This window comes from Streptomyces sp. NPDC091281, from assembly GCF_044757425.1.
Lineage (GTDB): Bacteria > Actinomycetota > Actinomycetes > Streptomycetales > Streptomycetaceae > Streptomyces.
On the sequence record NZ_JBIVUY010000006.1, the window covers coordinates 1 to 57,671 of the forward strand.

Annotated in this window: 49 protein-coding genes and 2 rRNA genes (1 of these 51 running past the window's edge); 40 read left to right on the forward strand and 11 right to left on the reverse strand. The window is 73.6% G+C overall.

Translation table 11 applies throughout. The features are described from left to right. The 3 genes from ACIQPQ_RS16950 to ACIQPQ_RS16960 all read left to right on the forward strand — a co-directional run. Window positions 1-73 (forward strand): 23S ribosomal RNA (locus tag ACIQPQ_RS16950); the annotation flags it as partial. 102 nt (window positions 74-175) lie between these two features. Continuing rightward, window positions 176-292, forward strand: a 5S ribosomal RNA gene (rrf, locus tag ACIQPQ_RS16955). 1,303 nt (window positions 293-1,595) lie between these two features. Further along, entirely contained in the window at window positions 1,596-2,504 is a 909-nt protein-coding gene (locus ACIQPQ_RS16960) for a hypothetical protein (protein ID WP_401305212.1), read from the forward strand. Window positions 2,505-2,597: 93 nt separating this feature from the next. On the opposite strand, the gene ACIQPQ_RS16965 is transcribed toward ACIQPQ_RS16960, so the two are convergent. Continuing rightward, a complete protein-coding gene (locus ACIQPQ_RS16965) occupies window positions 2,598-3,884 on the reverse strand; it encodes a DUF1015 domain-containing protein (protein WP_401304579.1) in 1,287 nt (428 codons plus the stop codon). An 82-nt stretch (window positions 3,885-3,966) separates the two neighbouring features. Here ACIQPQ_RS16965 and ACIQPQ_RS16970 point away from each other — a divergent pair, with 82 nt between their 5' ends. From ACIQPQ_RS16970 to ACIQPQ_RS16985, 4 genes are all read left to right on the forward strand, one after another. After that, the gene (locus tag ACIQPQ_RS16970; protein WP_401304582.1) at window positions 3,967-5,025 is read left to right on the forward strand and encodes an HAD hydrolase-like protein; all 1,059 of its coding nucleotides are present in this window, start codon (window positions 3,967-3,969) and stop codon (window positions 5,023-5,025) included. A 75-nt stretch (window positions 5,026-5,100) separates the two neighbouring features. After that, window positions 5,101-6,144 (forward strand): FecCD family ABC transporter permease, encoded by a 1,044-nt coding sequence (locus ACIQPQ_RS16975; protein WP_401304585.1) that lies wholly within the window; start codon window positions 5,101-5,103, stop codon window positions 6,142-6,144. Window positions 6,145-6,230: 86 nt separating this feature from the next. Then, window positions 6,231-7,301 (forward strand): FecCD family ABC transporter permease, encoded by a 1,071-nt coding sequence (locus tag ACIQPQ_RS16980; protein WP_401305214.1) that lies wholly within the window; start codon window positions 6,231-6,233, stop codon window positions 7,299-7,301. Window positions 7,302-7,482: 181 nt separating this feature from the next. Continuing rightward, the gene (locus ACIQPQ_RS16985; RefSeq protein WP_401305216.1) at window positions 7,483-8,331 is read left to right on the forward strand and encodes an ABC transporter ATP-binding protein; all 849 of its coding nucleotides are present in this window, start codon (window positions 7,483-7,485) and stop codon (window positions 8,329-8,331) included. A 27-nt stretch (window positions 8,332-8,358) separates the two neighbouring features. Here ACIQPQ_RS16985 and ACIQPQ_RS16990 read toward each other — a convergent pair whose 3' ends face one another. After that, a complete protein-coding gene (locus ACIQPQ_RS16990) occupies window positions 8,359-8,706 on the reverse strand; it encodes an SCP2 sterol-binding domain-containing protein (RefSeq protein WP_401304588.1) in 348 nt (115 codons plus the stop codon). A 42-nt stretch (window positions 8,707-8,748) separates the two neighbouring features. Between ACIQPQ_RS16990 and ACIQPQ_RS16995 the strand changes: the two genes are divergently transcribed. The 6 genes from ACIQPQ_RS16995 to ACIQPQ_RS17020 all read left to right on the forward strand — a co-directional run bounded on the left by ACIQPQ_RS16995 (window position 8,749) and on the right by ACIQPQ_RS17020 (window position 14,877). Next, window positions 8,749-9,045, forward strand: a complete 297-nt coding sequence (locus ACIQPQ_RS16995) for a hypothetical protein (RefSeq protein WP_401304591.1) — start codon at window positions 8,749-8,751, stop codon at window positions 9,043-9,045. 51 nt (window positions 9,046-9,096) lie between these two features. After that, complete coding sequence (locus ACIQPQ_RS17000; RefSeq protein ID WP_401304593.1) at window positions 9,097-9,912, forward strand: TlyA family RNA methyltransferase; 816 nt, start codon at window positions 9,097-9,099, stop codon at window positions 9,910-9,912. Further along, on the forward strand, window positions 9,909-10,814 hold the full coding sequence (locus ACIQPQ_RS17005) for an NAD kinase (RefSeq protein ID WP_383774720.1): 906 nt from the start codon (window positions 9,909-9,911) through the stop codon (window positions 10,812-10,814). Before ACIQPQ_RS17000 ends, ACIQPQ_RS17005 begins: the two co-directional genes overlap by 4 nt. A 101-nt stretch (window positions 10,815-10,915) precedes the next feature. After that, a complete protein-coding gene (gene recN / locus ACIQPQ_RS17010; protein WP_401305218.1) occupies window positions 10,916-12,634 on the forward strand; it encodes a DNA repair protein RecN in 1,719 nt (572 codons plus the stop codon). 39 nt (window positions 12,635-12,673) lie between these two features. Continuing rightward, window positions 12,674-13,480, forward strand: a complete 807-nt coding sequence (locus tag ACIQPQ_RS17015) for a hypothetical protein (RefSeq protein WP_401304596.1) — start codon at window positions 12,674-12,676, stop codon at window positions 13,478-13,480. Window positions 13,481-13,755: 275 nt separating this feature from the next. Further along, window positions 13,756-14,877, forward strand: coding sequence for a glycosyltransferase family 4 protein (locus ACIQPQ_RS17020; RefSeq protein ID WP_401304599.1), 1,122 nt, complete (start codon window positions 13,756-13,758; stop codon window positions 14,875-14,877). Window positions 14,878-14,919: 42 nt separating this feature from the next. Here the strand turns inward: ACIQPQ_RS17020 and ACIQPQ_RS17025 are convergent, their stop codons facing one another. Continuing rightward, complete coding sequence (locus ACIQPQ_RS17025) at window positions 14,920-16,569, reverse strand: PucR family transcriptional regulator (protein ID WP_401304602.1); 1,650 nt, start codon at window positions 16,567-16,569, stop codon at window positions 14,920-14,922. 62 nt (window positions 16,570-16,631) lie between these two features. Then, window positions 16,632-18,434, reverse strand: coding sequence for a glycoside hydrolase family 15 protein (locus ACIQPQ_RS17030; protein WP_401305220.1), 1,803 nt, complete (start codon window positions 18,432-18,434; stop codon window positions 16,632-16,634). Between the two features lie 846 nt (window positions 18,435-19,280). On the opposite strand from ACIQPQ_RS17030, the gene ACIQPQ_RS17035 reads away from it, so the two are divergent. The 11 genes from ACIQPQ_RS17035 (at window position 19,281) to ACIQPQ_RS17085 (ending at window position 32,707) form a co-directional block, all read left to right on the forward strand. Next, window positions 19,281-20,981, forward strand: a complete 1,701-nt coding sequence (locus ACIQPQ_RS17035) for a CTP synthase (protein ID WP_401304605.1) — start codon at window positions 19,281-19,283, stop codon at window positions 20,979-20,981. Between the two features lie 161 nt (window positions 20,982-21,142). Beyond that, complete coding sequence (locus ACIQPQ_RS17040; RefSeq protein ID WP_401304608.1) at window positions 21,143-21,769, forward strand: NUDIX domain-containing protein; 627 nt, start codon at window positions 21,143-21,145, stop codon at window positions 21,767-21,769. Between the two features lie 234 nt (window positions 21,770-22,003). Then, window positions 22,004-24,070 carry a tetratricopeptide repeat protein gene (locus tag ACIQPQ_RS17045; protein WP_401304611.1) on the forward strand — a complete coding sequence of 689 codons (2,067 nt, stop codon included), beginning with the start codon at window positions 22,004-22,006 and terminating at the stop codon, window positions 24,068-24,070. Window positions 24,071-24,204: 134 nt separating this feature from the next. Next, window positions 24,205-25,329, forward strand: coding sequence for an alanine dehydrogenase (ald, locus tag ACIQPQ_RS17050; RefSeq protein WP_401304614.1), 1,125 nt, complete (start codon window positions 24,205-24,207; stop codon window positions 25,327-25,329). Window positions 25,330-25,766: 437 nt separating this feature from the next. Next, on the forward strand, window positions 25,767-26,903 hold the full coding sequence (locus ACIQPQ_RS17055) for a ParA family protein (RefSeq protein WP_401304616.1): 1,137 nt from the start codon (window positions 25,767-25,769) through the stop codon (window positions 26,901-26,903). Further along, a complete protein-coding gene (locus ACIQPQ_RS17060; RefSeq protein ID WP_383774747.1) occupies window positions 26,888-27,481 on the forward strand; it encodes a hypothetical protein in 594 nt (197 codons plus the stop codon). Before ACIQPQ_RS17055 ends, ACIQPQ_RS17060 begins: the two co-directional genes overlap by 16 nt. 540 nt (window positions 27,482-28,021) lie before the next feature. Further along, complete coding sequence (locus tag ACIQPQ_RS17065) at window positions 28,022-29,005, forward strand: segregation and condensation protein A (RefSeq protein WP_401305222.1); 984 nt, start codon at window positions 28,022-28,024, stop codon at window positions 29,003-29,005. Continuing rightward, window positions 29,002-29,664, forward strand: a complete 663-nt coding sequence (gene scpB, locus ACIQPQ_RS17070; protein WP_383774752.1) for an SMC-Scp complex subunit ScpB — start codon at window positions 29,002-29,004, stop codon at window positions 29,662-29,664. Before ACIQPQ_RS17065 ends, scpB begins: the two co-directional genes overlap by 4 nt. Window positions 29,665-29,685: 21 nt before the next feature. Next, window positions 29,686-30,771 carry a pseudouridine synthase gene (locus ACIQPQ_RS17075; protein ID WP_383774755.1) on the forward strand — a complete coding sequence of 362 codons (1,086 nt, stop codon included), beginning with the start codon at window positions 29,686-29,688 and terminating at the stop codon, window positions 30,769-30,771. 179 nt (window positions 30,772-30,950) lie between these two features. Further along, a complete protein-coding gene (locus tag ACIQPQ_RS17080; RefSeq protein WP_383774757.1) occupies window positions 30,951-31,673 on the forward strand; it encodes an NUDIX domain-containing protein in 723 nt (240 codons plus the stop codon). After that, window positions 31,670-32,707: an ADP-ribosylglycohydrolase family protein gene (locus tag ACIQPQ_RS17085; RefSeq protein WP_401304620.1), complete on the forward strand. Its 1,038-nt coding sequence runs from the start codon at window positions 31,670-31,672 to the stop codon at window positions 32,705-32,707. The genes ACIQPQ_RS17080 and ACIQPQ_RS17085 overlap by 4 nt, the downstream gene beginning before the upstream one ends. Window positions 32,708-32,728: 21 nt before the next feature. Here the strand turns inward: ACIQPQ_RS17085 and ACIQPQ_RS17090 are convergent, their stop codons facing one another. After that, window positions 32,729-33,157, reverse strand: coding sequence for a Rieske (2Fe-2S) protein (locus ACIQPQ_RS17090; protein WP_401304622.1), 429 nt, complete (start codon window positions 33,155-33,157; stop codon window positions 32,729-32,731). 232 nt (window positions 33,158-33,389) lie between these two features. Here ACIQPQ_RS17090 and aroH point away from each other — a divergent pair, with 232 nt between their 5' ends. The 5 genes from aroH (at window position 33,390) to der (ending at window position 37,951) form a co-directional block, all read left to right on the forward strand. Further along, window positions 33,390-33,752 (forward strand): chorismate mutase, encoded by a 363-nt coding sequence (gene aroH / locus ACIQPQ_RS17095; protein ID WP_401304624.1) that lies wholly within the window; start codon window positions 33,390-33,392, stop codon window positions 33,750-33,752. Further along, window positions 33,749-34,834 (forward strand): prephenate dehydrogenase, encoded by a 1,086-nt coding sequence (locus ACIQPQ_RS17100; protein WP_401304627.1) that lies wholly within the window; start codon window positions 33,749-33,751, stop codon window positions 34,832-34,834. The genes aroH and ACIQPQ_RS17100 overlap by 4 nt, the downstream gene beginning before the upstream one ends. Before the next feature lie 151 nt (window positions 34,835-34,985). Further along, entirely contained in the window at window positions 34,986-35,672 is a 687-nt protein-coding gene (cmk, locus tag ACIQPQ_RS17105) for a (d)CMP kinase (RefSeq protein ID WP_401304629.1), read from the forward strand. Then, window positions 35,669-36,370, forward strand: coding sequence for a lysophospholipid acyltransferase family protein (locus ACIQPQ_RS17110; protein ID WP_401304632.1), 702 nt, complete (start codon window positions 35,669-35,671; stop codon window positions 36,368-36,370). The genes cmk and ACIQPQ_RS17110 overlap by 4 nt, the downstream gene beginning before the upstream one ends. A gap of 93 nt (window positions 36,371-36,463) precedes the next feature. After that, complete coding sequence (der, locus tag ACIQPQ_RS17115; RefSeq protein WP_401304635.1) at window positions 36,464-37,951, forward strand: ribosome biogenesis GTPase Der; 1,488 nt, start codon at window positions 36,464-36,466, stop codon at window positions 37,949-37,951. Between the two features lie 77 nt (window positions 37,952-38,028). Here der and ACIQPQ_RS17120 read toward each other — a convergent pair whose 3' ends face one another. Both ACIQPQ_RS17120 and ACIQPQ_RS17125 read right to left on the reverse strand, forming a co-directional pair. After that, window positions 38,029-38,490 carry a hypothetical protein gene (locus ACIQPQ_RS17120; RefSeq protein WP_401305224.1) on the reverse strand — a complete coding sequence of 154 codons (462 nt, stop codon included), beginning with the start codon at window positions 38,488-38,490 and terminating at the stop codon, window positions 38,029-38,031. A gap of 92 nt (window positions 38,491-38,582) precedes the next feature. Further along, window positions 38,583-39,374, reverse strand: a complete 792-nt coding sequence (locus ACIQPQ_RS17125) for a hypothetical protein (protein ID WP_401304638.1) — start codon at window positions 39,372-39,374, stop codon at window positions 38,583-38,585. Between the two features lie 523 nt (window positions 39,375-39,897). On the opposite strand from ACIQPQ_RS17125, the gene ACIQPQ_RS17130 reads away from it, so the two are divergent. From ACIQPQ_RS17130 to ACIQPQ_RS17140, 3 genes are all read left to right on the forward strand, one after another. Then, window positions 39,898-40,611 carry a transglycosylase family protein gene (locus ACIQPQ_RS17130; RefSeq protein ID WP_401304641.1) on the forward strand — a complete coding sequence of 238 codons (714 nt, stop codon included), beginning with the start codon at window positions 39,898-39,900 and terminating at the stop codon, window positions 40,609-40,611. Window positions 40,612-40,721: 110 nt separating this feature from the next. Next, entirely contained in the window at window positions 40,722-41,729 is a 1,008-nt protein-coding gene (locus ACIQPQ_RS17135; protein ID WP_401305225.1) for a helix-turn-helix transcriptional regulator, read from the forward strand. Window positions 41,730-42,042: 313 nt separating this feature from the next. Further along, window positions 42,043-42,258, forward strand: coding sequence for an I78 family peptidase inhibitor (locus ACIQPQ_RS17140; RefSeq protein ID WP_401304644.1), 216 nt, complete (start codon window positions 42,043-42,045; stop codon window positions 42,256-42,258). Window positions 42,259-42,306: 48 nt separating this feature from the next. Here ACIQPQ_RS17140 and ACIQPQ_RS17145 read toward each other — a convergent pair whose 3' ends face one another. Next, a complete protein-coding gene (locus ACIQPQ_RS17145; protein ID WP_401304647.1) occupies window positions 42,307-43,341 on the reverse strand; it encodes a phosphatase PAP2 family protein in 1,035 nt (344 codons plus the stop codon). 236 nt (window positions 43,342-43,577) lie between these two features. Beyond that, on the reverse strand, window positions 43,578-44,843 hold the full coding sequence (locus tag ACIQPQ_RS17150; RefSeq protein ID WP_401304650.1) for a mannosyltransferase family protein: 1,266 nt from the start codon (window positions 44,841-44,843) through the stop codon (window positions 43,578-43,580). A gap of 271 nt (window positions 44,844-45,114) precedes the next feature. On the opposite strand from ACIQPQ_RS17150, the gene ACIQPQ_RS17155 reads away from it, so the two are divergent. Both ACIQPQ_RS17155 and ACIQPQ_RS17160 read left to right on the forward strand, forming a co-directional pair. Continuing rightward, the gene (locus tag ACIQPQ_RS17155; RefSeq protein WP_401304653.1) at window positions 45,115-46,719 is read left to right on the forward strand and encodes an MFS transporter; all 1,605 of its coding nucleotides are present in this window, start codon (window positions 45,115-45,117) and stop codon (window positions 46,717-46,719) included. Between the two features lie 120 nt (window positions 46,720-46,839). Next, window positions 46,840-48,030: an acyl-CoA dehydrogenase family protein gene (locus ACIQPQ_RS17160; protein WP_401304656.1), complete on the forward strand. Its 1,191-nt coding sequence runs from the start codon at window positions 46,840-46,842 to the stop codon at window positions 48,028-48,030. A gap of 66 nt (window positions 48,031-48,096) precedes the next feature. On the opposite strand, the gene ACIQPQ_RS17165 is transcribed toward ACIQPQ_RS17160, so the two are convergent. Further along, window positions 48,097-48,534: a cell division protein SepF gene (locus ACIQPQ_RS17165; RefSeq protein WP_383774793.1), complete on the reverse strand. Its 438-nt coding sequence runs from the start codon at window positions 48,532-48,534 to the stop codon at window positions 48,097-48,099. A gap of 333 nt (window positions 48,535-48,867) precedes the next feature. Between ACIQPQ_RS17165 and ACIQPQ_RS17170 the strand changes: the two genes are divergently transcribed. Then, the gene (locus tag ACIQPQ_RS17170) at window positions 48,868-50,058 is read left to right on the forward strand and encodes a DUF5685 family protein (protein WP_401304659.1); all 1,191 of its coding nucleotides are present in this window, start codon (window positions 48,868-48,870) and stop codon (window positions 50,056-50,058) included. A 115-nt stretch (window positions 50,059-50,173) separates the two neighbouring features. On the opposite strand, the gene ACIQPQ_RS17175 is transcribed toward ACIQPQ_RS17170, so the two are convergent. After that, complete coding sequence (locus ACIQPQ_RS17175; protein ID WP_401304662.1) at window positions 50,174-51,145, reverse strand: ABC transporter substrate-binding protein; 972 nt, start codon at window positions 51,143-51,145, stop codon at window positions 50,174-50,176. Window positions 51,146-51,656: 511 nt separating this feature from the next. On the opposite strand from ACIQPQ_RS17175, the gene ACIQPQ_RS17180 reads away from it, so the two are divergent. The 5 genes from ACIQPQ_RS17180 to ACIQPQ_RS17200 form a co-directional block, all read left to right on the forward strand. Beyond that, window positions 51,657-52,514 carry an amino acid ABC transporter permease gene (locus tag ACIQPQ_RS17180; RefSeq protein WP_383774801.1) on the forward strand — a complete coding sequence of 286 codons (858 nt, stop codon included), beginning with the start codon at window positions 51,657-51,659 and terminating at the stop codon, window positions 52,512-52,514. Further along, window positions 52,511-54,268 (forward strand): FAD/NAD(P)-binding protein, encoded by a 1,758-nt coding sequence (locus ACIQPQ_RS17185; protein ID WP_401304665.1) that lies wholly within the window; start codon window positions 52,511-52,513, stop codon window positions 54,266-54,268. The genes ACIQPQ_RS17180 and ACIQPQ_RS17185 overlap by 4 nt, the downstream gene beginning before the upstream one ends. 54 nt (window positions 54,269-54,322) lie before the next feature. Continuing rightward, a complete protein-coding gene (locus ACIQPQ_RS17190) occupies window positions 54,323-55,084 on the forward strand; it encodes an amino acid ABC transporter ATP-binding protein (RefSeq protein ID WP_401304667.1) in 762 nt (253 codons plus the stop codon). Window positions 55,085-55,271: 187 nt separating this feature from the next. Further along, a complete protein-coding gene (locus ACIQPQ_RS17195) occupies window positions 55,272-56,513 on the forward strand; it encodes an LLM class flavin-dependent oxidoreductase (RefSeq protein ID WP_401305226.1) in 1,242 nt (413 codons plus the stop codon). A gap of 98 nt (window positions 56,514-56,611) precedes the next feature. Beyond that, window positions 56,612-57,671 carry the 5' portion of an LLM class flavin-dependent oxidoreductase gene (locus tag ACIQPQ_RS17200; protein WP_401304669.1) on the forward strand. The gene runs 413 nt beyond the window's last position, so 1,060 of the gene's 1,473 nt are visible here — the first part of the coding sequence; it begins with the start codon at window positions 56,612-56,614; its stop codon lies beyond the right edge, outside the window.

The window sequence follows — 57,671 nt, forward strand, 5'->3', positions numbered from 1 at the left end:
GTTGATAGGCCGGATCTGGAAGCACGGTAACGTGTGGAGGTGACCGGTACTAATAGGCCGAGGGCTTGTCCTCAGTTGCTCGCGTCCACTGTGTTAGTTCTGAGGCAACGACCGTTGCCGGTTTGAGCTGAACAACAAGTAAAAAGTGTGCTTGTTCGCTCGAAACCATTAGGGTTTCGGTGGTTATAGCGTGAGGGAAACGCCCGGTTACATTTCGAACCCGGAAGCTAAGCCTTACAGCGCCGATGGTACTGCAGGGGGGACCCTGTGGGAGAGTAGGACGCCGCCGAACAATCTTTGGAAAGGACCCCTGGTCCCAGCGTTCAGCTGGGGACCAGGGGTCCTTTTTGTTTTTCCGTAGCGCGCCGGGTACTCGGCTGCGCGACAATGTTTTGCGGTACCTAAGACAGGAGTCACCCATGTCCACCAACTCTCCCGACGATCGACCGGAGCGCGACCAGCGGCGACGGGACAGTGGGGACCGTCGTCCGCAGGGCGACCGGGGCGGCTTCCGTCGTGACAACGACCGCGGCGGCTACGGCAGTCGCCGGGACGACAACCGTGGTGGCAGCGGGAGCGGCGGTGGCGGCGGCTACGGCCGACGCGACGACCGCCGGCCCGACGACCGGGGTGACCGCGGCGACCGTGGTGGCTTCCGCCGCGACGACAACCGTGGCGGCAGCGGAGACCGTCCCTCCTTCCGCCGTGATGACCGCCGTGACGACCGGCGTGGTGGCTTCGGCGACCGCGACCGTGATCGTGGTGGATACGGCGGTGGTCCTCGCCGTGACGACCGTCGCCCCGACGACCGGGGACCGCGTCCCTCCTTCCAGCGTGACGACCGCGGCCCCCGCCGCGACGACCGCGGGGACCGCCTCGCCTTCCGCCGCGACGACAACCGCGGTGGAGGCGGCGAGCGTCCCCCCTTCCGCCGCGACGACCGGCGCGATGACCGACGTGATGACCGGCGTGGTGGCTTCGGCGACCGCGACCGTGACCGTGATCGCGGTGGATACGGCGGCGGGCCCCGCCGTGACGACCGTCGCCCCGACGACCGGGGACCGCGTCCCTCCTTCCAGCGTGACGACCGCGGCCCCCGCCGCGACGACCGCGGGGACCGCCCCGCCTTCCGCCGCGACGACAACCGCGGCGGTGGCGGCGAGCGTCCCCCGTTCCGCCGCGACGACAACCGCGGTGGGGGCGGAGACCGTCCCCCCTTCCGCCGTGACGACCGGGGTGACCGCCCCGCGTTCCGCCGTGACGACCGCGGCGACCGTCCTCCCTTCCGCCGCGACGACCGGCGTGACGACCGCCGTGACGACCGTCGCTCCGACGACCGGGGCGATCGCGGCGGCTTCCGCCGTGATGACAACCGCGACAGCGGCCGGGGTGGAGAGCGCGGTGGCGACCGCGGCGGGTACCGCGGGCGCGATGACCGTGGCGGCTTCCGTGGGCGGGACGACCGTGGTGGGCGTCCCGGTGGCGGCGGCTTCCGGGGCCGTGACGACCGCGGCGGCCGTGACGACCGGCGCGGTGGCGGCGGGCGGTTCCGCGACGACCGGGACCGGGACCGCGATCGCGAGCCCATCAAGCGGCTGCCGATCCCCGAGGACGTCACCGGCGAGGAGATCGACAAGGACGTACGGCAGGAGCTCCTGAGCCTGCCCAAGACGCTCGCCGACGACGTCGCCCGCAACCTCGTGATGGTCGCGCGGCTCATCGACGAGGACCCCGAGGGCGCCTACGGGTACTCCCGGGTGGCGCTGCGGCTCGCGTCGCGCGTGGCCGCCGTACGGGAGGCCGCCGGATTCGCGGCGTACGCCAACCAGAAGTACAGCGAGGCGCTGGCCGAGTTCCGGGCCGCGCGGCGGATGACCGGTTCCGTGGACCTGTGGCCCGTCATGGCCGACTGCGAGCGCGGGCTCGGGCGTCCCGAGAAGGCGCTCGACATGGCCGGGGCGCCCGAGGTGCACAAGCTCGACAAGGCCGGTCAGGTCGAGATGCGGCTCGTCGCGGCCGGGGCCCGGCGCGACATGGACCAGCTCGACGCGGCCATCGTGACCCTCCAGAGCTCCGAGCTGGCCTCCAGCTCCGTCCAGCCCTGGACCGCGCGCCTGCGCTACGCCTACGCGGACGCGCTGCTCGCGGCCGGCCGCGACGGCGAAGCGCGGGAATGGTTCGCGAAGGCCGTCGAGGCCGACCGCGACAGCAGCACCGACGCCTCCGACCGGCTCGCCGAGCTGGACGGTGTCGAGTTCGTCGACGCCCTCGACGAGCACGACGCCACCGAGGACCGGACGGAGGCCCCGGCGGCTACCGCGGAGCCCGCCGCCGAGCAGGTCACCGAGCAGGCCGTCACCGACGACGAGGCCGACGACGACACAGAAGCCGAGGCGGAGGTCGAGACAGGGGTTGAGGCAGCGGTCGAGGCTGACGCCCAGGTCGACGACGAGGACGAGGCCGACAGCCAGGCCGACGCCGAGGACGGCGACCGGTCGAAGTGAGCTGAGGCAGTGAGCTGAAGTGACGTGAAGGAGGGCGGGTCCGGTGTCGCACCGGGCCCGCCCTCCTTACGTGTGACGCGCGTGTGCCCCGGTTCAGACGTCCAACGCGCGCAGCACCAGGCCCGACGCCGGTTTCGGGCCGAACGACGTCGACTTGCGGGGCATCGTGACGCCCTGGCGGGCCAGATCGCGGACGACCTCCTCGCGCACCGGGTGCATCAGGACCGCCGTACCGCCCTCCTGGCGGGCCTTCTCCACGGTGGCCGCCGTGTCGTGGATGTAGCCGATGCGGGCAGGGTCGTCCTCCGGGACGCGCCACACATGGGCGAGCAGAGCCGCGTGCAGGACCGTCGCGTCCAGGGTGCGCCAGGCCTCCGGGCGGTCGGCGGGCACCGTCCGCTCCAGCAGCGCCGGGTCCGGGCGGTCCAGCAGATGGAAGCCGTCGCCGTCGCCCGCCAGCAGGAAGGCGTTGCCCTCGGCCGCCGCCCCGGCCAGCGCGTCCAGCGCCTCCGGCAGCGGCACCGCAAGCCGCCGTACGCGGAACAGGCCCTCGACCGCCGCCAGTGCCCGCGCCACCGGAAGGTCGTGCAGAAGACGGTGGATGGCGCGCACGCGCAGCGGATAGCGGGCCGTGTCCACCAGCAGGACCAGCCCGCGGTCCCAGGGGCTGGGCGAGGCGTGTTCCGCGCGGAGACGCAGATACGTCGCCCAGCGGTGGTGCCCGTCGGCGATCAGGGCCTGGTGCCCGGCCAGATCGTGCTGCACGCGCGCGACCTCGTCCGGGTCCGTGACCGCCCACAGGCGGTGGCCGAAGCCGTCCTCCGTGGTCGTCGACAGCAGCGGAGCCCCCTCGGCGGCCCGTTCGACGACCTCGGCCGCCGTGCCGTCGCCGCGGTACGTCAGCAGCAGGGGCTCCAGGTTGGCGTGCGTCGCGCGCATGAGGGCCGCCCGGTCGGCGACGACGTGCGGCATGACGTCCTCGTGGGGGAGCACCACCCCGGCCGACGGCTCCGACACGCGCAGCGTCCCGATGAGTCCGCGCTGGAGCATGCCGTCCGCGTGACGCTGCTCGTACACGTACAGCGCGGGCTCGGGGTCGGCCGCGAGGACGCCCTCGGCGAGCCAGCTCCGCAGGGTGTCCGCGGCTTGTTCGTTGCGCGCGGCCGGTGTGGTGGCCTGGGGCAGGATCAGCCGCACGATGTTGTGCGGGTCGGCGTCCTGGAGGTGGTGCAGGCCGTCGGGGCGGACCACGACGTCGTACGGCGGGGAGGTGACGGCGGCGATGCTGCCGACCCGGTCGGGGTCGTAGCGCAGGCCTCGGAACGGGGTGAGTTCCAGGCCTCGGGGCGCCGTTGCTTCCGAGTGACCTGCTGAGTTCATCCCGGCATCGTACGTGTGTCGGACGATGTCAGTGGCATACGGGATGATCGGGGGAAGGCCAGCGAACGAGGAGCGATGCGGAATGAGCCACGGCGTCAGGACGAGTCCCGGGGGCAGCGCGCGCGCCCTGAACGAGGCGTACGACACGGCGCTGCTCGACCTCGACGGGGTGGTGTACGCGGGCGGCAACGCCATCGCGCACGCCGTCGAATCGCTCGCCGCCGCCCGTGACGGGATGCGCCTCGCCTACGTCACCAACAACGCGCTGCGCACGCCCGACGCGGTCGCCGGACACCTCACCGAGCTGGGCATCCCCACCGGCGCCGAGGACGTCATCACCTCGGCGCAGGCCGTCGCCCGGCTGATCAGCGAGCAGGTGCCGTCCGGGTCCCGCGTCCTGGTGATCGGCGGGGAGGGGCTGCGGGTCGCGCTGCGCGAGCGCGGGCTCACGCCCGTGGAGTCGGCCGACGACGACCCCGTCGCCGTGGTGCAGGGGTACGGCGGCCCGGACCTGCCGTGGGGGCGGTTCGCCGAGGCGTCGTACGCGATCGCGCGCGGTGTGCCCTGGTTCGCCTCCAACACGGACCTGACCATTCCGAGCGGCCGGGGCATCGCGCCCGGCAACGGCGCGGCGGTGCAGGTCGTCCGGATCGCGACCGGCGCCGAACCGCAGGTCGCGGGCAAGCCGCTGCCGCCGATGCACAAGGAGACGATCCTGCGGACCGGCGCCGAACGGCCGCTGGTCGTCGGGGACCGCCTCGACACCGACATCGAGGGCGCGTTCAACGGCGAGGTGGACTCCCTGCTCGTGCTCACCGGCGTCACCGACGGACCGCAGCTCCTCGCCGCTCCGCCGCGGCACCGGCCCACGTACGTCGACCGCGATCTGCGCGGACTGCTCACCGGGCAGCCCGAGGTGGTGGCCGACGGCGACGGCTTCCGGTGCGGCGGCTGGACCGCGCGCGCGGACGCCGAACGCCTCCACCTCGACGGTGAAGGAGAGAGCGGCGAAGGAGAGCGCGGCGGCGGCGGGGACGCGCTCGACGGGCTGCGCGCGCTGTGCGCGGCGGCCTGGACGGCGGCGGGCGACGGCTCCTGCACGCTCGACGGGGGGAAGGCGCTGGCCCGGCTGGGCCTGTGAGCCCCACCGACCCCGCCCCGCCGCCCCACCGACCAGGAAACGGCTGATTGACGAGGGTAGGCTAACCTAACCCGCGTGTTGGTCGACAGTGTTCCCGAACAGCGCGCGGAAGCCGCCCCCGCGCCCCGCGGCCGCCGGACGGTCCGCTCCGCCGGGCTGCTCGCCGCGCTCGCCCTGCTGGCGCTGGTGGCGGTCGCGAGTATCGCCATCGGCGCCAAGGAGCTGTCCCTCGGGCAGGTCTGGCACGGCCTGTTCCACGACACCGGCACCTACGCCGACGTCGTCGTCGGCGACCGGCTGGCACGCACCGTGCTCGGCGTGCTCGTCGGCGCCGCGCTGGGGCTCTCCGGCGCCGTCCTCCAGGCCCTCACCCGCAACCCGCTCGCCGACCCCGGACTCCTCGGCATCAACGCCGGGGCCTCCGCCGCCGTCGTCACCGCCATCACCTACGTCGGCGTGACCAGCCTCAGCGGCTACGTCTGGTTCGCGTTCCTCGGCGCGGCGGCGGTCGGCGCGCTGGTCTGGTTCCTGGGCGGCAGCCGGGGCGCCACCCCTGTACGGCTCGCGCTGGCCGGTACCGCGCTCAGCGCCGCCCTCTTCGGCTACGTCCAGGCCGTGATGATCATGGACAAGGCGGCCCTCGCCAAGATGCGGTTCTGGACCGTCGGCTCGCTCTCCTCGGCCACCGACGAGACGATCTGGCAGGTCCTGCCCTTCCTGCTCGCGGGCACCCTGCTCGCCTTCGCGCTCGCCCGCCCGCTCAACGCGATGGCCATGGGCGACGACACCGCGAAGGCGCTCGGCGCACACCTCAACCGCACCCGGGCGCTGTCCATGCTCGCCGCGACCGTGCTCTGCGGGGCGGCGACCGCCGCCTGCGGGCCGATCGTGTTCGTCGGACTGATGGTCCCGCACATCGTCCGCTCCTTCACCGGCCCCGACCTGCGCTGGATCATGCCGTACGCGGCGATCCTGTCGCCGGTGCTCCTGCTGGGCTCCGACGTCATCGGCCGGGTCGTCGCCCGGCCCTCGGAGGTCCAGGTCGGCATCGTCACCGCGCTCATCGGCGGGCCGGTCTTCATCTATCTCGTACGACGGCGGAGGACGACCCAGCTGTGAAGACCCGAGCTGAGAAGACCACCGCCGAGACGACCCCGGCCGCGAAGGACCCCGCTGTGAAGAACCGTGTCGCGAAGGCCCGGGCGGTGAAGCCCCGCGGGGCGGGGGCCACCGGGTCCGGGCCGGTGCCGCGGGCCGTGCGCACCCCGGGCGGGCTCTCCCTGCGGCTGGACCCCCGCTCCGTGCTGGTCGTGGCCTTGCTGGCGCTGGCCGCGCTCGCCGCGAGCGTGGTGCTGATCGGCACCGGCGACTTCCCGATCTCCACCGGGGACGTCCTGAAGACCCTCCTGGGCGACGGCACCGCGGGCCAGGAGTTCATCGTCAACGACCTGCGGCTGCCGCGCGTCCTGGTGGGCCTGCTCGTCGGCGCCGCGCTCGGCCTCGGCGGCGCCGTCTTCCAGGCCGTCTCCCGCAACCCCCTCGGCAGCCCCGACGTACTCGGCCTCGGGCAGGGCGCCACGGCGGGCGCGCTCGTCGTCATCGTGCTGACCTCCGGCTCCGCCCGCGAGATCGCCCTCGGCGCGCTCGTCGGCGGACTCGCCACCGGCGCCGCCATCTACCTCCTCGCCTGGAAGCGCGGCGTGCACGGCTACCGGCTGGTGCTGGTCGGCATCGGCGTCGCCGCGATCGCCACCGCCGTCAACGGCTACCTGATCACCAAGGCCGACTTCGTCGACGCCGCCCGCGCGGTCGTCTGGATGACCGGCTCGCTGGACGGCCGGGACTGGGCGCAGGTCTGGCCGCTGCTCATCCTCTGCGCGCTCCTCGTCCCGCTCGTCCTCGCCAACGCGCGCGGACTGCGGATGATGGAGATGGGCGACGACGTCTCCAACGCCCTCGGCGTGCGCGCCGAGCGGGTCCGGCTGCTGCTGATGGTCTGCGCCGTGCTGCTCACCGCCTCCGCCACGGCCGCCGCCGGACCCGTCGCCTTCGTCGCCCTCACCGCGCCCCAGCTCGCCCGCCGCCTCACCCGCGCACCCGGCCCGAACCTGCTGCCCTCCCTGTTCATGGGCGCCGCCCTCCTGGTCACCGCCGACTGGGCCTCGCAGCGGCTGTTCGGCGACGGGCAGCTCCCGGTCGGCGTGGTCACCGGCGTCGTCGGCGGGGTCTACCTGCTGTGGCTGCTGGTCAGCGAACGCCGGGCGGGACGGATATGAGCGCCGCGCCCCCGCCCCGAGACGCCGCCGGGGCCCGAGGCGGCACCCCTCGGCCCCAGGCCGCCCCTGCCTCCCCGGCGGGCCCCGCCGTCCCGGCCGCCCCCGACTCCCCGGCGGGCCCCGTCTCCCCGGCGGGCCTCCCTCCCCAGCCGGCCCCCCGCCGTACCAGCCCCACGGGCCGATCGATCCAAGGAGCACCGTGAACCGCCTGTCCGCCGAGAACGTCACCCTCGCCTACGACCAGCGGGTCATCGCGGAGCAGCTGTCGGTGGAGATACCCGACCGCTCCTTCACCGTCATCGTCGGCCCCAACGCCTGCGGCAAGTCGACCCTGCTGCGGGCGCTGTCGCGGATGCTGCGGCCCACCGAGGGCCGGGTGCTGCTGGACGGGCAGGTCATCCAGTCGATGCCCGCCAAGAAGGTCGCCCGCACCCTGGGGCTGCTGCCGCAGTCCTCGATCGCGCCCGACGGCATCACGGTCGCCGACCTCGTCGGCCGCGGCCGCTACCCGCACCAGGGCATCCTGCGCCAGTGGTCCACCGAGGACGAGCGGGTCGTCCAGGAGTCCATGGCGCACACCGGGGTCGCCGCCCTCGCCGACCGGTACGTCGACGAACTGTCCGGCGGCCAGCGGCAGCGCGTGTGGATCGCCATGGCCCTCGCCCAGCAGACGCCGCTGCTGCTGCTCGACGAGCCCACCACCTACCTCGACATCCAGCACCAGATCGACGTCCTCGACCTCTGCGCCGACCTTCACGAGGAGCAGGGCCGCACCTTGGTCGCCGTCCTGCATGACCTCAACCACGCCGCCCGCTACGCCACCCACATCGTCGCCCTCAAGGACGGCTCGGTCGTCGCCCAGGGCGCCCCCGGCGAGGTCGTCACGGCCGAGCTGGTCGAGGAGGTGTTCGGGCTGCGCTGCCAGGTCATCGAGGACCCGGAGACGGGCACGCCCCTCGTGGTCCCGGCGGCCCGCAAAGCCCGTACGGGAGCGGCCCGTACGGCGGTGAAAGACTCCGTGGGCGACTAGGCGAGCGCGCGTTGCGCAGCCGGGGGACTACAGCAGTTTCCGCAGCCGGAACAGGTCCCGCAGGCCCGCCTCCAGCTTCACGCGGCCCGCGCCCCACGCCTTGGCGAAGTTCAGCTCGCCGCCGACCATCGCCACCAGGTCGTCCCCGGTCATGGTCAGCCGGATGTCCGCCTTGTGCGGCGGCGGGCCGGGCAGGGTGTCGTCCACCTCGATCCGGCCGCCGGTGAGGCGCCCCACGAAAGTGACGTCCAGGTCGGTGATCCGGCAGGTCACCGTGCGTTCCATGGCCGCCGCCTCCCGGACGTCGCCCTCGGACCGCTGCATGCTGTCCGAGAGCTTCTCCAGTGCGGCGCGGCACTCCTCGATCGTGGCCATCGCGCTCGACGGTACCCCAGCCGTTCGCGGTAGCGTCGGGGCATGAGCGAGACAGTGCCGCCCCAGGAGGCGACGGCCGGGCCCCAGGACGAGCAGGCCGGGCCCGCGGGCGACGGCGACGACGATCCGGCGGCCCCCGCCCCGCTCGGCGTGGTCCGCACCCCGACCGGCGACGCCGCCGTGGACGCCCACCTGGACCGGCTCGCCGACGCCGACGACCTCGCCGCCGACGGACACGTCGAGGTGTACGAGGATGTCCACCGGGGCCTGCGCGACGCGCTCACCGCGCTCGACACCCGCCCGGGACCCCCGGCACCGACGCCCGCCCAGGGCGCCTGAACCCACTCGCCCCCCTGTGAACCAGTACGCCAAGTAGGAGCTGAACCGAACGTGGCAGGAGTCGCACGCCGTCGACTGGACGCGGAACTGGTGCGCCGCAAGCTGGCGCGCTCGCGGGAGCACGCGGCCCAGCTGATCGCGGCCGGACGCGTCACCGTCGGCCGGACCGTGGCGGCCAAACCCGCCACCCAGGTCGAGACCGCGGCGGCCATCGTCGTCCGGACCGACGCCGACGACCCCGACTACGTCTCGCGCGGCGGACACAAACTCGCGGGCGCCCTCCAGGCGTTCGGGCCGCGGGGCCTCGTCGTCGAGGGGCGGCGCGCGCTCGACGCGGGCGCCTCCACCGGAGGCTTCACCGACGTGCTGCTGCGCGCGGGCGCCGCCCACGTCGTCGCCGTCGACGTCGGATACGGCCAACTCGCCTGGTCGCTCCGCAGCGATGAACGCGTCACCGTCAAGGACCGTACAAACGTAAGGGAGTTGACGCTCGAAGCGATCGATGGGGAGCCTGTGGATCTTGTCGTGGGGGACTTGTCCTTCATCCCGCTGGGGCTGGTGCTGCCCGCCCTGGCCCGCTGCACCGCGCCCGGCGCGGACCTCGTCATGATGGTCAAGCCGCAGTTCGAGGTCGGCAAGGAACGGCTCGGCAGCGGGGGAGTCGTCCGCAGCCCCGCGCTGCGGGCCGAGGCCGTGCGCGGCGTCGCCGACAAGGCATGGGACCTCGGGCTCGGCGTGAACGGCGTGACCGCCAGCCCGCTGCCCGGCCCGTCGGGGAACGTCGAGTACTTTCTGTGGCTCCGGGCCGGGGCGCCCGCCCCGGACCCGGCGGATGTCGAGCGTGCAGTGGCGGAGGGGCCGCGTTGACCCAGAACCGATCTCGTACCGTTTTCCTCCTGGCCCACACCGGCCGCCCGGCCGCGATCCGCAGCGCGGAACTCGTGGTGAAGGGGCTGCTGCGCGAGGGCATCGGCGTACGGGTCCTGGAGTACGAGGCGGCCGACCTGCCGCTGCCCAGCGAGGTGGAACTGGTCTGCGAGGCCACCCCGCAGTGCCTGGAGGGCTGCGAGCTGCTGATCGTCCTCGGCGGCGACGGCACCCTCCTGCGCGGCGCCGAGTTCGCCCGCGCCTCCGGCGTCCCCATGCTCGGCGTCAACCTCGGCAGCGTCGGCTTCCTCGCCGAGGCCGAGCGAGACGACCTCGACAAGGTCGTCGACCGGGTCGTGACCAAGGCGTACGAGGTCGAGGAGCGCATGACGGTCGACGTCGTCGTGCACCGCAACGGCGACATCGTGCACACCGACTGGGCGCTCAACGAGGCCGCCGTCCAGAAGGCCGGCGCCGAGAAGCTCCTCGAAGTGGTCCTGGAGATCGACGGGCGGCCCGTCACCGGCTTCGGCTGCGACGGCATCGTCCTGTCCACCCCGACCGGCTCCACCGCGTACGCCTTCTCGGCGGGCGGGCCCGTGGTGTGGCCCGAGGTCGAGGCGCTGCTGATGGTGCCGATCAGCGCGCACGCGCTGTTCGCGAAGCCGCTCGTCACCTCACCGGACTCCGTGCTCGCCGTCGAACTCCTGCCCCACATCCCGCCCGGCGTCCTGTGGTGCGACGGCCGCCGCACCTTCGAACTGCCGCCCGGCGCCCGGGTCGAGGTGCGGCGCGGCGCGGTGCCGGTCCGCCTGGCCCGCCTGCACCACGCCTCCTTCACCGACCGCCTGGTCGCCAAGTTCGCCCTGCCCGTCTCCGGGTGGCGCGGCGCCCGCCACTGACCCCGGTGCGGCCCCCGGCGGGCCCCGCCACCCGCGCGGGTGACAGGGTGCCTCGCACTTCCCCTCCCGGACCTCGTAAGGTCGTGTCCGTGTTGGAGGAGATGCGGATACGGTCGCTCGGGGTCATCGACGACGCGGTCGTCGAGCTGTCGCCCGGCTTCACCGCCGTGACGGGTGAGACGGGCGCGGGCAAGACCATGGTCGTGACCAGCCTCGGGCTGCTGCTCGGCGGGCGCGCCGACGCGGCGCTCGTGCGGATCGGCGCCGAGAAGGCGGTCGTGGAGGGGCGGATCACCGTCCCGCCCGGCGCCGCGGTCGCTGTACGGGCCGAGGAGGCCGGGGCCGAACTCGACGACGGGGCGCTGCTCATCAGCCGCACCGTGTCCGCCGAGGGCCGGTCGCGGGCGCACGTCGGCGGGCGCAGCGTGCCCGTCGGGGTCCTCGCCGACCTCGCGGACGAGCTGGTGGCCGTGCACGGGCAGACCGACCAGCAGGGGCTGCTCAAGCTGTCCCGGCAGCGGCAGGCCCTCGACCGGTACGCGGGCGAGGCCGTCACCGGGCCCCTCGCCAAGTACACCGAGGCCTACCGGCGGCTGCGGGCGGTCGCCGCCGAACTCGACGAGATCACCACCCGGGCGCGCGAGCGGGCCCAGGAGGCGGACATGCTCCGCTACGGCCTCGACGAGATCGCCGCCGTCGAACCCCGGCCCGGCGAGGACACCGAGCTGGCCGAGGAGGCCGAACGGCTCGGGCACGCCGAGGCGCTCTCCTCGGCCGCGACCGTCGCCCACGCCGCGCTCGCGGGCAACCCCGAGGACCCCGAGGGCATCGACGCCGCCACCCTCGTCGCGGGCGCCCAGCGCGCCCTGGACGCCGTACGGGCGCACGACCCGGCGCTCTCCGCCCTCGCCGACCGGATCGGTGAGATCGGCATCCTCCTCGGTGACGTCGCGGGCGAACTCGCCGGGTACGCCGACGACCTGGACGCCGACCCGCTGCGGCTCGCGGCCGTGGAGGAACGGCGGGCCGCGCTCACCGGGCTCACCCGCAAGTACGGCGACACCATCGACGAGGTCCTGGCCTGGGCCGAGCGGAGCACCGCCCGCCTCACGGACCTGGACGGCGACGACGAGCGGATCGGGGAACTGACCGCCGAGCGGGACGCGCTGCGCGCCGGGCTGAGCGGGCTCGCGCAGGCGCTGACCGACGCGCGCACGGAGGCCGCCGACCGGTTCGCCGCCGCCGTCACCGCCGAACTCGCCTCGCTGGCCATGCCGCACGCGCGCGTCTCCTTCGCCCTCCGCCAGACCGACGACCCCGAGGGCGTCGAGGTCGGCGGGCGCACGGTCGCCTACGGGCCGTCCGGCGCCGACGAGGTCGAACTGCTGCTCGCCCCGCACCCGGGGGCCCCGCCGCGGCCCATCGCCAAGGGCGCCTCGGGCGGTGAGCTGTCCCGCGTGATGCTCGCCGTCGAGGTCGTCTTCGCGGGCACCGACCCCGTCCCGACGTACCTCTTCGACGAGGTCGACGCGGGCGTCGGCGGCAAGGCCGCCGTCGAGATCGGGCGGCGCCTCGCCCGGCTCGCGCGCACCGCGCAGGTCGTCGTGGTGACCCACCTCCCGCAGGTGGCCGCCTTCGCCGACCGGCAGCTCCTCGTCGAGAAGACCAACGACGGCTCCGTCACCCGGTCCGGGGTGAAGGTCCTGGAGGGCGAGGAACGCGTCCGCGAACTGTCCCGCATGCTCGCCGGCCAGGAGGACTCCGAGACGGCACGGGCACACGCGGAGGAACTCCTCGCGGCGGCGCGCGCGGACGGCTAGCCGAGAGGCGCCGCCCCGGCCCGCCACTAGGGTGGGTCGATGATCATACGAAGAGGGCGTGGTCCGGCGTTCGTGGCGGCGGCCGGGGTCACCCGCGCCGCCCTCGCCGGTCTGCGCGCGGTGGCGCCGGGCGGGCTGGAGCGCTGGCAGCGCACCAACTACGCCGGACGCACCGTCGACCTCTGCCCCGGCCCCGCGGCCACCCTCGCCGCAGCCGCTGTCGCCTCCCGCGTGTCCCCGGCCGCCGCCGGAGCGGTCCTCGTCGCGGGCGCCTGCGGGGCCTACGACGACGTCGTGGGCGCCGGGGACGCGCGCCGAGGGTTCCGGGCGCATCTCGGGGCGCTGCGGCGGGGTGAGGTGACCAGCGGGACGGTGAAGCTCGTCGGCATCGGGCTGGGCGGGCTCGCGGCCGGGGCGCTGCTCAAGGACCGGGCCGTGGACCGGGTGCTGGCGGGGGTGGTGATCGCGGGGGCGGCGCACTGCGTGAACCTCGTGGACGTCCGTCCCGGACGGGCGGCGGGGGCGGTGCTGGCGTTGACGGCGCCGGGGGTGCTGAGGGCGGGGGCCGCCGGGGAGTTGGCGGCGGTGGCCGCGGGGGTGGCGGGGGCTGTGCTTCCCGGTGATCTGGGGGAGCGGGGGATGCTGGGGGACGCGGGGGCGCATGCGATGGGCGCGTTGCTGGGGGCGGCGGCGGTGGTCGGGAACGGGCGGCTGGGGTTGCTGGTGCACGCGGCGGCCGTGGCCGGGGCGGCGGTGTGGGGTGACCGTGGGGGGTTCTCGCCCTCGCCGCCCCTTCCCGTCCCGTCCCTGGGGGCTGCCGCCCCCGGACCCCCGCTTCGGCCCTGAACGGGCCTCGTCCTCAAACGCCGGACGGGCTGAAGGAGCCGGACGCGCGCCCTCTTCCGCGAACGCCCCGGAAGAGCCACCGCCGGGAAGGCCGACCGTGATCCCCACCTCGAACGGAACCCCGAGTTGCTTCACTCGTGTGGGTGATCCGGGAGGGTGTGTTGCCGGGCACGTGGGCGCCGGGCGGCGCGGAACACCCGTACGTGCTGGCATCCTTGGCAGAGTCACCCCGTCCCCGGTGACCGTCCACCGCCTGAACCAGGAGCCCCGGCCACGTGAGCAGCCACTCACCGCACGGCCAGTCGCCGCTGCGGACCGTGCAGGTGCTGGGCGGCGGCAACGCCGCCAGCAGCACGCACGTACGCTCCCTGGCCGCGGGGCTCGTCGCGCGGGGCGTGCGGGTCACGGTGTGCGCCCCCATCGAGGCCGATCACACCTACGACTTCAGCGGCGCCGGGGCCGAACACCTCCATGTGCCCCGCAGCAGCGACCCCGGTGCCGTCGCCGCCCTCCGCGCCGCCTGCACGGACGCCGACCTCGTCCACGCGCACGGCCTGCACGCCTCGTTCCGCGCCGTCCTCGCGCTCGGCGGACGCGACACCCCGCTCGTCGTGACCTGGCACGACCGGGCGTACGCCGAGGGCGCGCGGGCCCATCTGCTGCGGCTTCTGGAGCGGCGGGTCGCGCGCGGCGCCGCCGTTGTCCTCGGGACCACCTCCGGACTGGTCGACCGGGCGCGCCGTACCGGCGCCCGTGACGCCCGGCTCGCGGCGGTCGCGCTCCCCGGGGCCCGGCGCGCCGAGGAGGACCCGGAGCGGCCGCGGGCCAAGGTGCGGGCCGAACTCGGCGTCGTGGAGCGCCCGTTGCTGCTGGCCGTCGGCTCCCTCGACCGGCACCGCGGCTACGACGTCCTGCTCGACGCCGCCCACGCCCTGCTCCGCCTGGACCCCGTCCCGCTGGTCGCCCTCGCGGGGGAGGGGCCGCTGCGGGCCGACCTCCAGCGCCGCATCGAGGACGAGGAACTGCCCGTACGGCTCCTCGGGCGGCGGGACGACGTGGCGGAACTGCTGGCCGCCGCCGACCTCGCCGTGCTGCCCGGCGCGGAGGAGGGGCGGTCGGTGCTGGCGCAGGAGGCGCTCCACGCGTGCGTGCCACTTGTCGCCGTCCGTACTCCGGGGGTCCGCGAACTCGTCGGTGACGCCGCCGTCCTGGTCCCGCAGGGCGACTCCGTCGCGCTCGCCGCCGCCGTCGTACGGCTGCTCGGCGCGCCCGGGGAGCGGGAACGGCTGGGCGCGGCGGGACTGCGGCAGGCGGCCACCTGGCCGAGCGAGGACGAGACCGTCGCCCAGGTCCTCAGCGTCTACGACGAGTTGACGCGTCCCCTCGCCATGATCTGAACCCCGTGCGGGAGTTGAGCTTCGGCGGGTCGTCCGGGGTCGTCAGGGGACCAGGCGGCGGGCGCGCAGGGCGAGGCTCAACGCCAGGACCGTCTGCGGGTCGTCGAGGTCCGTGCCCAGCAACTCCCCGATGCGGGCGAGGCGGTTGTAGAGGGTCTGCCGGTTGAGGTGGAGTTCGCGGGCCGTCTCCGCCTTGCGGCCCGCGTGCGCGAGATACGTCTCCAGGGTCGGCAGCAGCGGCGGACGGGAGCGCTGGTCGTGGTCGCGGACCGGGCCGATCGCGCGGTCCACGAAGGCCGCCAGGTCGGGATGGTTGCGCAGCCGCCACAGCAGCAGGTCGATGTCGAGGCGCCGCGCGTCGTACCAGGGCCGGTCGGACAGGCCCTGCGCGGCCGTCGCCGTCTCCGCCGCGTGCCGCAGGCCCGCCGAGGCCGCCGCCCAGCCGCCCGCGACGCCGACCACCACGACCGGCGGCGGGGCGCCCGGCCGCAGGATCCCGGCCCGCTCCACCCCGGCCCGCAGCGCGGCCGCGACCCGGTCCGCGACCGCCGACCGCTCCGACTCCGAGCGCAGCCCCAGCAGCACCGGAACCCGGCCCTCCACGGGCCGTACGCCCAGCAGCACCGGGACGCCCACCGAGGCCAGCTCCTCCGCCACCGCGCGCGCCAGCACCGCCCAGCCGCCGCCCGGCGCGAGGGTGTCGCCCAGCCGCATCACGACCGGCAGCAGCGGGCTCTCGCCCGGTTTGAAGCCCAGCACCCGCGCCTGCGCCGGGGCGTCCTGCGCCGCGATCCGGCCCTCCGCGAGGTCGGTGAGGAAGTCGCCCCGCCCGCGCGCCGCCAGTTCCTCCTCCTGGCGGGCCTGCATCAGGACCACGGCGAGGATGCCGGCCGCCCGCTCGGCGGCGATCCGGTGCACGGGCGCCAGCGGGCCGCGCACCGGCAGCAGCGCCAGCCGGGCGCGCACCGAGCCGGTGCCGGGCCCGCCGCCGGGCACGTCCACCAGCACCGAACCGGCGGGCGGCGGCGCGTCCTTGTGCGGGCCGCGCAGCCCCTCCCACACCTGGAGCGGGTCGGCGCCCTCCGGCCCGGACCCGGCCGCGTACAGCAGTTGCCCCTCGGTGGTCTCCAGGAAGACGGGGTTGCCGCTGAAGTCGGCCAGGATGCCCAGCACCTGCGGGACGCCGCCCCCGCCGAGCAGCGCCTCGGTACAGCGCCGGTGCACCTCCTCGGCCTGCTGGAGGAGCGCGTAGTGGCCGTTGACGATCTCGGTGTGGATCTCCTCGGTGACCGTCACGAACGGCACCTCGCGGTGCAGCTGCACCAGCGGCAGCCCGCTCGCCCGCGCCGTCTCCACGAGCGCGGCGGGCAGCCGGGTGAAACGCGGGCCCAGCTCGACGACCAAGGCCGCGATGCCCCGCTCGGCCAGGGTGCGGACGAACGCCCGCTGCTCGGCCGGGCGGGTGCCGAGGCCGTAGCCCGTGGTCAGCAGCAGTTCGCCGCCCTTGAGGAGGGAGGCGATGTTGGGGACCTCGCCCGCGTGGACCCAGCGCACGGTCCGCCCCAGCCGGTCCGCGCCCGCCAGGATCTCGGGCAGTCCGCTGCGCAGACCGGGCAGGTCCAGCGCCCGCCGTACGGTGATGCCCGCGCCCTGGCCGTCGAATCGGTGCTGGTGGTCCGTGCCGCTGTCCATGCAGCGGACGCTACCGGGGGAGCAGGTGGGACGACATCTCCACGGCTCCCCCGCGTCCTGGCTCAGCCCCCGTACGCCCCCGACGCCGTCAGCCGCAGGGCCGTGTCGATCAGGGGGACGTGGCTGAAGGCCTGCGGGAAGTTGCCGACCTGCCGCTTGAGACGCGGGTCCCACTCCTCGGCCAGCAGACCGAGGTCGTTGCGCAGCGCCAGCAGCTTCTCGAAGAGGCGGCGGGCCTCGTCGACCCGGCCGATCATCGCCAGGTCGTCCGCCATCCAGAACGAGCAGGCCAAGAAGGCGCCCTCGTCGCCGGGGAGGCCGTCGACGCCCTCGCTCTCGCCCTCGGTGGGGTAGCGCAGGATGAAGCCGTCCGAGGTGGACAGCTCGCGCTGGATCGCCTCGATGGTGCCGATCACGCGCTTGTCGTCCGGGGGCAGGAAGCCCATCTGCGGGATGAGCAGCAGCGACGCGTCCAGCTCCTTGGAGCCGTAGGACTGCGTGAAGGTGTTGCGTTCCTTGTCGTAGCCCTTCTCGCAGACGTCCCGGTGGATGTCGTCGCGCAGCTCGCGCCAGCGCTCCAGCGGGCCGTCCGCGTCCCCGGACTCGATCAGCTTGATGGTGCGGTCGACGGCGACCCAGGCCATCACCTTGGAGTGCACGAAGTGGCGGCGCGGGCCGCGCACCTCCCAGATGCCCTCGTCCGGCTCGTTCCAGTGGTCCTCCAGGTAGCGGATCAGCTTCAGCTGGAGGACCGACGCGTAGTCGTTACGGGCGAGGCCGGTCATGTGGCCGAGGTGCAGCGCCTCGGTGACCTCGCCGTAGACGTCCAGCTGGAGCTGGTGCGCGGCGCCGTTGCCGACCCGGACCGGGGCGGAGTTCTCGTAGCCGGGCAGCCAGTCCAGCTCGGCCTCGCCCAGCTCCCGCTCACCGGCGATGCCGTACATGATCTGGAGGTTCTCCGGGTCGCCCGCGACGGCCCGCAGCAGCCATTCGCGCCAGGCGCGCGCCTCCTCGCGGTAGCCGGTGCGCAGCAGCGAGGACAGGGTGATGGCCGCGTCCCGCAGCCAGGTGTAGCGGTAGTCCCAGTTGCGGACGCCGCCGATGTCCTCGGGGAGGGAGGTGGTGGGGGCGGCGACGATGCCGCCGGTGGGCGCGTACGTCAGGGCCTTCAGCGTGATCAGCGAGCGGATCACGGCCTCGCGGTAGGGGCCGTGGTACGTACAGTGCTCGACCCACTCGCGCCAGAACTCCTCGGTCGCCTCCAGCGACTGCTCCGGCTCGGGCAGCGCGGGCGGCTCCTTGTGCGAGGGCTGCCAGGAGATGGTGAACGCGATCCGGTCACCGGGCGCGACCGTGAAGTCGGCGTACGTGGTCAGCGACTTGCCGTAGGTCTCGGCCTCGGTGTCGAACCACACCGAGTCGGGGCCCGCGACGGCGACCGTGCGGCCCTCGTGCTTGTGGACCCACGGCACCACCCGGCCGTAGGAGAAGCGCATGCGCAGGGTGGAGCGCATGGGGACACGGCCCGAGACGCCCTCGACGATGCGGATCAGCTGCGGGGCGCCGTCGCGCGGGGGCATGAAGTCGGTCACCCGGACCGTGCCGCGCGGGGTGTCCCACTCGGATTCCAGGATGAGCGAGTCGCCCCGGTAGGTGCGCCGGGCGGCGGTCGGCGGCTGCTGGTCCGAGCCGTAGGCCGGGCCGAGCCGCCAGAAGCCGTGTTCCTCGGTGCCGAGCAGCCCGGCGAAGATCGCATGGGAGTCGAAACGGGGCAGGCACAGCCAGTCGACTGTGCCGTCCCGGCAGACCAACGCGGCGGTCTGCATGTCTCCGATGAGTGCGTAGTCTTCGATGCGCCCGGCCACGTGCAACTCCAGTCGAACGGCCACGTCACCCCACGAGGGGGCTGTCGCTAGTGCGGTCAAGGGGGGTGGTGAGAGGTGGTGCTGGGTGATGAGAGGTGTGATGAGGGGTTCTGCTGAGGAACGGTTGTCCTGCTTCGTTGAAGGGTGAAGCGCGGTGAAGCAAAGCAGCCGCTCAGCCGTGTTGGCAAAACGCGTTCCCTGCTCGCCGGCCGACCCGTTCTCCGCTCGCCGATCTCTGCTCAACGAACCGGCGAACACTCATTGTTCCGACGAGCGCTCATTGTTCCGGTGCGGACGGGCTGGGGTGTGCCGTCTCGCCGGACCGGCTCGGCAGTGAACGTCTGAGCAGGATACGACGCACGTAGATGATCTGCGTGCCGCTCCGGGCAACGCGGGTGGGCCGAACGGGTGAGCGTCGGGTGAGGACCCGGTGAGAGCGTGCGTGCCGGTGGCGGACCGTGCGCGGAGCGTGCGCGCGCGGTGCGCGGGGCGCACGAAGCCCTCGTCGCCGAGGCCCGTCCTGCCGTAGGTCCCGGTCGTCGCGCGCCGGGCGCCCGTGGCGAAGTGCGCGCGCCCCCTGAGCGGAGCGCGCACGGCGCCCGTACGCAGCGTGCGCGCCCCGCATGCGGAGCGTGCGCGGAGCATGGCCGGAAGCCGTCCCCCCGAGGCGCTGATACCCTGGTAGCCCGTGGACCGGTGGGCCCGAATCCCCCGAACCGCAGCGACGGCACCCCCGGAAACCTCCGGCAGGAACCGCCGGTGAGAATCCGGCCGGGACCTCCAGAGGCTCCCGCAGGGCGACGCCCCGCACCCCCAGACCGCGACCACGGGAGCCCCCTCTTGGCCATGCCGCCCGCTGCTTTCCGCAACAGCAACGCCACGACGACCAAGCACATCTTCGTCACGGGGGGTGTCGCCTCCTCGCTCGGCAAGGGGCTCACGGCCTCCAGTCTCGGCATGCTGCTCAAGGCGCGGGGCCTGCGCGTCGTGATGCAGAAGCTCGACCCGTACCTCAACGTCGACCCCGGCACGATGAACCCCTTCCAGCACGGTGAGGTGTTCGTCACCAACGACGGCGCAGAGACCGACCTGGACATCGGCCACTACGAGCGCTTCCTCGACCGCGACCTCGACGGCTCCGCCAACGTCACCACCGGCCAGGTCTACTCGACGGTGATCGCCAAGGAGCGGCGCGGCGAGTACCTCGGCGACACCGTGCAGGTCATCCCGCACATCACCAACGAGATCAAGCACCGCATCCGCCGCATGGCCACGGACGAGGTCGACGTGGTCATCACGGAGGTCGGCGGCACGGTCGGCGACATCGAGTCGCTGCCGTTCCTGGAGACCGTCCGCCAGGTCCGCCACGAGGTCGGTCGCGACAACGTCTTCGTCGTCCACATCTCGCTCCTGCCCTACATCGGCCCCTCGGGCGAGCTGAAGACCAAGCCCACCCAGCACTCCGTCGCCGCGCTGCGCAACATCGGTATCCAGCCGGACGCCATCGTGCTGCGCTGCGACCGCGAGGTCCCCACCGCGATCAAGCGGAAGATCTCCCTCATGTGCGACGTCGACGAGGCCGCCGTCGTCGCCTGCCCCGACGCCCGCTCGATCTACGACATCCCGAAGACCGTGCACGGCGAGGGCCTCGACGCCTACGTCGTCCGCAAGCTGGACCTGCCGTTCCGCGACGTGGACTGGACGACCTGGGACGACCTGCTGGACCGCGTCCACAACCCCGACCACGAGATCACCCTCGCCCTGGTCGGCAAGTACATCGACCTGCCCGACGCCTACCTGTCGGTGACCGAGGCGCTGCGCGCCGGCGGCTTCGCCAACAAGGCCCGCGTCACGATCAAGTGGGTCACCTCCGACGACTGCAAGACCCCGGCCGGTGCCGCCGCGCAGCTCGCCGACGTGGACGGCATCTGCATCCCCGGCGGCTTCGGCGACCGCGGTGTCCTCGGCAAGGTCGGCGCGATCCGCTACGCCCGCGAGAACCGCGTCCCGCTGCTCGGCCTCTGCCTGGGCCTGCAGTGCATCGTCATCGAGGCGGCCCGCAACCTGGCCGACATCGGTGACGCCAACTCCACCGAGTTCGACTCCGCGACCGCCCACCCGGTCATCTCGACCATGGCCGAGCAGCTCGACATCGTCGCCGGTGAGGGCGACATGGGCGGCACCATGCGGCTCGGCATGTACCCGGCGAAGCTCGCCGAGGGCTCCCTCGTCCGCGAGGTCTACGACGGCAAGGAGTACGTCGAGGAGCGGCACCGCCACCGCTACGAGGTCAACAACGCCTACCGCGCGGAGCTGGAGAAGAAGGCGGGCATCCAGTTCTCCGGCACCTCCCCGGACGGCAAGCTCGTCGAGTACGTCGAGTACCCGCGCGACGTCCACCCCTACCTGGTCGCCACCCAGGCCCACCCGGAGCTGCGCTCGCGCCCGACCCGCCCGCACCCGCTGTTCGCGGGCCTGGTGAAGGCGGCCGTCGAGCGGACCCTGGCGGCTCGGGACGGCGGCGAGCCGGGCGAACGGGCTGAGTGACACACCGGTTGTACGGTGGCCGGGGCGCAAACCCTCAATCGGGTGGGCACCCCGGCCGCTTTTTCCGCGCGCGGGAACGCACCGCGCGCGGGGTTCATCCGCGCGTGCCGTGGCTCGCGCGCGCGGCGCGCACGGGTTCGGTACGTGGGGAAGGACAGCACATGACGATCAAGGACACCGCCGAGGAGTGGGAGATCCGGGCCACCCGGACCCCCTTCGTGGGCAACAAGACCTCCGTCCGCACGGACGAGGTGGTCATGCCCGACGGGTCCGTGACCAACCGCGACTACCAGGTGCACCCCGGCTCCGTCGCCGTCCTCGCCCTCGACGACCAGGACCGGGTCCTGGTGATCAAGCAGTACCGCCACCCCGTACGGCAGCGGCTGTGGGAGATCCCGGCCGGGCTGCTCGACGTGCCCGGCGAGAACCCGCTGCACGCCGCCCAGCGCGAGCTGTACGAGGAGGTGCACGCCAAGGCCGAGGACTGGCGGGTCCTCACCGACGTCTACACCACGCCCGGCGGCTGCGACGAGGCGATCCGGATCTTCCTCGCCCGCGGGCTCTCCGAGGCCCAGGGCGAGCGGTTCGCCGTCGAGGACGAGGAGGCCGACATGGAGCACGCGCGCGTGCCGGTCGACGAACTCGTCCGGCGGGCCCTCGCGGGCGACCTGCACAACAACTGCCTCGTCGTCGCCGTGATGTCGCTGGTCGCCGCGCGCGCGGGCGACGGCCTCGACGCGCTGCGGCCCGCCGACGCGCCATGGCCCGCCCGGCCGTTCGAGGCCTGATCTCTGCCCCTTCCGGTGGTGTCCCTCGGCCCGGAGCCGAGGGACACCACCGGAAGGACCCCACCGGGGGACCGACCGTTTCCACCGATGTCGGTATGACGATCGGTTGATCCGATCAGGCGATGTCACCGCCCTGCTCCTCCCGGAACGTCGCAGAGCGTGAACTAGGCTCGGGAATCGCCCGATCCGGAGTCCCGGCGGGCTTGCGCGTGCGGTGGGACGGGAGTGTGGCCCGTGACGGACCAGGCAGTGGACACAGGCGGCGTGCAGCTGTCAGGACACGCCTCGACGGACGGTCATTTCCTGGGCCGCACGCGGGAGTTGAAGGAGCTGCGCGCCGACATCGAACGCGCGGGCCTCGACACCATCGCCGGACGCAAAGCCCCGCGGGCCCGGGTCCTCCTCATCGCCGGACGCCCCGGCTCCGGCCGCAGCGCCCTCGCCGCGGAACTCGTACGGCAGGTCGCGGACCGCTATCCGGACGGCGTGCTGCGCGCCCGGCTCGGCGAACCCGACGGCACGCCCGTCCCCGCGGAGCGCGCCGCCCGCGACCTCCTCACCGCGCTCGGCGTGCCGGTGCCGCCCGGCGCGGGCGAGGACGACCTCTCGGCCGCCCTGCGCGAGGCCCTGTCCGAACGGCGCGCCCTGCTCCTGCTGGACGACGCGCACGGCGCCGACCAGGTCGACGCCCTCCTGCCCGACACCCCGGAGTGCCTGGTCGTCGCGGTCTCCGCGGGCCCCCTCACCGGCATCGCGGACGTCCGCCCCTGCACCCTCGGCGGCCTCGACACCAAGTCCGCCCTGGAGCTGCTGACCCGGCACACCGGCTCGGTCCGCGTCACCGTCGACCCGCGCTCCGCCGAATCCCTCGTCGAGGCCTGCCAGGGCCAGCCCGCCGCGCTGATCCTCGCCGGGGGCTGGCTCGCCGCCCGCCCCAAGTCCGCCGTCGCCGACCTCGCCAAGCAACTGCACGCCGAGGGCGACGAGGGCACCCCGCTCAGCCGCGTCTTCCGCCTGGTGCACGACGGGCTGCCGTCCACCGCCGCGCGGATACTGCGTCTGCTCTCCCTCGCCCCGGCCGGACTCGTCGACCCGCACACCGCCTCCGCCCTGGCGGGCTGCTCGATCGGCGCCGCGCGCACCACCCTGGACGACTTCGTCGCCCTCGGCCTGCTGCGCGCGCTGCCCTCGGCGCTGCCCCAGTACGAGGTGCCAGGCTGCCTCCAGCCCCTGCTGCGGACCGCCGCCGAGACCCACGACCGCCCCGGCGAACTCCAGCTGGCCCGCGCCCGCATGCTGGAGCGGACCGTACGGCTCCTCCAGTCCTGCCGGGCGATCACCGAGACGGACAACCCGCAGGCCCGCGAGAAGCTCCAGGGCATGCCCCGCGCGCTGCGCTTCCCCACCCCGCGCGCCGCCGCCGAGTGGCTGCGCGCCCAGCGCCCGGCCCTGCTGGCCTGCGCCCGCCTCGCGGTCGCCGACGGGGAGCTGGACACCCTGGCCCGGCGGCTGATGTCCCAGCTGGTGCGGGCCATGGTCGCCCACTTCGGCACCCGCGGCGCGGCCCCCGACCTGTACGGCGTCCACCAGCTCGTGCTGGACGTCGCCGAGAGGCGCGGGCTGCCCCGCGAGCGGGCCGCCGCCCTGCTGAACCTCGCCGACGTCGACGCCGGGACCGGCCGTACGGCGGAGGCCCTGGTGCGCTACCGGGCCGCGCTGGACGCCGGACGCGAGGCGAACGACCCGTACGCGACCGGCCGCGCGATGGAATCCGTAGGCGGCGCGCATCTGGAGCTGGGGGACTACGAGCGGGCCGCCGACTGGTTCGGACGCGCCCTCGCCCAGCGGCTCGCCCGCGACGAGCGCGCGGACGCCGCCCGGCTCTACGGCCGGATCGCCACCGCGCACACCTACGCCGGACGCTACGGCGAGGCCCAGCGGGGCTGGCGGGCCGCCGTCGCCGGACACCGCAAGAACGGCGATGTCGCCTCCGCCGCACGGGCGTTGACCGAACTGGCCCGTGTGCAGGAGTACGCCGGGCGGCCCGAGGAATCGCTGCGCACCTGCCAGGAGGCGGCGGAGTGGGCGCGGCGTGCCGAGGACGCCCGGCTGGAGGCCGCCGTCCAGCTGCGGCTGGCCGACACGCTGGAGCATCTCGGCGACCCGGCGGCGGCCCGCCTGCACCGCGGGGCGGCCGAGCGCATCCTGGGAGACCAGGGTGAAACGAGCGCAGAGCCCGACACAGAGCCGGAACAAGCCATGAACACCTGCGAAATCCGTAGTGCATCTCCTAAAGATTGATGCAATGAAAGGCTAGACAGCGGGAACACCTTCATTAAACTGGCTCTGCCGCACCTTCTCCTGCGGTGCATCCCGGTGCGTCCGCTACCTCCGGGTATGCGTGCTGTACCCCCACACCCTCTGAGCCAAGGACCGTGATCGACGTGAAGGTCGGCATCCCCCGCGAGGTCAAGAACAACGAGTTCCGGGTGGCCATCACCCCCGCCGGAGTGCACGAGCTGGTGCGCCACGGTCATCAGGTCGTCGTCGAGCGCAACGCCGGCGTCGGTTCGTCGATCACGGACGCCGAGTACGTCGCCGCCGGCGCGTCGATCCTGGAGACCGCCGACGAGGTGTGGGCCGCCGCCGACCTGCTGCTGAAGGTCAAGGAGCCCATCGCCGAGGAGTACCACCGCCTCCGCAAGGACCAGACGCTCTTCACCTACCTGCACCTGGCCGCCTCCAAGGAGTGCACGGACGCCCTGCTGGAGTCCGGCACCACGGCCATCGCCTACGAGACGGTCGAGCTGCCCAGCCGGGCGCTCCCGCTGCTCGCCCCGATGTCCGAGGTCGCGGGCCGCCTCGCCCCCCAGGTCGGCGCCTACCACCTGATGCGCGCCAACGGCGGTCGCGGCGTCCTGCCCGGCGGGGTCCCCGGTGTGCTGGCCGCCAAGGCGGTCGTCATCGGCGGCGGCGTCTCCGGCTGGAACGCGGCCCAGATCGCCATCGGCATGGGCTTCCACGTCACCCTGCTCGACCGGGACATCAACAAGCTCAAGGAAGCCGACAAGATCTTCGGCACGAAGATCCAGACCGTCGTCTCCAACTCCTTCGAGCTGGAGAAGGCCTGCCTGGAGGCCGACCTCGTGATCGGCGCCGTCCTCATCCCGGGCGCCAAGGCCCCGAAGCTGGTCACCAACGAGCTGGTCGCCCGGATGAAGCCCGGAAGTGTCCTTGTCGACATCGCCATCGACCAGGGCGGCTGCTTCGAGGACTCCCGTCCGACCACCCACGCCGAGCCGACCTTCCCGGTCCACGGGTCGGTCTTCTACTGCGTCGCCAACATGCCCGGCGCGGTCCCCAACACCTCCACCTACGCGCTCACCAACGCGACGCTGCCGTACATCGTGGAGCTGGCCAACCGCGGCTGGGCCGAGGCCGTGCGCCGCGACCCCGCGCTCGCCCGCGGCCTCAACACCCACGACGGCAAGGTCGTTTACCGCGAGGTCGCCGAGGCCCACGGCCTGGAGCACGTGGAGCTGACCTCGCTCCTCGGCTGACCTCCACGGCGCCTTCCGGACGCGCTTCCCGGCCGAGCCGCGGAAACAAGTCACCTTTTCGCAAAGGCGATACGTCAACTTGGCGCGTCAACCACATAGCATCGGCCGGACCTTGCCCGACAAGGTCCGGCCAGATGTGTGTATGGTCACTTTGCGATGCTCGGTCAACTCGCCTCGAACGTAACCCTTCGACCGATTCGCGCACCCGTGAAACCTGCCGTGCGACGGCTGTACGCCCTTGACAGAGGGATGTTTCATTGCCGACACATCGGGCCGGGTCCGGCGGATTGTGTTGCTGCGGACGCCCGACACGCCATAGAGTCGCCAACCGTCGGCATGGTGCCACGCTGACCTTGTCTAGAAGTTTCCTGGTCACCAAGGAGGTAAGACGACTTGTGAATGAGTCGACATTTTCTCCCGGGGGTGGTCAACCAGGAATGCCTACGCGGGGCCAGGGCTCCACGGGGCTCGAGGCTGTCGGCTCCGTCGCTGTCCGAACCTTCGCAGCCCAACAGAGCCAGAGAGGCCCCCAGATGGCTCTGTCAGCACCCCAGAGCATGGATGGCCATCACGTGAACGCCATGGCCGGCGACGGAAGTGGCGCGCCCCACAACCACTTCGCCGACTACGACGAACTGCCCGAAGGGCACTTCTACGACCCCGACGCCGAGTACGAGCCCGATCCCGAGTACGCGGCCACGCTCGCGCCCGACGCCGCACGCCAGCGTCGTGAGCGCGTCGGCCCGACCGGGCGGCCGCTGCCGTACTTCCCGATCCCGGGACCGCTGACACAGCACGGTCCCGCGACGATCATCGCGATGTGCAACCAGAAGGGCGGCGTCGGCAAGACCACGTCGACCATCAACCTGGGTGCCGCGCTCGCGGAGTACGGACGCCGGGTACTGCTCGTGGACTTCGACCCGCAGGGCGCGCTGTCGGTCGGTCTCGGCGTCAACCCGATGGAGCTGGACCTCACCGTCTACAACCTGCTCATGGAGCGGGGCATGTCGGCCGACGAGGTGCTCCTGAAGACCGCGGTCCCCAACATGGACCTGCTGCCCAGCAACATCGACCTGTCCGCCGCCGAGGTCCAGCTGGTCTCCGAGGTCGCGCGCGAGTCGACGCTCCAGCGGGCCCTGAAGCCGCTGATGGACGACTACGACTACATCGTCATCGACTGTCAGCCCTCGCTCGGTCTGCTCACCGTCAACGCGCTCACCGCCGCGCACAAGGTCATCGTCCCGCTGGAGTGCGAGTTCTTCGCGCTGCGCGGGGTGGCCCTGCTGACCGAGACGATCGAGAAGGTCCAGGAGCGGCTCAACCCCGACCTGGAGCTGGACGGCATCCTGGCGACCATGTACGACTCGCGCACCGTGCACAGCCGTGAGGTGCTCGCGCGCGTCGTCGAGGCCTTCGACGACCACGTCTACCACACGGTCATCGGGCGCACGGTCCGCTTCCCGGAGACCACGGTCGCCGGTGAGCCGATCACCACCTACGCCTCCAACTCCGTCGGCGCCGCCGCGTACCGCCAGCTCGCCAGGGAGGTGCTCGCCCGGTGTCACGCCGAGTGAGTCTGCCGGGGGCCGACGAACTCTTCCGTACGACAGGGGGAACGGCGCTCCAGCCGTCCGCGCCGCGGCGGCAGCCGGGCGCCGAGCCCCGCGTCCCCGCTCCGGCGGGGCCCGCGGGGGAGGGCGACGCGGTGGCGGCCGGGTCCGCCGAGGACGCGCCGCACTCCGTGCCCGCGCAGGGCGGGGACGGCGACGGCGCCGAGCACGTGGCGGCCGGGGCCGACCCGGCGGAGGGCGAGCCCCACAGCCGGTCCGCCGCGGCGGAGCGCTCGCCGCGCCGCCAGGGCGCGCAGGAAGGTTCTGCCACCGCCCCCGCGCCGGAGGCCGCCGCCCGCAAGCGGGGCCGGGCCGGGAACCGGCGGCCCAGCGGCCGGGAGCGGCACGACGAGAAGATCACCGTGTACGTGTCCGCCGAGGAACTCATGGACCTGGAACACGCCCGCCTCGTCCTGCGCGGCGAGCACGGCCTCGCCGTCGACCGCGGCCGGATCGTCCGGGAGGCGGTCGCCGTCGTCCTCGCCGACCTGGAGACCCGCGGCGACGCCAGCATCCTCGTACGCCGTCTGCGCGGACGGTAGCGGTAGCCTGCGGAGGCCATGACCTCCCCTGACGCCCCCGACGCCACCACCGCCCCCGCGCCCGCCCCCGGCCCGTCCGGCGGCCGCAGACGCGCGCTGGGGCGGGGGCCGGGGACAGGCGGGGAGAGCGGCCCGGCGGCGCCCGCGGAGCGGACGGACGCGGAGAACCCCGACGCGGTCGAGCCGTCCCGCGCCGACGAGACGCCTCCCGCGAGCGTGATCCCCTCGGACCGGGGGGCTTCCCCCGAGCCCGCCGAAGCCCCGGAGGGGCGGCAGGATGCCGACCCGGCCCGATCCGGAGCCGCACGGGAGCCCGTCGAGGACGCCCGCGCGGCGGCGTCGCCGCCCCTCGGGGCGGCCCCGGAGATCGATGAGGGGGACCGGCGGCCCACCCCGGCCGGGCGGGTCGGGACCCCGCACGACGCCGGAACCGCCCCCGAGCCCGCCGAGCGGCGACACGAGCCCCAGGCATGGATCCTGCGGCCCACCACCGGGTCCGCCGTCGCCGACGCGGCCGATGCCGCCGGGGCCGCCTCCCGGCTGGCGGACACCCGGCCCGTCCCCGTGGAAGCCGGTCCGTCCCCCGGCCCGGACGACCCTCGGGAACCGGCCGACGAGACCCCGGACCAGCCACAGCCACAGCCCCAGCCCACGTTCGCCCCCGAGCCCGCCCCCGGCACCCCCGACGGTGTCTTCAAAGTGCGGCTCGCCAACTTCGAGGGGCCCTTCGACCTCCTGCTCCAGTTGATCTCCAAGCACAAGCTGGACGTCACCGAGGTCGCTCTGTCCAAGGTGACCGACGAGTTCATGGCGCACATCCGGGCGATGGGGCCGGACTGGGATCTGGACCAGACGACCGAGTTCCTCGTCGTCGCCGCGACGCTGCTGGATCTCAAGGCCGCGCGGCTGCTGCCCGCCGCCGAGGTGGAGGACGAGGCCGACCTCGCGCTGCTGGAGGCGCGTGACCTGCTCTTCGCGCGCCTGCTCCAGTACCGCGCGTACAAGCAGATCGCCGACATCCTCAACGCCCGCCTCGACGAGGAGGCCCGCCGCTACCCCCGTACCGTCGGCCTGGAGGCGCACCACGCCGAGCTGCTGCCCGAGGTCGTCATCAGCATCGGCGCCGAGGGCTTCGCCAGGCTCGCCGTGAAGGCGATGCAGCCGCGGGCCAAGCCGCAGGTGTACGTCGAGCACATCCACGCGCCGCTCGTCAGCGTGCAGGAGCAGGCCGGGATCGTCGTCGCCCGGCTGCGCCTGCTCGGCGAGGCCAGTTTCCGCGCGCTGGTGGACGACACCGACGACACCCTCACCGTCGTCGCCCGCTTCCTCGCGCTGCTGGAGCTGTACCGGGAGAAGGCCGTCGCCCTCGACCAGGAGACCGCCCTCGGCGACCTGCTGGTGCGCTGGACCGGCGGGGACGGGGACGGCCAGCCGCGCGTCACCGACGAGTTCGACCGCCCGCCGGAGGACCCGGAGAAACCGGAGAAGACAGCGAAGTCCCAGAGGGCGGAGAGGAAGCCGTGAGAGACAGCGACGCACCCCCCGCCGGGCTCCGGACCGCCGCCGGGCTGGCTCTCAAGCCCGCCCTGGAGGCCGTACTGATGGTCGTGGACGAACCCGCGACCGAGGAACACCTGGCGAAGATCGTCGAGCGGCCCCGCAGGCAGGTCGCGGACGCGTTGCGCGAGCTGGCCGACGAGTACACCGCGCAGGGCCGCGGCTTCGAGCTGCGGTACGTCGCGGGCGGCTGGCGCTTCTACACGCGCGCCGACTACGCGGCGGCCGTCGAGCGCTACGTCCTGGACGGCCAGCAGGCCCGCCTCACGCAGGCCGCCCTGGAGACCCTGGCCGTCGTCGCCTACCGCCAGCCGGTCAGCCGCAGCCGGGTCTCGGCGGTGCGCGGGGTGAACTGCGACGGCGTGATGCGGACCCTGCTCCAGCGGGGTCTGGTCGAGGAGGTGGGCACGGAACCCGAAACAGGTGCGATCCTGTACAGGACGACGAACTACTTCCTGGAGCGGATGGGCCTGCGCGGTCTGGACGAGCTCCCGGAGCTCGCGCCCTTCCTCCCGGAGGCGGAGGCGATCGAGGCCGAGACCCAGGAAGCCGTGCCGTCGTTCGATCCGGACGCCCCCGACGACAGCACGGACACGGACGAGGGCCGCGGGGTCGACCATGCCTGACACGACGACGACGGAACTTTGATGCGAAGCAGCGGTAGCGGCAGCGGTGGCGGCAAGAGCGGTGGACGCGGTAACTACCGCGGTGCCGGCAACGGCAGGGACCAGAAGCAGGGCGGCAAGGGACAGCAGGGCCGTCCCAGCAAGCCCCGTCCCGAGGAGCGCCGCTACGACGTGGGCCCGGCCGCCTCGCCGGACGGACCCAAGTCCGGGCGCGGCGGCGCGGCCCGGGGCGGCGCCAAGGGCGGCCCGAAGCGGCCCCAGCAGGGCGGCCGTTCCACCCCGGCGCGCTCGCGCGAGTACGAGACCCGCACCGAGGAGCGCAACCGCGACCGGTACGCGGACAAGAAGGAGATCAAGCTCCCCAAGACCTTCCCCGGCGCCGAGCAGGAGGGCGAGCGGCTCCAGAAGGTCCTCGCGCGCGCGGGCTACGGCTCCCGGCGCGCCTGCGAGGAGCTGATCGAGCAGGCCAGGGTCGAGGTCAACGGCGAGATCGTCCTGGAGCAGGGCAAGCGCGTGGACCCCGAGAAGGACGAGGTCAAGGTCGACGGCCTGACCGTGGCCACGCAGTCGTACCAGTTCTTCTCGCTGAACAAGCCCGCCGGGGTCGTCTCCACGATGGAGGACCCGGAGGGCCGCCAGTGCCTCGGGGACTACGTCACCAACCGTGAGACCCGGCTCTTCCACGTGGGACGGCTCGACACCGAGACCGAGGGCGTCATCCTGCTCACCAACCACGGCGAGCTGGCCCACCGGCTGACCCACCCCAAGTACGGCGTGAAGAAGACCTACCTCGCGCACATCGTGGGCCCGATCCCGCGCGACCTGGGCAAGCGCCTCAAGGACGGCATCCAGCTGGAGGACGGGTACGCGCGCGCGGACCACTTCCGCGTCGTCGAGCAGACCGGCAAGAACTACCTGGTCGAGGTCACCCTGCACGAGGGCCGCAAGCACATCGTGCGGCGCATGCTCGCCGAGGCCGGGTTCCCGGTCGACAAGCTGGTGCGCACCTCGTTCGGCCCGATCACCCTGGGCGACCAGAAGTCGGGCTGGCTGCGCCGCCTGTCCAACACCGAGGTCGGCATGCTGATGCAGGAAGTCGACCTGTAGACAGATCCGTGGAGCGACCTGGGGACACGGTCGTCATCACCCCACAGGTCATCACTCCACAGGTCATCACCTCATAGGGAGCGGTCGGTTCCGGATTTCCGGGCTGGCCGCTTTCTTGTGTCCGGCACCCCGGCCTGTTTATAGTCTCAGTGACTATTAATGCGGAAGGGGGGTGGCCGGTGCCGGACTACGACAAGCACGCCTTCGAACCTTTCGCCGTCACCGTCGACCTCGCCGTCCTCACCCTGCGCGGCGGCCTGCTGCACGTCCTGCTCGTGGAGCGCGGGCAGGAGCCGTACGCGGGCCGCTGGGCGCTGCCGGGCGGCTTCCTGCTGCCCGACGAGTCCGCCGAGACCGCCGCCCGGCGCGAACTCGCCGAGGAGACCGGCCTGGTGGACGTCTCCGGGCTCCATCTGGAGCAGGTGCGCACCTACAGCGAACCCGGCCGCGACCCCCGGATGCGGGTCGTCTCCGTCGCCTTCGCCGCCCTGCTCCCGGACGCGCCCGAGCCGGTCGGCGGCGGCGACGCGGCCCGCGCCCGCTGGACGCCGTACGACGAGACCGTGCCGCTCGCCTTCGACCACGACCGCATCCTCGCCGACGCCCACGAACGGCTCGGCGCGAAGCTGGAGCACACCTGCCTCGCCACCGCGTTCTGCCCGCCCGAGTTCACCCTCGGCGAGTTGCAGCGGGTCTACGAGGCCGTGTGGGGGACCGGCCTGGACCGGCCCAACTTCCGCCGCAAGGTGCTCGCCACCCCCGGCTTCGTCGAGCCCGTGCCCGGCGCCGCCGCCCGCCTCACCGGCGGCCGGGGCAAACCCGCCGCCCTCTACCGCGCGGGCCCCGCCACCGCTCTCCACCCCCCGCTGCCGCGACCGACCAGGGAAGGACGCCCCGCATGACCACCGCCACCCCGCCCGTCCGGCACGCCACCAAGCGCGCCGCCACCGGATCACTGCTCGGCCTCGCCCTCGGAGACGCCCTCGGCTTCCCGACCGAGTTCAACGACGTGCCGTCGATCCTCGCCAAGTGCGGCCCCTGGCGCGAGATGGAGCTACCGAAGCGCGCCTTCGTCTCCGACGACACCCAGATGACCCTCGCCGTCGCCCGCGCCCTGCGCACCGCGACCGACCGGGGTCCGCTGGCGCCGGAGGGACTGCTCCCGCCGCTGCGCGCGGAGTTCGTGGAGTGGTACGTCTCGCCCGAGAACAACCGCGCCCCCGGCCGCACCTGCCTCACCGCCTGCGAGCTGCTCCAGGACGAACTCCGCCCCTGGCAGGACGCGAGCCAGATCGGCTCCAAGGGCTGCGGGGCCAACATGCGCGTCGCCCCGATCGGCCTCGCGCCCGGCCTCGACGACGAGCAGCGCGCCGGGGCCGCCCAGCTCCAGTCCGGCCTCACCCACGGCCACCCCACCGCGCTCGCCGCCTCCGACCTCACCGCCCACGCCGTACGCCTCCTCGCCGGGGGCGCCGAACCCACCGGACTGGTCGGCCTGCTGCGCTCGTACGCCCTCGGTCAGCGCACCCGCTACCACCACCGCTGGCTCGGCGACCTGTGGACCCGGTCCCAGGACCCGAGCCCCGAGCACTTCATCGCGCGCGGCTGGGACGACTGCCTCGCCGTCCTGGAGCGGCTCGGCGAGGCCCTGCGCCGACCCTCGCCCGAGACCGACCCCTGCCTCGCCACCGGGGAGGGCTGGATCGCCGAGGAGGCCATGGCCACCGGCCTGCTCTGCTTCCTGCTCTTCCCCGACCGGCCGGTGACCGCGCTGCGCCGCGCCGCCTGCACCTCCGGCGACTCCGACTCGATCGCCTGCCTCGCGGGCGCCTTCGCGGGCGCGCACACGGGCGCCGGGGCCTGGCCCACCGCCTGGGCGGACCGGGTCGAGCACCAGGGGGAACTGGCGGCCCTCGGGGCGCTCTGGGACCGCTGAGCCGCCGTACCCCTTCGGCCGTCAGGCCAGCCGGACGCTGCCGCCCTCGACGGAGATCTTCTCCTCGGGCAGCGGCCGGGGCGCCGGACCGCCGGTCACCGCACCGTCGGTGATCTTGAAGGTGCTGCCGTGGCACGGGCAGTTGACGGTGCCGTCGGCCACGCTCCCGACGAGGCAGCCCTGATGGGTGCAGACCGCCGAGAACGCCTTGAAGTCGCCCTCCGTCGGCTGGGTGACCACGATCTTCTCGTCCTTGAAGATCCGCCCGCCGCCGACCGGGATGTCCGCCGTCTTCGCCAGCTCCTGCCCCAGAGTGCCCTTGGGCGCGGGCGTGCCGTCCGAGGCGGACCCCCCGCCGTCGTCCCCGCCGCAGCCGACCGCCGCGACGGCGAGCGCCGCCGCGCCCGAGGTGAGCAGGACCGTACGGCGGGAGGCGGGAAGGCTCGTCATGGCGTCGCTCCGGGGGGTGCGAGGAGGATCACGGGGCCGCGCGCGGCCGCTCCGCTCGGGAGGGGGCCGGTGAACGGGCGGCACCCCGTGAACGGTCAAGGTCCAGTAAACCCCGACAAAGGACCGTGAAGCGCCCACCGTCTCGACGGACGGGCCCGGCGCACGGATTCCGCCCGCGCTGACTACGCTGGACGGGCGAAGAGCCATCCCTACGTGAGCGAGGAGCAGCGCCGTGGCGGTACGAGCGGTCCGGGGGGCCGTCCAGCTGGACGAGGACGAGGCCGGACACATGGACGAGCGGGTCGGAGCACTGCTCACCGCCGTCATGGAGCGCAACGGCCTGGCCGCCGACGACCTGATCAGCATCTGGTTCACGGCCACACCCGACCTGCACAGCGACTTCCCGGCCGCCGCCGCGCGCAAGCTCGGCATCGTGGACGTCCCGCTGATCTGCGCCCAGGAACTCGACATCCAGGGCGCCATGCCGCGCGTGGTCCGCGTCCTGGCCCACGTCGAGTCGGACCGGCCGCGCGCCGACATCCACCACGTCTACCTCGGTGCCGCCGCCGCCCTGCGCAAGGACATCGCCCAGTGAGGACCGCGCTCGTCATCGGCACCGGCCTCATCGGCACCTCCGCCGCCCTCGCCCTGGTCCGGCGCGGCGTCGCCGTCCACCTGGAGGACCGCGACCCCGAGCAGGCCCGCACCGCCGCCGCCCTCGGCGCCGGGCTGGACGAGGCCCCCGACGGCCCCGTGGACCTCGCCCTGGTCGCCGCCCCGCCCGCGCACGTGGCCGGGGTGCTCGCCGACGCCATGCGCCGGGGCGTGGCCCGCGCCTACCTCGACGTGGCCAGCGTCAAGGGCGGGCCCCGCCGCGAACTGGAGGCGCTCGGCCTCGACCTCACCCCCTACCTCGGCACGCACCCCATGTCCGGCCGGGAGAAGTCCGGCCCGCTGGCCGCGAGCGCGGACCTCTTCGAGGGCCGCCCCTGGGTGCTCACCCCGACCCGCGACACCGACACCGAGGTCCTCAACCTCGCCCTGGAACTGGTCTCGTTCTGCCAGGCCGTCCCCGTCGTCATGGACGCCGACGCCCACGACCGGGCCGTCGCCCTCGTCTCCCACATGCCGCACCTGGTCTCCAGCCTGGTCGCCGCCCGCCTGGAGAGCGCCGACGAGGCCGCCGTACGGCTGTGCGGGCAGGGCATCCGGGACGTGACCCGGATCGCCGCCTCCGACCCCCGGATGTGGATCGACATCCTCTCCGCGAACCCCGGCCCGGTCGCCGACCTCCTCGGGGACGTCGCCGCCGACCTGGACGACACGGTCCGGGCGCTGCGCGCGCTCCAGTCCTCCGACGAGGACAAGCGCCGCGAGGGCACCGGGGGCATCGAGGACGTGCTGCGCCGCGGCAACGCCGGACAGGTCCGGGTCCCGGGCAAGCACGGCTCCGCGCCCCGCGTCTACGAGGTCGTCGCGGTCCTCATCGACGACCAGCCGGGACAGCTGGCCCGGATCTTCGCCGACGCCGACCGCGCGGGCGTCAACATCGAGGACGTCCGCATCGAGCACGCCACCGGCCAGCAGGCGGGCCTCGTGCAGCTCATGGTCGAGCCGAAGGCGGCGACCGTCCTCTCCGGCGCGCTGCGCGAGCGGGGCTGGGCACTGCGGCAGTAGCCGGACACCCGCCCCCCCCGCCGGGACCAGAACCGGGGGAGCGGGCCGGGGCGGGCCGCGCGGCCGGACGAGTCAGCCGTACGCAGTAACCTTGTGCGGGGCATGTTTCCGCCCCGCCAGCCCCCGCCACGCACCAGGAAGGTGTCCACCCGTGGAAAACGGCGCCGCCCAGCCCGTGATTGTCGCCATCGACGGCCCGTCGGGCACGGGCAAGTCGAGCACGTCCAAGGCCGTGGCCGCCCGCCTCGGGCTCAGTTACCTCGACACCGGCGCGCAGTACCGGGCGATCACCTGGTGGATGGTCGTCAACGGCATCGACATCGACGACCCCACGGCGATCGCCGCCGTCGCGGCCAAGCCCGAGATCGTCTCCGGCACCGACCCGGCCGCGCCGACCATCACCGTCGACGGCACCGACGTGGCCGGACCGATCCGCACCCAGGACGTCACCGCCAAGGTCAGCGCCGTCAGCGCGGTGCCCGAGGTGCGCACCCTCATCACCGAACTCCAGCGCTCGCTGGCCGCCGGGGCGGGGCGGGGCATCGTCGTCGAGGGCCGCGACATCGGCACCACCGTCCTGCCCGACGCCGACCTGAAGATCTTCCTCACCGCCTCGCCGGAGGCCCGCGCCGCCCGCCGCAGCGGCGAGCTGAAGGGCGCCGACGTCCGGGCCACCCGGGAGGCGCTGGTCCGGCGCGACGCCGCCGACTCCTCCCGCAAGACCTCCCCGCTCGCCAAGGCGGACGACGCCGTCGAGGTCGACACCACCGAGCTGACGCTCGACCAGGTCATCGACCGCGTCGTCTCGCTCGTCGAGGAGAAGCGGGCCGCGAAGTGACCGAACTGCCCTCCCCGAGAGGCGCCGAGATCGGGCGGCGGATCGGCGTCGGCCTGATGTACGGGCTGTGGAAGCCGCGCGTCCTCGGCGCCTGGAAGGTCCCCGCGACCGGCCCGGTGATCTTCGCCGTCAACCACTCGCACAACATCGACGGACCCATGGTCATGGGCGTGGCACCCCGCGCGACGCACTTCCTGATCAAGAAGGAGGCGTTCGTCGGCCCCCTCGACCCCTTCCTGACCGGCATCGGCCAGCTCAAGGTCGACCGCCACACCACCGACCGCACCGCCATCACCCGCGCGCTGGGCGTGCTCCAGCAGGGCGGTGCCCTCGGGATCTTCCCGGAGGGCACCCGCGGCGAGGGCGACTTCGCCTCGCTGCGCGCCGGGCTCGCCTACTTCGCGGTCCGCGGCGGGGCGCCGATCGTCCCCGTGGCCGTCCTGGGCAGCACCGACCGCCGCGGACGCCTGGTCAAGGCGCTGCCCCCGCTGCGCTCCCGCGTCGACGTCGTCTTCGGCGACCCGTTCGAGGCGGGCGACGGCAGCGGACGGCGTACCCGCAAGGCGCTGGACGAGGCGACCGAACGTATCCAGAAGCATCTGGCCGCCCACCTGGAGCAGGCCAGACGGTCCACCGGCCGCACGGCGGCGGACCGCGAGGAAATGCCGGGCGACCGACCGGACGCTGGGCGACACTGAGTAGTGGATCAACCCGGCGGAACGGTCCTCGCGAGGGCCCGGGAGCCGGGTGGTCCACCGATCACCACGAATGAACGACGAGGTACGGACTTCATGAACGACCACATCCAGCCCGAGGGCTCCGACGGCTCCGAGGCCTTCGAGCACGATCACGGGGCGCTCGGCGACGCCGAGTACGCGGAGTTCATGGAGCTCGCCGCGGTCGAGGGCTTCGACCTGGAGGACGTGGAGGGCGCCATCGAGGCGGCCGGACACGGCCCGCTGCCCGTCCTCGCCGTCGTCGGCCGCCCGAACGTCGGCAAGTCGACCCTGGTGAACCGGATCATCGGCCGCCGCGAGGCCGTCGTCGAGGACAAGCCCGGCGTCACCCGCGACCGCGTCACCTACGAGGCCGAGTGGGCGGGCCGCCGCTTCAAGGTCGTCGACACCGGCGGCTGGGAGCAGGACGTCCTCGGCATCGACGCCTCCGTCGCCGCCCAGGCCGAGTACGCGATCGAGGCCGCCGACGCCGTCGTGTTCGTCGTGGACGCCAAGGTCGGCGCCACCGACACCGACGAGGCCGTCGTCCGGCTGCTGCGCAAGGCGGGCAAGCCCGTCGTCCTCGCCGCCAACAAGGTCGACGGCCCCAGCGGCGAGGCCGACGCCTCCTACCTCTGGTCCCTCGGCCTCGGCGAACCGCACCCCGTCTCCGCGCTGCACGGCCGCGGCACCGGCGACATGCTGGACGCCGTCCTGGAGGCGCTGCCCGAGGCGCCCGAGCAGACCTTCGGCACCGCCGTCGGCGGCCCGCGCCGCATCGCCCTCATCGGCCGCCCCAACGTCGGCAAGTCCTCGCTGCTGAACAAGGTGGCGAACGAGGAGCGCGTCGTCGTCAACGAGATGGCCGGCACCACCCGGGACCCCGTCGACGAACTGATCGAACTCGGCGGCGTCACCTGGAAGTTCGTCGACACCGCCGGTATCCGCAAGCGGGTCCACCTCCAGCAGGGCGCCGACTACTACGCCTCGCTGCGCACCGCCGCCGCCGTGGAGAAGGCCGAGGTGGCGGTCATCCTGATCGACGCCTCCGAGTCGATCTCCGTGCAGGACCAGCGGATCGTCACCATGGCGGTCGACGCGGGCCGCGCCCTGGTCATCGCCTACAACAAGTGGGACACCCTCGACGAGGAGCGCCGCTACTACCTGGAGCGGGAGATCGAGACCGAGTTCGCCCAGGTCGCGTGGGCGCCCCGGGTGAACGTCTCGGCGCGCACCGGGCGGCACATGGAGAAGCTGGTCCCCGCCATCGAGACCGCCCTCGCCGGGTGGGAGACGCGCGTCCCGACGGGCCGTCTCAACGCCTTCCTCGGCGAGCTGGTCTCGGCCCACCCGCACCCGATCCGGGGCGGCAAGCAGCCGCGCATCCTCTTCGGCACGCAGGCGGGCACCAAGCCGCCGCGGTTCGTGCTGTTCGCCTCCGGGTTCATCGAGGCGGGCTACCGGCGCTTCGTCGAGCGGCGGCTGCGCGAGGAGTTCGGCTTCGACGGCACCCCGATCCACATCTCGGTGCGGGTGCGGGAGAAGCGCGGCAAGAAGAAGTGACCTGAGGTCCGGTACGGCCGGAGGGCGGCACCCCGCACGGGGTGCCGCCCTCCAGTCGTGTCACGCCCGCCCGGCCGTCAGGGGCTGCGCCGGGGCGCGGGCGGCAGCGCCGCCGGGACGTGGTGCGTGCCCGACGCCGGGTACGGGTGCCCGACCCCCGGCTGGCCGCCCTGGGGGAGCTGGCCGACCTGGGTCATCTGCGCGATCTGCGTGAGCGGACCGACCCGCTGCCACTGCGACTGCTGGCCGAGCCGCGCGCTCTGCGCCCCCGCGCTGTACGCGCTGTAGGAGCTGCTGAACGTGCCCGGCCGGGGCGGCACGTACGAACCCCCGCCGTGCGGGATGTTCCCGAAGGCGGTGAAGCCCAGCTCGTCCTCGCCGCTGCGGTCACCCGGCAGCGAGCGGAACGACTTGACGTACTCGGCGTAGAGCGCGTCGTAGATCGGCGTGGCCGATGGGCCGCCGTGGGAGTCCTGGGCCGGTCGCGCGGACGGGATCGGCTGGTAGGACTGGCGGCGGGGAACGTCGTAGGTGTGCACGTAGGTCCCAACGACGGCACTGTGCAAGGGATGCGGTCCTGGGGGCGCCCCGGCGCGGGCGCGGGGCGCCCCCAGGACCGGGCGCGCGGTGCTCAGGTGCCGGCGAGGGGGAGGGCCGCGCCGACCAGCTTGCCGTTGGCGGCGGCCTTGTCGAGGGCGTCGCGCAGCAGGTCCTCGCGGGGCTGGCGGCCGATGGAGCCCACGGGGGCCGCGAACATCAGCACCTGCTGGTGCTTGTTGGCGGCGGCCCGCCAGCCCTCGGTGACCTGGAGCGGCTGGTGCGCCTGCCACCAGGCGACCGGCTGGCCGCCGTGCGCGGACGGCTGGAGGACCGCGTGGAGCTGGCCCATCGCGAGCAGCACCGACCAGCCGTGCTGCACGGGCGGCACCTCGGTCAGCTCCGCCAGCGGCATGAAGCCCTGCTCGATGAGGAGCGGCAGGAAGTCGTCGCCGAGACCGGTGGAGCCCGGCCGTACGATCGCCGCGGTCGGCTCCACGACCAGCGCGGGGTGCAACTCCCCGGCGAGCAGCACCAGTCCGCTGGTCACGCCGAGCACCGCCTGCTCGGGGACGGGCGTCCCGGCGGCCGGTGCGGTGGCGGCGGGGGTCTCGCCGCTGATGGAGCGCACGGCGCCCTGCAACTGCTCCTCGGTGACCTGGACGATCTGCGAGGGCAGGCAGGTGGCGTGGGCGAACGCGAGGACGGCGGTCTCGTCCCCGATGAACAGCACGGTGCTGGTGCGCTCGTGGTCGGAGTCGCCCGGGGTGCGGCAGGAGGTGCAGTCGTAACTGCCCGGGGCGTTCTCTCCGGCGAGCAGCCGGTCGGCTTCTTCGTCGCCGATCTCGGCGCGTACGTCGTCGCTGACGTCGAGCATGCGCGGCACGGGTGACTCCCTCGGATGCGGTGCGTGGGCGGTCCGGGTGGCTCCCCGGCCCATGAAGAAGACAACGGGCGATCTGTGGCGGGGGTCACGCTGTCGGCGGTACCGATTCGCGGCGCCCTGCGCACTCGGTCACCAGAGGTGCGGAATCGGACACTCATCGTCAAGTAACGAGCGGATCACGAAAGTTGGTCACGTGAGGTGGGCCACATGGGGTGGCCGGTCCGGGGTGACACATCGCGACATACGGTGCTGAAAGGGCTGTCCGGAACTCGCCGCTACCCCCGGTAATCGCGAACTGGCCTGCGGAAAGCGGCAGTTGGTTGATTCCGGGCCCCCGCACTCCATAGATTCCGCCGCCGTGTGCATCGAGCACCGCCCGGGGTGGGTCCGTCGGCGGCGCGGCGCCGGAGTCATCTCGGCACCGCGCCTCCCGGCGGACGGGGCGGAGCACGCCGACCGCGTCAGCGCGCGGACGGCGAGCCCCGTCCCGGGGGAGACCCCGGGTGCGTAGAGAGGGACCCTCATGTCCGACTGTGCTGAACGCTCCGCCGCCGACGGTCTTCCGGCCCGCGCCGCCACGGCGCGTACGACGGCGGTGCTCGCCGGGGCGGCCCTGCTCGCCCCCCTCGGCCTGCTCGCCGCGGGCGGCACCGCCGCGGCGGCCGACCAGGGTGTCTGGGACCGCATCGCCCGGTGCGAGAGCGGCGGCGACTGGCACATCAACACCGGCAACGGCTACTACGGAGGGCTCCAGTTCTCCGCCGCCACCTGGCGGGCGTACGGCGGCACCGCCCACGCCCCGACCGCCGACCGCGCGAGCCGGACCCAGCAGATCGCCGTGGCCACCAAGGTCCAGCGCGCCCAGGGCTGGGGCGCCTGGCCGACCTGTTCCACCCGCGCCGGGGCCACCGGCTCCGCCCCCGCCGCCTCCGGCAACGGAGCCCCGAAGGCCGACAAGTCCCGCGAACGGACCGGCCGTACGGCGAGCGCGCCCCGCGAGACCACCACCGACCGCACCACGCCCACCGGCCGCAAGCCGAGCGGCGCCTCCCGCGCCGACGCCCCCCGCGCCGACGTCTCGGCGGGCACCGACGTCCACACCGTGCGGCCGGGCGAGACGCTCGGCACCATCGCCGCCGGGCACGGCACCACCTGGCAGCGCCTCTACGCGGCCAACAGGGCGGCCGTGGGCGGGAATCCGGACCTGATCCTGCCGGGCCTGCGCCTGATGATCTGACCCCGGACGGTCCGACCGCGGACAGGTCGTCCCCGGACGGTCCGATCACCGGCTGTTCCTGCCGTGGGCCCGCGGCAGGAGCACCGGACGCCATGGGCGAGACTGCGTCCATGCTGGAGACCTCCGCCCGACTGCTGCGCCTGCTCTCGCTGCTCCAGGCCCACCGCGAGTGGTCCGGCGCCGCCCTCGCCGATCGGCTCGGCGTCACCCCGCGCACCGTCCGCCGGGACGTGGACCGGCTGCGCGAACTGGGCTATCCGGTGAACGCCAGCCCCGGCACCGGCGGCGGCTACCAGCTGGGCGCCGGTGCCGAGTTGCCGCCGCTGCTGCTGGACGACGACGAGGCGGTCGCCGTGGCCGTCGGACTGCGCACCGCCGCCGGGCACGGCATCGAGGGCATCGGCGAGGCCTCCGTACGCGCCCTGGGGAAGCTGGAGCAGGTGCTGCCGCACCGGCTGCGCCGCCGGGTGGGGGCGCTGAACGCGTTCACCGTGCCGATGCTGCGCGGCCCGCAGGCCTCCGCCGTCGACCCGGCCGTCCTCACCGACCTCGCGCACGCCTGCCGCGACGCAGAGCGGCTGCGCTTCGACTACCGGGGCCACGACGGCACCACGAGTCGCCGTACGGTCGAGCCGCACCGCCTCGTCTGCACCGAGCGGCGCTGGTACCTGGTCGCCTGGGACACCGACCGCGCGGACTGGCGCACCTTCCGCGTCGACCGGGTCACGCCGAGGCCCCCGCACGGCCCCCGGTTCACCCCGCGCACCCCGCCCGCCGAGGACCTGGCCGCGTACGTCTCCCGCGGTGTCTCGACCCGCGCCTACGCCACCCACGCCGTCGTCCGGCTGCTGGTGCCCCGCGCCGAGGCCGCCGTACGGGTCTCGCCGTCCGCCGGGACGCTGGAGGAGGACGGTCCGGACGCCTGCGTCCTGCGCACCGGGGCCGCGAGCCTCGACGTGATGGTGATCCACGTGATGCTGATGGGCTTCCCCTTCGAGGTGCTGGAACCGCCCGAGCTGATCGACGCGATCCGGGCCGCGCGGGACCGCCTCGACGGCGCGCTGTCACGGGCCGGGGAGGGGTCCGGGGAGCGGGGCGGCACCGGCGGCCCGGCGTAAGGGGGTGGTGAGGGAACCGTGTATTTCCGATGGGGGGCGGTCGCTCGGTGGCCCGGACGTTCGGAAAGAACCGGTCTCCGGCGCCTCTTCTCCGGACCCAATTCGACGGGAATGACGAGCCGTTCGGGCGGGATACGGACACGGCGTGAAAAGGCCGTTCGAATGCGGGCGGAAGAAGGGCCGGATCGCGCGCCGGGATGGGGGAAGCGGCCGGAAACGGCTGTCGTGACGTTGTGACGGAACGGTGACCGGGGTGATCCCCGCGTCCGGTACGGGGTTCCCGGAACGGCGCTCTCGGCCTAGCGTGGCCCGTATGGCAGCGATTCCCACTCCGCCCGCGGAGCCCCAGGACAGCCCGGACGCCTACGTGGGCCTGGAGGCCGGGCGGGCCGAGCGGCTCGCCCGGGAGCGCGGCTGGTCGACGGTGCGGGCGCTGGAGCCCGGCACGATCATCACCATGGAGTACCGCGTGGGGCGCCTCAACTTCGAGGTGCGGGACGGGCACGTGACCCGCTCCTGGAAGGGCTGACGCCGGGCCGCACGACCCCGGACCGGCCGCCGTACGGGCGGACGCCGGTCAGCCGCCGGTCAGCGGGCGGGCCGTCTGGTTGCCCGAGCCCCTCGGCAGCCGCTCGGGGTGCGGTGGCCGCCTGCTGCCGGTCGGGGTGACCGGGCTGCGCTCCGGGCGGGCCGTGTGCGGGCCGGGAGGCAGGTACACGGGTGCGGCGGGCGCACGCGACACCGGCGGCGCCGCCTCGTGGGAGCGGACCGGCGACGACGCGGCCGGGGAGTGCGGGGCGACCGGTACGGCGACCGGCACCGGAGCGGGGGCCGGTACGGGCGCCGCGCCCGTGCGACGGTCGCGCCAGCGGTCCCGCAGGTCGAGGATCAGCGTCTCCGTGCGGGCGATCAGCGGCTCGAACCAGGGCAGCGCCAGCAGGATCAGCAGACCGGCGGCCCAGCCGAGGACGACGTCGCTCAGCCAGTGCGTACCGAGGTAGACGGTGGCGAGGCCGACGCCGAGGGAGGTGACCGCGGAGAGCGCGGACAGCCAGCGGCGGGCGCGCGGGGTGGAGGCCAGATAGGCCAGGATTCCCCAGGTCACCACCGCGTTGGCGGTGTGGCCGCTGGGAAATATATCGCCGCCCAGACCCATCTCGTTCGAGCCGATGACGGTGGCGTAGTGCGGGCCGAGACGGCCCATGCCGATCTTCGCGGCGCCCACGGTGACGTTGAGCAGCAGCAGCGAGGCGCCGAGCGTGAGCAGCGGGCGCAGGGTGTGCTGCCGCCAGGATCTCCAGCCCAGCCAGGCGGCGACCATCACGGCGGTGGGGCCGCGCTGGCCGAGCACCACGTAGTAGTCGACGAACCAGTGGATCTCGGACCACTGCTGGTACGGCCGGAAGAACATGACCTGCCAGTCGAGGCGGACCAGCCACGAGGTGATCACCACGAGCCACACGATCGCCAGGTAGAACGCCAGGGTCGCGGCGAACAGCGCGACCCGGTGCCGGCTCATCCTCGGCATGTCCGCGAGGGTCGGCCGTTCCGGCTCACGGTCGAGCCTGGCGAACACCCGGTCCAGACGGGTGAGCTTCCGTTCGGTACGCACCCAATCGACGTTACAGCGCGTGAGCTGAGTTCCCTGCCGAATCCACGGGTTTGTGATGACGATGTGATGTGGGATCTCTCTCAGAAGAGCTTTTATTCCTACGGAATCGCAATCTGAGAAGCTTTCACCCTTCAATTCCCTGGCCTATTTCGGTGGCGAGTTTCAGGAACGGAAGGAATGCGTTCACCGAATGCTGGTGCGCCATTCTCCGTACGCTCACGGGCCGACCGGGTGGATCACGGGGGACCCGACCCGTTCAGCCACCACGCTCCGTACACGGCAGAGGCGACCGCCACCCCGCCGACGATCACCGCGGCGCGCACCGGCCGCCGCGCGGCCAGGGCCGCCAGTGCCTGGGCGGGCGGGAACAGCAGCGGGAAGGCGGGCATCAGCAGCCGCGGCTTCGACCCGAAGTAGCTGGAGGCGCACAGGGCGAGCGCCAGCACGACCCCGGTGTGGACGAGCAGCGGGAGCGGCTGGCGGCGGCGCACGCAGACGACGTACAGCCAGATCAGCGCGGCCACCCCCGCGGTCAGGGCGACGCCCGCCAGGACGGAGGGGAGCGCGGGGCCGGACGGGCCGGGGGTGAACTTGGCGCCGACGAAGCGGGCGAAGGCGAGTCCGCCGTCGAAGCCGTTGCGCCAGCCCGCCTGGACGTCGAGATAGCCGAGCGGCCCCTTCCCGGTCCGGTGACCCACCCACAGGACGTATCCGGCGGCCCCGGTCGGGGCGAGCAGCAGACCGGCGGCGCGCGCCGCCCGCGACGCGCCCCCGCGAGCCCCTTCGCGCGGCCGGGCGGGGGGTGACGGCGGCCGGGGGGCGGAATCGTCCGGCCGCGCGCCCGCCCCGCGCGCCGCGCCCCGCTCCCGCACGAACGAGACCACGCCCGCCGCCCACACCGCCGCGACCACCGCCAGCCCGACCGGCCGGGTCAGCCCGGCCAGCGAGGCCAGCAGCCCGGCCGTCACCCAGCGGCCGGTGAGCACCGCGTACAGCGACCAGGCGGCGAGCGCCGTGAACAGGGACTCGCTGTACGCCATCGACTGCACGATCCCGACCGGCAGCACCGCCCACACCAGCACCGCGCAGACCCCGACGCGGCGGCCGTACACCCGGTCGGCGACCGCGAAGATCCCCCAGGCCGCGGCGAGCGACGCGCCCAGCGAGACGACGAAGCCCGCGGCGCCGTACGACAGGGGGGTCAGCGCGTGCAGCAGCCGCTCCAGCCAGGGCAGCAGCGGGAAGAACGCCAGGTTGGAGTGGACGTCGCCGTTCGGCAGCCGCACCTCGTAGCCGTACCCCAGCTCGGCGACCCGCGTGTACCACAGCGCGTCCCAGCGGGCGGTCAGCAAGGTGTACGCGCTCTTGTCGCGCGCCCCGCTCCACCCGGCGAGGACGAGCAGACCCAGGGCGCGCACGGCCGCGTACCCGAGGAGGGCGGGGGCCGCCCGGCGCAGGGCCGCGGGTCCGTACGGGGCCACGCGCGTTCCAGGATCGGTCACGGACCCGATTATCGGCGGGGCCCGGGAACACTGGGTGCGCCGGGGTACGACGGCCCGTGAAAAAAGTGGCGTACGCCACAGACGGGGCCCGTAACTGTGAGAGGTCCACCACGTGGACGACGGGCGAACTCGCGTACGCTGCCACTCACTCGTCGTTCGCTGCGCGGGCCGGAGACCACCGCTCCTCTCCGGCCGAGTCGCGGGGGAGTCCCCACCCCCGCGAGCCCGCCGAAGCCGAGGACACACCTGGGAGCACCTGGGAGGTACGTCTATGTCCGGGACGACCGCGGCCGCCGCCCGGCTGCGCCGTCGGGCGGCCGGGGCCGGTGCCAACCGCTGGGTCGTCCTGGTGGTGCTGTGCGTCAGCCTGCTCCTGGTCGCCGTGGACGCCACCGTGCTGCACGTGGCGGTGCCCGCCGTCACCGAGGACCTGCGGCCCGGCGGCATCGAACTGCTCTGGATCGTCGACACCTATCCGCTGGTCTGCGCCTCGCTGCTGATCCTCTTCGGCACGCTCGGCGACAAGGTGGGCCGCAGAAAGGTCCTCCTCCTCGGCTACGCCCTCTTCGGCGTCGCCTCCGCGCTCGCCGCGTTCGCGAGCAGCGCCGAGACGCTCATCGCCGCGCGGGCCCTGCTCGGCGTCGGCGGTGCGATGATCATGCCCGCGACGCTGTCGATCCTCCGCCAGGTCTTCCCCGACCGGCGTGAGCGGGCCCTCGCCATCGGCATCTGGAGCGCGGTCGCCGCGGTCGGCGCGGCCGTCGGACCACTGCTCGGCGGCTTCCTCCTCGAACACTTCTGGTGGGGCTCGGTCTTCCTCGTCAACATTCCGCTGATGCTGGTCAGCCTGCCCGTCGGACGGCTGCTGCTGCCCGAGTCGAAGGGCGCGGGCGACGGGCCGTGGGACGTCGTCGGCGCGCTGATGGCGGCGGCCGGACTCTTCGGCGCGGTCCTCGGCGTGAAGCGCCTCGGCGCCGGTGATCTCAGCGTCTTCGGCCTGGTCCCGCTGGTGGCGGGCGTGGCGCTGATCGTCCTGTTCGTACGGCGGCAGCGGCGCCGCAGGCATCCGCTGGTCGACCTGCGGATGTTCTCCCGTCCGGCGTTCAGCACCTCGGTCGGCTGCATCGTGCTGGCCATGCTGGCGCTGGTCGGCCTGGAGCTGATCGCCGCCCAGTACCTCCAGCTCGTGCTCGGCCTGTCCCCGCTGGAGACCGGGCTGCGGCTGCTGCCGCTGACGTTCGCCGCGATGGCGGCCGGGCTGGCCGGGGCGCGGCTGCTGCGCCGGGTCGGCCCCCGGCGGATGGTGTGCGGCGGGTTCTGCGTCACTGCGCTCGCCGTCCTCACGCTGACCGCCATGGGCGGCTCCGACAACCCCGGACTGCTGCTCCTCGGGTTCGTGCTGCTCGGGTTCGGGCTGGAGACGACGCTGTTCGCGGCGTACGAGTCGATGCTGAGCGAGGCTCCGCCGGAGCAGGCGGGCGGGGCGGCGGCGATCGGCGAGACCTCGTACCAGCTCGGCGCGGGGATCGGGATCGCGCTGCTCGGCAGTGTCATGAACGCGGCCTACTCGCCCGGCCTGGCCTCCGTGCCGGGGGTGCCGGCGTCCGCGTCCGGCTCGGCGGGGCACTCCCTCGGCGAGGCGTACGAGGTCGCGGGGCGGCTCGGGGGCGCCGCCGGGGAGACCCTGCGCCGGGTCGCGCGGGACTGCTTCGTGCACGGGCTCCATGTGACGCTGCTGGTGAGCGCCGGGTTGTTGCTGCTGGGGGCGGTGATGGCGCTGCGGTTGCCGCGGACCATGCAGTGCGAGGTGCCCTCGGCCGAACCGGTGGGAGTGCCCGCGCCCCGCGAGGTCGAGAAGTCCCGCGTCCCGGTGTGATGCCGGGGGCCGCTCTCCCGTCCACGCGCCGTCCGTGACCGTCTCCCGGGAGGCCGGACCCGTCCGGTACCGTCGGACCCGGCCGCCTGGTGAGCAGCGCTAGTTTTGTGGAGGGAATCCATGTCGTCCGGTTCCGGTCTGCCGCCCTTCTCCGTGTCCGATCCGCTCGGGATCGACGACCTCCTCGACGACGAGGACCTGGCCGTCCGCGACACCGTCCGCCGCTGGGCCGCGGACCGTGTGCTGCCGTACGTCGCGGACTGGTACGAGAAGGGGGAGCTGCCCGGTGTCCGGGAGCTGGCCCGCGAACTCGGCGGGATCGGCGCCCTCGGGATGTCGCTGGAGGGGTACGGCTGCGCGGGCGCCTCCGCCGTGCAGTACGGGCTGGCCTGTCTGGAGCTGGAGGCCGCCGACTCCGGCATCCGTTCCCTCGTCTCCGTGCAGGGCTCCCTCGCCATGTACGCGATCCACCGCTTCGGCAGCGAGGAACAGAAGGAGCGGTGGCTGCCGCGGATGGCCGCCGGTGAGGTCATCGGCTGCTTCGGACTGACCGAGCCCGACGCCGGGTCCGACCCCGCCGCGATGCGCACGTACGCCAAGAGCGACGGCACCGACTGGGTCCTCGACGGCCGCAAGATGTGGATCACCAACGGGTCGGTGGCCGGGGTCGCCGTCGTCTGGGCCCGCACCGAGGAAGGCATCCGCGGCTTCCTGGTCCCCGCCGGGACACCCGGCTTCACCGCGCCGGAGATCCGGCACAAGTGGTCGCTGCGCGCCAGCGTCACCAGCGAACTGGTCCTCGACGGCGTACGGCTGCCCGCCGACGCCGTACTGCCCGGCGTCGTCGGCCTCAAGGGGCCGCTCGGCTGTCTGTCGCACGCGCGGTACGGGATCGTGTGGGGCGCGATGGGCGCGGCGCGGACCTGCTTCGAGACCGCCCTCGACTACGCGCGCACGCGGGAGCAGTTCGGGCGGCCGATCGGCGGCTTCCAGCTCACCCAGGCCAAACTCGCCGACATGGCGGTCGAACTGCACAAGGGAATCCTGCTCGCCCACCATCTGGGGCGGCGGATGGACGCCGGGCGGCTGCGCCCCGAACAGGTCAGCTTCGGCAAGCTCAACAACGTGCGGGAGGCGATCGAGATCTGCCGGACCGCCCGCACGGTCCTCGGCGCCAACGGCATCTCGCTGGAGTACCCGGTGATGCGGCACGCGACCAACCTGGAGTCGGTCCTCACCTACGAGGGCACCGTCGAGATGCACCAGCTCGTCCTCGGCAAGGCGCTCACCGGGCTCGACGCCTTCCGCTGACCGCGACGCCCCCGGGCCCGGAGCGGGGCGGGCCCGAAGCGGGCAGGGCCGGTGACCGGCCCTGCCTCAGCTCTGGTTGAAGAAACCGTCCGCGCGGTGCGCGGCCGGGTCCCCGCTGACGATCTCGGTGTTGGCGGGGGTGAGCAGGAACACGCGGGTGGAGACCCGCTCGATGGAACCCCGCAGGCCGAAGATCAGCCCGGCCGCGAAGTCGACGACGCGCTTGGCGTCGGCGGCCTCCATCGCGGTGAGGTTCATGATGACGGGGACGCCCTCGCGGAACAGCTCGCCGATGTGGCGCGCGTCCCGGAAGCTGTCCGGGGTCACCGTGCCGATCCGGCGGCCCTTCTCCTGAGCCGTGTCGGTGGCGACCTTCACCCGCGGGTCGGTGACCCAGGCGTCCCCGGACTCGGGGCCCTCGGAGTAGTCGTCGTCGTAGTAGCGCTCGTCGTCGTTGTCGTCGACGAGGCCGAGCCAGGCACTTGCCTTGCGTACCGATCCCATGGACGCCTCCTCTCACAGCGGTCATTCTTGCTTTCCGCATTCCCCATGGTCGTCCATGATGCGGATGTCGCGCCAAGTGGATAGACGCCGCGCGGGGGGTTTGTGACGGTACTGGTGCACAGCCGATCCGTCGAGAGTCCATGTGCCCCAAGGGTCCTGGTGTACACCGCTGCTGACTGTGAGTGAAATATGATTCTTCACGGCGTACGGGTGAGGACCGGTGCGTACGGGTGAACCGGACGAGCCGTTCCTGTGACAATCGGTCGATACGATGCGGCAGCTCGGGGGCGGGCGAAGAGCCGCCCCACGACGTACGGATCACGGGGGATCGACATGTTCGGAATCGTCAGACCGTGCCGCCACCGCCTCGGTGAGGGCCTTCGGACGCAGTGGATGGCGCACCTGTGCGGGCTCTGCCTCGCGCTGCGCCGCGACCACGGGCAGCTGGCCCGCGTCGTCACCAACTACGACGGGCTGCTCGTCTCGGTCCTGACGGAGGCTCAGGCCGGGACCACCGACGCGGGCCGCCGTACCGCGGGGCCCTGCCCGCTGCGCGGGATGCGCACCGCGTCCGTCGCGCAGGGTGAGGGCGCCCGGCTCGCGGCGGCCGTCTCCCTGGTGCTCGCCGCGGCGAAGGTCCGTGACCATGTCGCCGACGGGGACGGGCTGCTCGCCCGCAGGCCGGTCGCGCTCGCCGCGCGCCGGGTCGCCACGAGCTGGGGGCGGGCCGGGGAACGCGGCGGGTCCGCCGTCGGGTTCGACACGGCGGTGCTGGTGGACGCCGTCGACCGGCAGATCGGTGTCGAGGCGCTCGCCGGGCCGGGCACACCGCTGCTGACGGTCACCGAGCCGACCGAGACGGCGACCGGCGCCGCCTTCGCGCACACCGCGCTGCTGGCGGGGCGGCCGGGCAACGCCGAGCCCCTGGCCGAGGCCGGGCGGCTCTTCGGGCGGCTCGCGCACCTGCTGGACGCGGTGGAGGACCGGGAGGCCGACGCCGCCTCCGGCGCCTGGAACCCGCTGACGGCCACCGGCACCTCGCTCACCGAGGCCCGTCGGCTCGCCGACGACGCGGTGCACGGGATACGTCTCGCCCTGCGCGACGCCGAGTTCGCCGACCCGAAGCTCGCCCACGTGCTGCTGGTGCACGAGCTGCGCACCTCCGTGGACCGGGCGTTCGGGACCGCCTCCTGCGGCCACCCCCACCCGGCGCCGGACACGGAGGGGGCGCGGGTCGAGCAGTACGGGCCGCCGCCCGGCAACCCGTTCGCGCCCGGCGGCCCGCCGCACACGCCGGGCCCGCCGCGCCGCGACCGGCGCGGACTGCTCGCCGGGTGCGCGGTGTGGACCGGACTCGCCTGCTCCTGCCAGATGTGCTGCGGCACCTACGAGGACCCCTGGACCCGTGAGCCCAAGGAGGGCCTCTGCCAGCGCTGCGACTGCGGTGACTGCTGCGACGGGTGCGACTGCTGCTCGAACTGCTGCGACGGGTGCTGCTGCGACGGGTGCGGGTGCGACTGCTAGCGACGCGCGCCGCGGGGGTGGGCCGGTGACGTGGGTGCGCCGGGGGCGCGGGTGAGGCGGCGGCGCGCCTCGGCCGGGGGCGGTGGTCGGGCCGCCACCCCCGGCACGGGCGTCGTCAGTCCTTGATCTCCTGCGGGGAGATCTCGGACTTGTCGATGGCGGAGCCGGTCGTGCCCCACTTCTTGAGGATCGTGGCGTAGGTGCCGTCGGCGATGAGCCGGTCGACGGCCGCCTGGAAGGCGGGGGCCAGCTTCGTGTCCTTCTTGAAGGCGAAGCCGACGTCGAGCCGGTGGAACTCGTTGAGGAACTTCAGGCCCTCCTGGTGAGCTACGCCGTAACGCAGGCCGTTGATCGTCGACATCACGACATCGCTGCGGCCCTGCTGCACGGAGGACCAGACGGCGCCCGGCTCGCTGTACGTCTGCACCTTGTACTCCTTCTTGCCGCCGTCGGAGCAGACGTGCTTGTTCTCCTCCAGCGTGGCCTCGAAGGTGGTGCCCGCGCCGGTGGCGATGTTCAGGCCGCAGAGCTGGACGAGGTCGGTGATCTTGTCCAGCTTGCTGTCCTTGCGGGTCGCGAAGCCCTGGCCGTCGTTGATGTACGTGACGAAGTCGATGGTCTTGAGCCGCTCGGCGGTGACGCCGAAGTTGCTGACGCCGAAGTCGTACTTGCCGCTGTCCAGGGCGGGCAGGATCGCCTCGAAGCTGGCCTTCTCCGTCTTCAGCTTCAGCCCGAGCTTCTTGGCCACGGCGTTGGTGAAGTCGAGGTCCTGGCCGACGAGCGTCTTGCCGTCCTCCAGGTAGTTGATGCCGGGCGGGGAGCCGCCGACCGCGAACGCGACGGTCAGCTCGGTCGTCCCCGACGGCAGCAGCTTCGCCGCGGCCTCGTCCTTCGTGACCGAGGACACCACGTCCTCGGTGGGTATCCCGTCGGCGCCGGCCGCGGCCTGTTTCGTGCCGCCGGAGCCGGAACCCGCCCCGGAATCACCGCCGTCGTCCGATCCGCAGGCGCTGAGCAGCAACGCGGCGGACGTGATCAGGGCGAAGGGGGTCAGAACACGGGCGCGTGAGCGCAGGGACGTACGCATCGTGTGCGGTCTCCAAAGGCGAAAGGGCAGGCAGAAGGGCAGGCGGAGGAGCAGCCGGAGGAGCAGGGGAAGCGGCGCGGAGAAGCGGAGGGAGCGGCGAGGAGAGAAGAGGGCAGCGCTGAGCGAGGGGCGCGCGGTGAGGGGTGGGCGCGGGTGAAGGCGGAGCTGGGGAAGGCGAACGCTCAGAAAGGCGCGCGGAGATCCGACGCGCGCGGTGGGGTCAGCTCAACAGGAACAGGACCACACGCGACCGAAGTCGATGTGGGAGCGGGTGACCAGCCACTGCTGCGGATGCATGGGCCAAGTGGAGCAGGTCTCCGGTTGGCCGTCAACTGACATGAGATGTACCGCTCACCATGTGGACGGCCTTGACAGCGAGGGGAAACGCCGCCGTACCCTCGACGGACGGCCCTGCTGAGGGGCTCGGCCGTACCGCGCCGCGCGGCGCACCGGTGTGAAGGCACCCAACCGTGTTCGACCTCGACCTTTCTCGACGTCACGGAGCCTTCGCATGTCTTCCGACACCCTCGCCAAAGCCGACACCCCACCGGGCATACCGGAGCAGGCCGACGCCTTGCGGATCGTCCCGCACCGCCGTCTCGGCCAGTGGACGGCCGCCGTCGCCGTCCTCGTCCTGCTCGGCCTCGCTGTCAACTCCGTGCTGCGCAACGACGCGTTCCAATGGGGCGTCGTCGCCGACTACTTCACCTCCGACGCCGTCCTGCGCGGCCTGTGGCTCACGCTCTGGCTGACGGCCGTCGTCATGGTCCTCGGCTTCGTGCTGGGCGCCCTGCTCGCCGCGGCCCGCCTGTCGGCCAACCCGGTGCTGCGCAGCGTCAGTTGGGGCTACGTCTGGCTGTTCAGGTCGATCCCGATCCTGGTGCAGCTGCTGCTCTGGTTCAACATCGGGGCGCTCTACCCGCAGGTCCTCGGCGTCAAGACGGTCAACCTGTTCACGCCGATCGCCGTCGCGATCATCGGCCTCACCCTCCACGAGGCCGCCTACGCCGCCGAGGTGGTCCGCGGCGGCATCCTCTCCGTCGACCGCGGCCAGGTCGAGGCCGCGCAGGCGCTCGGGCTGAGCCGGTGGCGCCGCTGGTGGCGGATCGTGCTGCCGCAGGCCATGCGCTCCATCGTGCCGCCGGCCGGGAACATGCTGATCGGCACCCTCAAGGGCACCTCCATCGTCAGCGTCATCGCCGTGCAGGACCTGCTGTTCTCCGTGCAGCTCGTCTACCACCGCACCTACCAGGTGATCCCGCTGCTGATGGTGGCCACCGTCTGGTACACCGTCGTCACCTCGCTGCTCGGCGTCGGCCAGTACTACGTCGAGAAGTACTACGCCCGCGGTTCGGAGCGCACCCGATGAGGCGCTCACTGGTGATCGTCGGGGCCGGGCCGCGGGGGACCGGTCTCGTCGAGCGGATCGCCGCCAACGCGCCCGAGCTGTACGACGGTTCGGGTCTCGACATCCATCTCGTGGACCCGCATCCGCCGGGCGCCGGACGCATCTGGCGCACCGCGCAGTCGCCGCTGCTGTGGATGAACTCGCACGCCGAGGACGTCACCATGTTCACCGACGAGACGGTGGACATGGCCGGACCCGTCCGCGAGGGCCCCACCCTGCACGAGTGGGCCGCCGTCGACGGCCGCACCTTCGCCGACCGGCAGCTCCAGGGCGCCTACCTGGGCTGGGTGCACGAGCAGGCGGTCGCCGCGCTGCCGCCGTCGGTCGCCGTCCACCACCACCCGCGCCGCGCGCTGCGCGTCGGCGGCTCGCCCGCGGGCCGCCAGCAGGTCTGGCTGGAGGGACGGCCCCGGCCGCTCCTCGCCGACCTCGTCGTCCTCGCCCTCGGTCACCTCGACGCCGAACTCGACGAACAGCAGGCCGCGTTGGCCTCGTACGCGCGCGAACACGACCTGGTCCACCTGCCGCCCGACTTCACCGCCGACACCGACCTGTCGGCGCTGCGGCCCGGTGAACCCGTCCTCGTCCGCGGCTTCGGCCTCGCCTTCGTCGATCTGATGGTCCTGCTCACCGAGGGCCGCGGCGGCCGCCACGACGGCGACACCTATGTCCCGTCCGGGCAGGAGCCGGTGCTGTACGTCGGCTCGCGGCGCGGCGTGCCGTACCACTCGAAGATCGGCTACGACTGGACCGGCGACCGGCCTCCGCTGCCCCGCTTCTTCGGGCCCGCCGAGACCGAGGCGCTGCTCGCCCGGCCCGACGGCTTCGACTTCCGGCGGGACGTGTGGCCGCTGGTCGAGAAGGAGCTGGGATTCGCCCACTACCACCGGCTGTTCACCGCTCACCCCGAGCGGACCGCCGTCGCCTGGGCCGACTTCGAGGAGAAGTACGCGGCGGCCGACGCCGGGCAGGAACGCGAGACGCTGGTGGCGTCCGCCGTGCCCGACCCGCGCGACCGCCTCGACCTCGACGCCCTCGACCGCCCGCTCACCGGCGTGCGCTACGACTCCTTCGACGCCCTCCAGGACGGCCTGCGGGCCTACGTCCAGAACGATCTGACGCGCCGTCACGACCCGCGGCACAGCCCCGACCTCGGGGTCTTCTTCGGACTCCTCTCCGTCTACGGGCAGTTGGTGCGGCTCGGCGACATCGGGAACTGGTGGCACGGCTTCTTCAGCTACCTCGCCTCCGGTCCGCCCGGACCCCGGCTGCGGCAACTCCTCGCCCTCTCCCGCGCGGGCGTGGTGCGGTTCGCGGGCGCCGACATGGACGTACGCGCCGAGGACGGGGTGTTCCGGGCGTCCAGCCCCAGCCTGCCCGGGTTCTCCGTGACCGCGCGGGCGCTGGTCGAGGCGCGGCTGCCCGAACCGACCGTACGGCGGGCCCGTGACCCGCTGCTGCGCGCCCTGCACGAGGACGGCGCCACCGACACCCCGGACGGGCTGCTGCGCGTGGACCGCGCCGACGGCCGGATCCTGGACCGGGACGGCCGCCCGCACCCGCGGCGGTTCGCGCTCGGACCGCACACCGACGGCCGGACGCCGGGCGCGTTCACCCGGCCGCGCACCGGCGGGCCCGCCTTCCGGCAGAACGACGCCACCGCGCGGGCCGTCCTGGTCTTCCTGCGCGACCTGGACTGTCCGGCCGTCGGCTGACCCCCGCGCCGCCCGTCCTCACCGAACTCCCCACCCTCCTAAGGAAGTCACGCCATGAGCGTCATGGTCGACATCAGGTCCGTCCACAAGAGCTTCGGCCCGCTGGAGGTCCTCAAGGGCATCGACCTGTCGGTACGCACCGGAGAGGTCACCGTCGTCCTCGGCCCCTCCGGCTCCGGCAAGTCGACGCTGCTGCGCACCATCAACCACCTGGAGAAGGTGGACCGGGGCGTGATCAGCGTGGACGGCGCGCTCATCGGCTACCGCCGTGCCGGGGACCGCCTGTACGAACTGCCCGAACGGGAGGTGCTGCGCCAGCGCACCCGGATCGGGTTCGTCTTCCAGAACTTCAACCTCTTCCCGCACCTCACGGTCCTCGACAACGTCGTCGAGGCCCCGATATCCGCGCTCAAGCGGCCCCGCCGGGAGGCCGAGGAGAACGCCCGGCGGCTGCTGGACCGGGTCGGCCTCGCCGACAAGGCCGCCGCCTACCCGAAGCACCTCTCCGGCGGGCAGCAGCAGCGCGTCGCCATCGCCCGCGCCCTCGCGCTGGAGCCGAAGCTGCTGCTGTTCGACGAGCCGACCTCCGCCCTCGACCCCGAACTGGTCGGTGAAGTCCTCGACGTCATCAAGGACTTGGCGCACCAGGGCACCACGATGATCGTCGTCACCCACGAGATCGGGTTCGCCCGCGAGGTCGCCGACACCGTCGTCTTCATGGACGAGGGCCGGATCGTCGAACAGGGCCCGCCCGCCGAGGTGCTGGAACGCCCGCGCGAGGAGCGCACGCGCCTCTTCCTCTCCAAGGTCCTGTGACCGGGCCCGGGTCGAGCCGCCGACGGGGGCGAGGGGCCCGCGGGCGCGACGGACGCGGGGCCCGCCTCGGGCCCGGCGGACACGAGGAACACGCCGGACACGGGCGAGGCGGCGGACACGACGGGCGCGGTGGCGGACACGACGGGCGCGGTGGGCGCCGGGGCGACAGGAGAAGGGGATGACCGCGATGACGTCATCAGCCGGGCGGGGCCTGCTGCACCTGGCCGCGGCCGTCGACCAGCCGGGGGCCTACGGGGCCGCCCCCTACGTCGAGTTGGCCCGGCTCGCCGAGCGCGGCGGGCTCGACTTCGTCACGCTCGACGACACCTTCGCCCGCCCCGGCCCCGACGCGCCCGCCGTCCTGTCCCGGGTCGCGCCCGCCACCCACCGGATCGGCCTGGTGCCCACCGTCACCACCACCCACACCGAGCCCTTCCACGTGCAGGCCGCCGTCGCCGCCCTCGACTGGGTCAGCCGGGGCCGGGCGGGCTGGCGCATCGACGTGTCCACCACCGAGGGCGAGGCCCGCCTCTTCGGCCGCCGGCACGCCGCCGCGCCGGACGCGCTCTGGCGGGAGGCCGGTGAGGTCGCGGACGTGGCCGCGCGGCTCTGGGACAGCTGGGAGGACGGGGCGGAGCGCCCGGCCGCGGGGCCGGGCCGGGCCACGGCCCCTTCCTTCACGGACCGCCCGTTCACGGACCGTTCGTTCGCGGCCGGCCACTCGTCCGCGGGTCATGTGCCCGCCCAACGCTCCGCCACCGAAGGCCCGTTCACCGAAGGCACGCCCGCCGAGGGGCAGTTCGGTGAAGCCCCGTTCGGTGAAGCCCCGTTCACGGACCCGGAGAAGCTGCACCACGTCGACTTCACCGGCACCTCCTTCTCGGTGCGCGGCCCCGCGACCGTGCCCCGGCCCCCGCAGGGGCATCCCGTACGGGTGGTCGACGCGACCGACGGGCCCGCCCGCGCCACCGCCGCCCGGTACGCCGACGTCGTCCTGATCCGGGTCGCCGACCCGGCACGGGCCCGGTCCGTGCGGGACGCGCTGCGCGCCGAGGCCGCGGAGGCGGGGCGCGACCCGCGCGCCCTGCGGGTCCTGGTGAGCCTGCTGATCGACCTCGGCGACGGCGAGCACGCCGCCGACCCCGGCCACGGCGGGGGCGGCCCCCGCGCCACCGCCCAGGGACCCCTCTACCGGGGCGGCCCCGTCGACCTCGCCGACCTCATCGCCACCTGGCACCGGGAGGGCGCCGCCGACGGCTTCCACCTCACCCCCCTCGAACCGCGCCGCGACCTCGAACGGCTGGTCAACGGCACGGTCGCGCTGCTCCAGCACCGCGGCCTGTTCCGCACCTTCTATCCCGGCAGCACCCTCCGGGAGCACCTGGGCCTCGGCCGGCCCGCCAACCGGTACGCGGAGGGCGCCCGGTGAGCCCCGGCCGGACCGCCGCCGAAGCCGACGGCGCGGCCGGAGCCGGGTCCGGGGCCGGGGCCGGTCGCGGGCGGAGACCGGGCGGCGGGCCACCGCCGATGCACCTCGCCGTGGCTCTCCCCGCGACCGGCGGCGGTGCCTCCCGGTCGGGCGCGCGCCCGGACGCCGCGGCGGACTTCGCCGCCCTGGCCCGGCTCGCCCGGACCGCCGAACGCGGCCTGTTCGACTTCGTCCTGCTCGACGAGGCGCTGCGGCTGCCCGAACACCGGGGGCGCGTCGACGGCCTGGCCGCGACCGGCCGGGCGCAGGCGCTCACCGTGCTGGGCGCGCTCGCCGCCGTCACCGAGCACGTCGGGCTGGCCGCCACGACCGACGCCGCCTTCCACGAACCCTACGAACTCGCCCGCAGACTCGCCACGTTGGACCATCTCAGCGGCGGACGCACGGCCTGGCACCTGGTGACCACCGCCGACGCGCGCACCGGGGACAACTTCCGGCGCGACGGCTCGTCCGACCCGGCCGCGCGGCAGCCGAGGGCCGCCGAACTGGTCGCGGCGGCCCGCCGGTTGTGGGACTCCTGGGGGCCCGACGGGTCCGCCCGGCCGTTCGTCCACCACGGCACGCACTTCGACATCGCGGGGGAGTTCACCCTGCCGCGCTCCCCGCAGGGGCATCCGGTGGTGATCCGCTCCGGGGACGGCGACGAGGACCGGGAGGCCGCGGCGGCCACCGCCGACGTCCTGCTCACCCGGCACGCTCCGCCCGAGGCCGCCCGCGCCCTCGCCGACGGCCTGCGGCGGCGCCTGGCCGCGCACGGCCGTGACCCCGCCGACCTGCGGATCATGCCGCGGATCACCGTCGTCCTCGGGGACACCGCCGCCGAGGCGCGGGAGCGGGCCGCCGCGTTCGCCCGGCGCCGGATCACCCCGCGGCGGGCGATCCGCGCGCTGGAACGGCTGTGGGGCGCCGACCTCTCGGCGTACGACCCGGACGGTCCGCTGCCCGAGACCGACCCGCGCCCCGGCCAACCACCCGGCCCGGACGGCGCCGCGCAGCGCGCCGACGCCGTCGCCCGCGCCGAGAAGTGGCGGGCGCTGTCGAAGGAGAAGGGCCTGTCGATCCGGCAGACGGTGATCGAGGCGCGCGGCCGGCCCTCGT

What these genes read in the sequence shown, in the direction of transcription:
- ACIQPQ_RS17040 (WP_401304608.1), top strand. Translation starts at nt 21,143, where the DNA reads ATGACGATCAAGGACACCGCCGAGGAGTGGGAGATCCGGGCCACCCGG.
- ACIQPQ_RS17170 (WP_401304659.1), top strand. Translation starts at nt 48,868, where the DNA reads ATGTTCGGAATCGTCAGACCGTGCCGCCACCGCCTCGGTGAGGGCCTT.
- ACIQPQ_RS17090 (WP_401304622.1), bottom strand. Translation starts at nt 33,157, where the DNA reads ATGACGAGCCTTCCCGCCTCCCGCCGTACGGTCCTGCTCACCTCGGGC.
- ACIQPQ_RS16965 (WP_401304579.1), bottom strand. Translation starts at nt 3,884, where the DNA reads ATGAACTCAGCAGGTCACTCGGAAGCAACGGCGCCCCGAGGCCTGGAA.
- ACIQPQ_RS16970 (WP_401304582.1), top strand. Translation starts at nt 3,967, where the DNA reads ATGAGCCACGGCGTCAGGACGAGTCCCGGGGGCAGCGCGCGCGCCCTG.
- ACIQPQ_RS17190 (WP_401304667.1), top strand. Translation starts at nt 54,323, where the DNA reads ATGAGCGTCATGGTCGACATCAGGTCCGTCCACAAGAGCTTCGGCCCG.
- ACIQPQ_RS17185 (WP_401304665.1), top strand. Translation starts at nt 52,511, where the DNA reads ATGAGGCGCTCACTGGTGATCGTCGGGGCCGGGCCGCGGGGGACCGGT.
- ACIQPQ_RS17165 (WP_383774793.1), bottom strand. Translation starts at nt 48,534, where the DNA reads ATGGGATCGGTACGCAAGGCAAGTGCCTGGCTCGGCCTCGTCGACGAC.
- ACIQPQ_RS17025 (WP_401304602.1), bottom strand. Translation starts at nt 16,569, where the DNA reads ATGGACAGCGGCACGGACCACCAGCACCGATTCGACGGCCAGGGCGCG.
- ACIQPQ_RS17175 (WP_401304662.1), bottom strand. Translation starts at nt 51,145, where the DNA reads ATGCGTACGTCCCTGCGCTCACGCGCCCGTGTTCTGACCCCCTTCGCC.
- ACIQPQ_RS16990 (WP_401304588.1), bottom strand. Translation starts at nt 8,706, where the DNA reads ATGGCCACGATCGAGGAGTGCCGCGCCGCACTGGAGAAGCTCTCGGAC.
- der (WP_401304635.1), top strand. Translation starts at nt 36,464, where the DNA reads ATGAACGACCACATCCAGCCCGAGGGCTCCGACGGCTCCGAGGCCTTC.
- ACIQPQ_RS17075 (WP_383774755.1), top strand. Translation starts at nt 29,686, where the DNA reads ATGCGAAGCAGCGGTAGCGGCAGCGGTGGCGGCAAGAGCGGTGGACGC.
- ACIQPQ_RS17140 (WP_401304644.1), top strand. Translation starts at nt 42,043, where the DNA reads ATGGCAGCGATTCCCACTCCGCCCGCGGAGCCCCAGGACAGCCCGGAC.
- ACIQPQ_RS16995 (WP_401304591.1), top strand. Translation starts at nt 8,749, where the DNA reads ATGAGCGAGACAGTGCCGCCCCAGGAGGCGACGGCCGGGCCCCAGGAC.
- ACIQPQ_RS17155 (WP_401304653.1), top strand. Translation starts at nt 45,115, where the DNA reads ATGTCCGGGACGACCGCGGCCGCCGCCCGGCTGCGCCGTCGGGCGGCC.
- ACIQPQ_RS17195 (WP_401305226.1), top strand. Translation starts at nt 55,272, where the DNA reads ATGACGTCATCAGCCGGGCGGGGCCTGCTGCACCTGGCCGCGGCCGTC.
- ACIQPQ_RS17160 (WP_401304656.1), top strand. Translation starts at nt 46,840, where the DNA reads ATGTCGTCCGGTTCCGGTCTGCCGCCCTTCTCCGTGTCCGATCCGCTC.
- ACIQPQ_RS17035 (WP_401304605.1), top strand. Translation starts at nt 19,281, where the DNA reads ATGCCGCCCGCTGCTTTCCGCAACAGCAACGCCACGACGACCAAGCAC.
- ACIQPQ_RS17130 (WP_401304641.1), top strand. Translation starts at nt 39,898, where the DNA reads ATGTCCGACTGTGCTGAACGCTCCGCCGCCGACGGTCTTCCGGCCCGC.
- ACIQPQ_RS17055 (WP_401304616.1), top strand. Translation starts at nt 25,767, where the DNA reads ATGCCTACGCGGGGCCAGGGCTCCACGGGGCTCGAGGCTGTCGGCTCC.
- recN (WP_401305218.1), top strand. Translation starts at nt 10,916, where the DNA reads ATGCGGATACGGTCGCTCGGGGTCATCGACGACGCGGTCGTCGAGCTG.
- ACIQPQ_RS17180 (WP_383774801.1), top strand. Translation starts at nt 51,657, where the DNA reads ATGTCTTCCGACACCCTCGCCAAAGCCGACACCCCACCGGGCATACCG.
- ACIQPQ_RS17015 (WP_401304596.1), top strand. Translation starts at nt 12,674, where the DNA reads ATGATCATACGAAGAGGGCGTGGTCCGGCGTTCGTGGCGGCGGCCGGG.
- ACIQPQ_RS17135 (WP_401305225.1), top strand. Translation starts at nt 40,722, where the DNA reads ATGCTGGAGACCTCCGCCCGACTGCTGCGCCTGCTCTCGCTGCTCCAG.
- ACIQPQ_RS17085 (WP_401304620.1), top strand. Translation starts at nt 31,670, where the DNA reads ATGACCACCGCCACCCCGCCCGTCCGGCACGCCACCAAGCGCGCCGCC.